Source organism: Vibrio sp. 811 (genome assembly GCF_033339195.1).
Genome location: NZ_JAWOUB010000022.1, coordinates 1 through 56436, shown reverse-complemented (window position 1 = coordinate 56436; position 56436 = coordinate 1). Strand labels below are relative to the sequence as shown.

Below are 56436 nucleotides of genomic sequence, written 5' to 3'. Positions count from 1 at the left end.
TTTAAAATACAAAACGCCCGATGAAGTACATCGAGCGTTTTAGTTAAAAAGTGTCAACCCATATCAGGACGGGTCATACTCGATGACTTTTAGATCATTCAATGTTTTGGATCTGCTCACGCATCTGTTCAATTAGAACTTTCAGTTCAACGCCCGATGCGGTGATGTCGGTGCTGATGGATTTCGACGCTAGCGTGTTCGATTCACGGTTGAACTCTTGCATCATGAAGTCCAGACGACGACCGACTGCGCCACCTTTTTTCAGAATGTTTGTGGTTTCTTTTACGTGAGAATCAAGACGGTCTAGCTCTTCTGCTACGTCTGATTTCTGTGCCAGAAGGATAAGCTCTTGCTCAACGCGAGATGGGTCTAGCTCTACTTTCGCATCTTCAAATTTAGAGAACAGACGCTCACGTTGCCACTCTAGTATTTCTGGCATGCGTGCGCGCACTTTCACAACTTCTGATGTGATCGCTTCTAGGCGTTGCTCAATCAGCGCCTTCATGTTCTCGCCTTCACGAGCGCGCGCTTCAATAAATTCATCCATTGCGCCATCAAACGCTTCTAGTAGCACTTTATTTACCGCATCCATGTCTTGCTCTGGCGTTTCCATTACCCCCGGCCATTGCATGACTTGAAATGGATTGATTCGGCTCAGTTCACCAGTCATGTGCATGACTTGTTCAGCGGCTTTAATTACCTGGCTAGCAAGCGCTTCATTGATGCTAAGCTCACCTTTTGCGGCAGGGTTTGCTTCAAAACGTAGATTACATTCTACTTTTCCTCGCGCTAAGCGCTTACGAAAACGCTCGCGTAAAACGGGCTCTAATCCGCGAAATTGTTCTGGCATGCGGAAGTATGTTTCTAAATAACGCTGGTTCACGCTGCGGATTTCCCATACCGCAGAACCCCAATCGCCTTTTACTTCTTTGCGTGCATACGCTGTCATACTGTAAATCATCGAATTTTCCTGTCTTCATTTTTTGAAAATTACTTCAAGAGTGTATCACGCTGCGTCGATAGGTGCGCGGGATGTATGGATTGTTTATGTTGTGCCAGAGGCGTAACCTATGAATCCGGAATCGATTCCGTTATAATCTTCGCCCAACCAAATCGTCTTCTCCTCATATTTAAGGTAGATGCCCATGCGTCCAAACGATCGCAAGGCGGATCAAGTTCGCCCTATCAAAATTACTCGTAACTACACAGCTTACGCTGAAGGGTCAGTGCTAGTTGAGTTCGGTAACACCAAAGTGTTGTGTAATGCGACCGTCGAAGAATCTGTGCCACGTTGGCTAAAAGGTCAAGGTAAAGGCTGGGTTACAGCTGAATACGGCATGCTACCTCGAGCAACACATTCTCGTACTCGTCGTGAAGCGGCAAGTGGAAAGCAAGGCGGCCGTACGATGGAAATTCAGCGTCTTATCGCGCGAAGCCTACGTGCAGTTGTCGATCTAAAAGCCATGGGTGAGTTCATGATCACCGTTGACTGTGACGTTATCCAAGCTGACGGTGGTACGCGTACTGCATCCATCAGCGGCGCAAGTGTTGCAATGGCCGATGCATTTCAACACCTAGTAGATAGCGGCAAGCTAAAAGCGAATCCAATGAAAGGCCACGTAGCGGCAGTTTCTGTCGGCTTACTAGGCGACGAAGTATTGTGTGATCTTGAATACGTTGAAGATTCAGCGGCAGACACAGACATGAACGTAGTAATGACCGAAGAAGGCAAGATGATTGAAATTCAGGGCACCGCAGAAGGTGAACCGTTCAGTCACGAACAGCTGATGGCATTGCTCGAGTCGGCGAAAGTCGGCATTACGGAAATTGTCGCAGCGCAGAAGGCGGCGTTAGCCAATTGATTTAGATAGCTCCCATTATGGGGGCTATTTTTTTATCTCGACAATAGAGAAATGAATGATTGTCGAGAAGAGACACAAGAAACCAAGGACATAGAGAGAAAATAATGAAAGCATACCAGCGTGAATTTATTGAGTTTGCACTTGAGAAAGAAGTTCTTAAGTTTGGTGAGTTTACTTTGAAATCTGGCCGTAAAAGCCCGTACTTCTTTAACGCTGGTCTTTTCAATACTGGTCGTGACCTAGCGCGTCTTGGTCGTTTTTACGCAGCAGCGCTCGCTGATTCTGGCATTGAGTTTGATGTGCTGTTTGGCCCGGCGTACAAAGGTATCCCAATCGCGACGACAACAGCAGTCGCGCTGGCGGATCATCATGACGTCGACACGCCTTACTGCTTCAACCGTAAAGAAGCGAAAGATCACGGCGAAGGCGGTAACCTTGTAGGCTCTGCGCTTGAAGGTCGTATCATGCTAGTAGATGACGTAATCACAGCAGGTACTGCGATTCGTGAATCGATGGAAATCATTCAAGCAAATGGCGCAGACCTTGCTGGTGTGTTGGTTGCGATTGACCGCCAAGAAAAAGGCAAAGGTGAGTTGTCTGCGATTCAAGAAGTGGAGCGTGACTTTGGTTGTGCAATCATCTCGATCGTTAGCTTGACTGACCTTGTGACTTTCCTTGAAGAGAAAGGCACAGACAAAGAGCATCTAGAAGCAGTCAAAGCGTACCGCGCAGAATACGGCATTTAATTGGTTACTTTTTCTGAAAAAGTAAAAAGGGCAGATGGATATTCATCTGCCCTTTTTTGTTTTTGGATTTATCGCCTTGACCACTTACTTATAGCGAATGCCTTTCTCGACATGCTCATCTTGCATGGTTTTGTAGCGTTTATGGAGCCACATCCATTGCTCTGGAGCGCGTAGAATGACTTCTTCCACATACTTGTTCATATAAGCGGCAGCGGCGACTTCGTCTTTTTGTGGATAATCGGCTTCAATGCACTTATCGGCGATGATGTCGTATTTCCCTTCGTTATTGCGAAACCCTGAGCCTGGGATGATCGCACATTTTGAGGTATACGCCAGAATGCTCGTGCCTGTTGTCGTACACGCATCGTCTACGGCAAAGAAGGGCACAAATACTGATTTTTTGCGACCGTAATCGTGATCCGGTAAATAGAACAGACGCTCACCGCTGCGTAAAACACGAATCATCTTTTTTACATCTTTACGATCAATCAGTTTATTGCCGTTATGTGTTCGTCCCCAATACTGGATAAAGTTATAAGCAGGATTATTATGCGGACGAAACGCGCCGTACCCGGCCACGTCTAACACGGCGAAAGCACGCGCAGTGATCTCTAGATTAAGAGCATGGACACAACAAAGTAGGACGCCTTTACCTTCTTTGGCTTTTTCACGCAGTGCGCCGAGATCTTTCTCGACGATCAGGTTTTTAAAGCGCCAAGTCGGCCAGAACCAAGTGATTCCGGTTTCTATCAGTGCCATACCGGTATTTTTGAAGTTCTCTTCAACAATGTGTTGAATCTCTTCAGGTGTTTTGTCTGGAAAGGCCAATTCTAAGTTACGCTGAGCAACGTGGACACGCTTTTTACCGTAGCGCATGCCAAGTTTGCCGAGTGAACGACCTAATGAAAGCAGCAGCCGATAAGGAAGAATATTGACGAGGATGGCCAACAGACCAAAACCAAGCCATACGCCCCAGTTACGAGGGTGAAGAAGTGAAAGAGAAAACTCGGGCTGCGTGTATTTGTCTTTACTCATAGTCTTTTACTTTATTTGTGCACTCAAAAGCGCCCAGTACTCGTCAAAGTTTGCAGTCGGCTGGTATTTAAAGTCGCTACGCACAAAGCGGTTTAGGCTCCCCTCAACTTGTCCCAGAATTTGCGCGGCTAGGATGCGCTCTTCGACAGGGAAAGACTTCCCTTCACGAATCTTACGTTCACGCAGGATTTGGCGCAATTGTGTTTCTATACGCTCAAAGAGTTGATTGATGCGTTCACGTAGGCGTTCATTTTCAAACATTAGAGCATGACCCGACAAAATGCGTGTCAGACCTGGGTTACGTTCAGAGAACGCCAAAATAAGGTGCATCACCATACGAATACGCTCTAGTGTATCTTTTTCGTCGTCTAGAATACGGTTGATACGTGTCATCAAGGCTTCTTCAATGAACTCAATCAACCCTTCGAACATGCGCGCTTTACTTGGGAAATGACGATACAGCGCGGCTTCTGAAACGCCGACTTGCTTGGCCAGTTTTGCCGTAGTAATGCGTGAAGCGCCATCTGTTGATTCAAGCATTTCTGCCAATGCTTGTAAGATCTCTTCACGACGGTTGGATTTTTTACTGCCGGCCATTAGTTACTTCCTTTCAAAATACAAAGTTGAGCGGAGGGGATTATAAGACGCTATTTCGCCTCAAACTAGACCACTAAGGGTGGAATGGGAGATTTAACACCCTTAGTTGTCATTTTTGTACCAAATTTATGCCAGCTTTTGTAAAAAATTGGCAGGGTTTTCAAACGTTAGTTACATCAATTGATGCATTTTTTCGAGAATTTTAAAGCTCAATGCTTCTTTTGATTCTAAAGCGAGCGCAAGTTCACCTTCAGGCCAGTAAAGGGTAATTGCGTTGTCGTTGCTGTTAAATCCTTGCCCTGCAACCGAAACGTCGTTTGCACAGATCATATCGAGGTTTTTCTTTGTTAACTTGCCTCGAGCATAGGTCTCTACATCATTGGTTTCAGCCGCAAAACCGACGGTAAACGGACGCTTCTCCGTCATTGCTGCCACAGATGCAACAATATCAGGATTTTTAACCATATTAATGACCATTTCGTCGTTGTCTTCTGTCTTTTTCAACTTTTGAGACGCGATCGTTTGTGGGCGGTAGTCGGCAACGGCAGCGCAGCTAATAAAGGCATCATGCTGGTTTGCATGTGTCATAACGGCTTCGTACATCTCTTGTGCACTGGAAACATTTATGCGCTCAACACCTACGGGCGTATTTAAACTGACAGGACCGCTCACGAGGGTGACTTTTGCTCCCATCTGCGCTGCGGCGCTCGCCAATGCATAGCCCATTTTCCCGGAGCTATGGTTCGTAATGTAACGCACTGGATCAATCGCTTCGCGAGTTGGTCCGGCGGTAATGAGTATCGACCTACCTTCTAGCAATTTTGGTTGAAAGAACTGTTCACATAGATGTACTAGCTGCATTGGTTCCAGCATTCGACCTGGTCCTACATCACCACAGGCTTGCTCTCCTGCCGCAGGGCCCCAGATGTGCATACCACGACGCGCTAACGTAGCGATGTTCTCTTGGGTTGCGATATTGCGATACATCTGTTGATTCATCGCAGGAGAAACAGCAACAGGGGAATCCGTCGCGAGCACGAGCGTAGTAAGTAAATCGTTCCCCATGCCTGCGGACATGCGCGCGATTAAGTCCGCGGTCGCGGGCGCTAATAGCACTAAATCTGCCCATTTGGCCAATTCAATATGGCCCATAGAGGCTTCCGCTGCTGGGTCTAGTAAACTGTCCGAGACAGGACGGCCCGAAACGGCTTGCATGGTTAAAGGGGTAATGAACTCTTTTGCGGCTTTCGTCATTACAACTTGAACTTGCGCTCCTCTCTCTATGAGGCGACGGGTTAGCTCCGCACATTTATACGCGGCAATACCGCCACTGATGCCGAGTAGAATTTTCTTTCCTGCTAGTGTTTGCATGTGAGATCTCCAATTTGATGACCGGATTTTAACACAATTCAAAGTCTGACCGCCCGAGCATATATAACGAGAAGATAATTCACATCAAACTCCAGAGTATTAATCTGACCGAGGAAGGGAAAATTCTCGCCTACCTCACAGACAAGTTGCGCGGAGTTTGCAAGTCTGAAAAGAAAAAGAGGTAGTGGAAACCATGGTGTTGAAAAGTCGAAACAAATTGCTGCTGATAACCCTAATTCCGCTGTTGTTGATCACTACGTTGATCTCAGTGGTGTATTACATCAACAGCAGTAAAAGTTTGGAAGCGGAGCTAGCAAGAGACAGGCAAGAGCTCATCGAAACGAAAAAGAAAGAGTTACAAGCCTACATGATGATGGGCGTGACGGCGATAAAACCGTTATACGACGCGGATGTAAATGGAAGTAATAAAGAGGCAGCAAAAGAAATTCTGAAAGCCATGCGCTTTGAAAGCGATGGTTACTTTTTTGCCTACGACTCTCAAGGTGTGAATACGTTGCACGCCATCAAACCTGCATTAGAGGGTAAAAACCTTTACGACTTAAAAGATGAAAATGGGGTCGCAGTTATTGCGGGCTTGATTGATGCTTCTCAAAAAGGGGATGGGTTCCTCTATTTCTCGTGGCATAAACCGACCATTGACGCACAAGCGCCTAAGTTGGGCTATGCAGAATATCTATCGAAATGGGACTGGGTTTTAGGTACTGGCGTTTATATTGATGACATCGACCAGCAAGTTGCGATGCACAGAGAGTTAAAGACTCAAGAGCTAAAAGAGCATACGTTATCTGCCGTGCTGATTTCCGTTATTGGATTGATCATTACCAGTGTTCTCACCAGTATAGTGGTGTCTAAAGGCATTCAGCCATTACAACATGTCGCGGCGTCATTAAAAGATGTTGCCGCAGGCGGCGGTGACTTAACGGCTCGTTTAAAAGTCGAAAGTCAGGATGAAGTCGGTGAAGTGGCGGCGGCGTTTAATGAGTTTATGGATAAGCTGCATCCACTGATGCAGGACATTCATCGCACTGCGACGACAGTACAGACCGTTTCCCAAAGCCTAAACACTCAGACCAGCCAAGCGAGCGGTCAAATGCAGGATCACTGTTTAGAGACGGACAAAGTCGTGACGGCAGTGACGCAAATGAGCATGACTGCCAAAGAAGTAGCCAGCAATACTAATGCGACCGCGCAGGCAATTGACGATGCCAACAGTCAAGTCACCGCCGCTCAGCATGAGGTCGAGCAAGCAATAGAAGGCATTACCGAACTCGTGACGGAGATAGACAGCACGTCAGATGCAATTTCTGAGTTGAGTTTACAGACCGAAAAAATAACCCAAGTGCTGGATGTGATTGGCGAGATAGCCGAGCAAACGAATTTGTTGGCCCTAAATGCGGCGATTGAAGCGGCTAGAGCCGGTGAGCAAGGTCGAGGGTTTGCCGTCGTTGCGGATGAAGTGCGCTCGTTAGCCAGTCGTACGCAAAATAGTACTCATGAAATTGGCGACATGCTCAAGCAGCTACAAAATGGTGTATCAAGAGCGGTCAGTACGATGTCGGTGAGCCAAAAACGAGGTGTCAAAACGGCGGAAGAATCTGCGCTCATTCAGCAATCTCTTTCTGGTGTTCATCATTCTATCGGAACAATTCGAGATATGGGTATTCAAACCGCGTCTGCCGCAGAAGAACAAAGTGCGGTTGCAGAAGACATCAACCAAAACTTAGTGGCTATTCAACAGATCGTGAACAACATTAATGAGACGTTGCAGCATGCCGAGTCAATCAGCACGCAGCTATCACAGTCTGGAACGGAAATTCACGGCTTGGTTGGCAACTTTAAACTCTGATGAACTGTTAAGTTGCATGGAAAGCACTGATGGTACGAAGAAAGCGAAAGTCATACTCGACTTTCGCTTTTTGTTTTGTGGAATAGGGACACTTTCCATATAAAGAGACATCAGATGATACTGAAAGCTTTGCCAAATGAGTCCATGCCCAGAGAGAAGCTACTGCAACGAGGGCCGCAAGCTTTGACCGATGCCGAACTGCTGGCCATCTTCTTGCGCACAGGCACCCGCGGAATGAACGTGATTGAGCTTGCAGACTTCCTTATTCAAGACTTTGGTTCGCTCAGACAACTATTTTCAGCATCAGAAGAAGAGTTTTGTCGTCACAAAGGATTAGGGCAAGCCAAGTATGTTCAGTTGCAAGCGGTACTAGAAATGACACAACGTTACTTGGCGGAGACGCTAAAGCGTGGTGATGCCTTAACCAGCCCCGACCAAACTAAGTTATATCTGTCTTCTATTTTAAGGGATCGGCAAAGAGAGGCTTTTTATATTCTTTTTCTCGATAACCAGCACCGAGTGATAAAAGATGAAATTTTATTTGAAGGAACGTTGGATGCAGCGTCGGTGTATCCGAGAGAAGTTGTTAAGCGTGCTCTGCATCATAACGCGGCGGCTTTGATTTTGGCGCACAATCATCCTTCAGGCGTTGCTGAGCCGAGCCAAGCTGACAGAAGGATTACAAGGCGTCTCACCGACGCATTAGCATTGGTGGATATTCGTATTTTGGACCATTTCGTCATCGGAGATGGGGAAAGTGTCTCTTTTGCTGAAAGAGGCTGGATGTAACTGTGCGTTTTTTAGGTTGTTAGTTGCTAAAAATCTGCTATCATCCACGCCACTAAATTTTTAACTGAATTCAGCTTGGACTGCTAAAAAAATCTGCTGTCTAAAAAAAGATCACGAAAACCTGTAAAAAGGATCTGTTCGGGTCTTGAGCAATGCATATCAAGTTAGTATAATGCGCGACCTTTGATAGCCTTGTATGGATTTTCCATAGCGGTTCTTAACCTCTAACTTCTTTTCGAGAGATAGAGAGGTTCGGCCACCAAGGTTGATATCGAGCTGAAACGATTTTGGAGAAGACATTCATGTCACGAGTATGCCAAGTAACTGGTAAGCGTCCAGTAACGGGTAACAACCGTTCACACGCACGAAATGCTACTAAGCGTCGTTTTCTGCCGAACCTACAAACTCATCGTTTCTGGGTAGAGAGCGAAAAACGTTTTGTTAAACTACGTCTATCTGCTAAAGGTATGCGCATCATCGACAAGAAAGGTATTGATACTGTTCTTGCAGACATGCGTGCACGTGGCGAAAACGTTTAAGAGGAAATAAGCAATGGCAAAGAAAGGCGTTCGTGAGAAAATCCGTCTAGTATCTTCTGCAGGTACAGGCCACTTCTACACAACTGATAAGAACAAGCGTAACATGCCAGGCAAATTTGAGATCAAAAAGTTTGATCCAGTAGTTCGCCAGCACGTTATGTACAAAGAAGCAAAAATCAAATAATTGGTTTCAGTCTCTTTGATGAATTGAAAAACCCAACTTTCGAGTTGGGTTTTTTATTACCTGAATAAAAGTGCTGAAGATAAAGTGTTCAGTACGTCATCGGATTATAAAGTACTGCTGAAGTTATTTTACTGGTCCGACTCTATACTCGAATTTTTGATTGATCGCTCTCTGCCGCTTAGTTACCACTTCCCTACACACTTGCACACCGTTGTTCTAGTCAAGCTCAATACTCTTTGGTAATTTACTCATAACGATAAGAGAGTAGAGATGGTTATGCGTGTGAGTCCGGCTCGTCGCCGCCGATGGAACAATATTCTTATTCTGGGCATTATCGCGTTTATAGTGATCTTAAATGCGCCGATGTGGATCAAAACTTACCTATTAACAGCCCAAGCAGACCCTTACCCAAATGTACTTCGCTCCGACTATACGGTGGAGTCTTTGTACTATAGTGGCTGGGAGTTCGAGCTGCATGATGGACGGTGGCAATCCAACATCAAAGTCGATGCACCGATCAGTGAACTTGTATCACGCTGGCAATCATTAGAAGGGACGGAGCTTACCTCAAAACAGTACGATCATTTAAAACCTAACCTGACGGTACCTGAAACGGTAGAAGTCTGGTATCAGGATATCGAAGAGCCGCAGCGGGTGACTTTCTTTCGTTTATCTGATTTTTGGCTATTTAAAACCTGGCAAGACAAATGGGTCGCTATCTCCGTCGATGAAAACTACCTTATGCCAGAGTAGAGTCTTTTTGCGCCTATACCCCTAATAAGCTTCCCTATTTATCGTTTTTCTTTTCGATTATGCTAGCAGCGAGAACTATTAGCCGGTGAATTGGAGAATCTAATGCCTGAGTTGCCAGAAGTTGAAGTGAGCCGTATGGGGATTAGCCCCCACATGGTTGGACAAACGATCCAGTCGTTTACTTTTCGAACGCCTAAATTGCGCTGGGATATTCCTACAGAGCTTAAAAAATTGGAAGGGCAGGTGATCCGTGCGATTAGCCGTCGTGCGAAATACTTACTGATCGAAACAAGCACAGGTACAGCCATTGTTCACTTGGGCATGTCTGGGTCTTTACGTGTCCTAGATGCCGACTTTCCGCCAGCAAAGCACGATCATGTGGATCTCAAACTAAGCAGTGGAAAAATACTGCGTTATAACGATCCGCGTCGTTTTGGGGCATGGCTGTGGTGTGCTCCTGGTGAGTCACATGCTGTACTAGCAAACATGGGGCCTGAGCCTTTAACTGAAGAGTTCAATGCGGAATATGTAGCGGAGAAAGCTAAAAATAAGCGTGTCGCCGTCAAGCAGTTCATCATGGACAACAAAGTCGTGGTTGGTGTTGGGAACATCTACGCGAATGAGTCGTTGTTTAAGTCTCGAATTCACCCTTCAAGGCCCGCAGGTAAGTTGACTTCTCAAGAGTGGAGGTTACTTGTTGAAAATATCAAAATGACACTTGAGATTGCCATTACGCAAGGTGGGACTACTCTGAAAGATTTTGCGCAAGCCGATGGAAAGCCGGGTTACTTTGCACAAGAGTTATTGGTTTACGGAAAAGCCGGAGAGCCATGCCCAGAGTGCGGCGAACGACTTCAAGAGCTAAAGATTGGCCAACGTAATACCTTCTTTTGTAGTGAGTGTCAGAAGTAAGTCGAGCTATTATCGAGCTTAAGTTGTTGTAATCTTGCGTTCGAGCCTCAATAATTCAATCAGTTTCGAATAACTTAGTAAATTATATGAAAGTCATTTATCCGGGCACTTTTGATCCAGTGACTAATGGTCACCTCAATCTAATAGAACGTACTCACGAAATGTTTGATGAGGTTGTGATTGGCGTAGCCGCAAGCCCATCGAAGAACACTATGTTTTCATTGGAAGAGCGCGTTGCACTGATGCAGGACGTTGTAGCGCATTTACCTGGTGTGACGGTAAAAGGGTTCTCCGGGTTATTAGTGGATTTCGCGAGAAATGAGAAAGCTAAGGTTCTTATTCGTGGTTTACGAACAACGGTAGACTTTGAATACGAGTTTGGACTGACCAACATGTACCGAAAGCTATTACCAGGAATCGAGAGCGTATTTTTAACTCCTGAAGAAGAGTTTGCGTTTTTATCGTCGACTATCGTGAGAGAAGTAGCGATTCATGGCGGAAGTATCGAACAATTCGTTCCCAAGCCAGTAGCCATCGCGATTGGGGAAAAACTCAATGAAAGACAGTAAGTTCCCTTATTATTTCTCAAACGCTCTCTCGATACTTATCCCTCGCTTTGTATATCGAGCACAAGCCAAGCGTTTACTTTCGAATCTGACCGAAGCAGAGCAGCAACGCTGTATTGAGCGGGTGAACTATTACAATAAGTGTGAAACGCCGTTTTCAGTTGATAGCCGAGAACAAAGTTACTCGACCATCGATACATTCAAAAAAACGAAAGGCTGGACGTATTTTTTCGATCTTCGCCAAGTTGTACGCTATTTCCCTTCCAGTTTTGCGTTTAACTACATCAACGGCGATGTTACACACATCCCCAATGTACCGAGCTTTATAAAAAGCCGCCCTATTTTTGGTAACAACCAAAATTCAGTGGTGTTGAAACTTAATCAAGTTCGTCATTTTAAATTTATTGACGATCCTGTTCGCTATCAAGATAAAAAGGACATGGTAGCGTGGCGTGGCGTGGGTTTTCAGCCGCATCGTAAAAAGGTGATTCATGCGTTTTACAACCATCCGCAATGCAATATTGGCCAGACCCGCCCGGTAGAAGGGAAACCATGGGAAAAGGGCTTTATGAGTATTGAAGAGCAACTGCAGTATAAGTTTTTGCTCTGTATAGAAGGCAATGATGTGGCCACCAACCTTAAGTGGGCTATGTCGTCTAACTCCTTGGTTATTATGTCAAAGCCAAAATATGAGACTTGGTTTATGGAAGGTAAGTTAGAGGCAGGCGTCCACTATGTTGAAGTGAAGGATGACTATTCGGATTTGCCCGAAAAGATGGATTATTACCTAGCGAATGAGCAAGAAGCATTAGCGATCATTGAAAATGCGCACCAGTGGGTTGAGCAGTTCAAAGATAAACGTAAAGAGCGTTTGATCTCATTGATGGTTGCCGATAAGTACTTCGCTTTATCTCAGCAACAATAAAAAAGGGGCGAAACGCCCCTTTTTATAATCTTAAGCTTCTAGAAATTGATCAACACCATTCTTACAGCGTTTAAGCTTGTTTTTAATGGTGTTTTCTAAAATCTCGTCATTTTGTCCGAGTGACGCACGAGAGTTTTCTACGTGGTACAAGTGGTAGCCTACACCTGCGAATTTTAGGTAAAGACGTGACTTACCCGCATTCAACATGCGATGAACAAACTCGCTGTCTTCGCGTCCCCATCCAACAAAATCTTGGTTGAAGCCATTCACCTCAAGTGCATCCTCTCTCCAGAATGCCATATTACAGCTGCGTGTTGAATTAGCATTATTACGTTTGCGCGAGAACCATTTTGATAGCAGTATATTGGTGATACAGTTCTTGCGATTGCGAATGCCTTTGCTAAAAATAGAAGGTACTAGGCTGCTTTCCATAATCGCTTTACTGCAGTTTTCATCTGTTAGCACACGTCCACCCTGCACAAACCAATTTGGCTTTGCGACGCGTTTATGTGATTCAATAAATGATGGTGATAACACCATGTCACCATCAATAATTATGATATAACGACCAGAGGATTTTGCGATGGCACGGTTGCGGCTCATCGCAGCACGAAAGCCATTATCTTCCTGCCAGCTATGAATAAGTGGTACGGGAAAGCCGTCACGCAGTTGATCGATCATTGCTTTGGTATCGTCTCGAGAACCGTCATCTGCAACGATGACTTCATCAGGCAAAACGGTTTGACGTTTCACGCTTTCTAACACCGCTTTTAATGCTTCTTTCCAGTTGTAAGTGGTGATAATTAAAGTCGTTTTCATGATTTTTTTGCCTGTTCACGTAAGTAGAGATCGATATATTTTACAAAAGTAGAGTGCATGCTTAGCCAAGCTAGAATGAAACCATGTTTGCCATCAAGGAAGCCTCGTTTGAGAACATACATCTTCAAAAAGCTCGCAAGAGCGTGAACGATAGCGGTCGTTAACCCCGCTTTCTTTTTACCTTCCCGTTCATCTGTCCAGGCCTTGAGGTAACCAGTGGTTTTATTGATGTAATGATGAAGGTGCTCGTAAGTGTAGTGATGCAGTCGACCATCCAGTTTTTCAGTTTGATAGTTTTTCTCATCAACTTTTTCATGAACGAGCGAATCATTATATTGTGTATATTCGGTGCGATATAAGCGCACAATCCAGTCTGGAGACCAACCAGAATGGTAGATGAACTTACCAAACGCTGAGCTTAGTCGATTAAGTTTGTATAAAACGTTCGGCTTATTGGCTGATACCGCGTGTAAGATACTTTCTTTTAGCTCTGGAGTGACTTGTTCGTCCGCATCAAGCCACAAAACGTAGTCTGCCGTAACGTATTGCTGCGCCAGTTGGCGCTGTTTACCGAATCCTGGCCAATCTAGGTTGGTGTAAAACTTATCTGTGTATTGTCGGGCGATTTCTTCAGTGCGATCAGTGCTGCCCGAGTCTAGAAGGACAATCTCATCGACCCAATCTTTTACTGTGTCTAGACAAGCTTGTAAGTGCTTCTCTTCATTTTTTACAATTAAGGCAACGGCTAAGGTTGGTTTGGACAAGGTCATTTCCTTCTTAACAAATCAAGACAGTAAGTTTACTGGTATTGAGGATACAAATCTTCTAAGACTTGATCGAACATGCTCATTACTTGAGTGTTAGTAATGCGGTTCATTGCCGTTTCATCTTTAGCGCGAGTTCGCCAGCTTAACTCGTGACTATTTTTGCCTGTTTCCGCAAAGATCGTTTCTTCATAAACCGAGACAACGTATTTTAGGTAGCGGTAAGGTCCCACTCGAAGCGGATTATGGTGTGCATAGAGCCCGATGATTGGCGTTTTCATGGCATTTGCCATGTGTGCTGGTCCGGTATCGGGGGCGATGACCATTTCAACCTTATCTATTAACGCAAGCATTTGCAGAATTGAGCTTTGTCCAACTAAATTTAGACACGGTTCTTCCAAGCGAGATTGAATGGCCTCTGCCAGGTCCAATTCTACCTGAGCAGGGCTGCCTGCCAGAATCACGTTCCAGCCTTTTGCTCTGGCGTGATGAATCACATCCACATAACCTTCCGCGTTCCAGTTTTTATAAGCTTTGCTCGCACCAGGCACAATCAGCAGGTTAGGTTTACTACGAGAAATATGAGACTCTGCCCAAGCTTGGTCGTGGTCTGAATAAGAAAGTACCCAGTCTAGTTCTGCCTTTGGTACCCCAATTTGATGTGCAAAGGCCATTAAGCCATCTGCGACATGCAGAGATTGCGGGGAAGGCACTTTGACATTGGTAAATAGTGTTTGAAAGTCCTGGCTTCTATCAGAAGAGAAACCAAGTTTGTATTTTGCTTTAATGCCCAACGTTGCGACACTCGCTCGAATCGCGTACTGCATATGCAATAGCGCATCAAACTCTCTGCCTTTCAGCTGTCGCCAAAGTGATTTGTAGCCATCTATTCCCGCTTTTTTATCAAAAACAATTACTTCTACACCATCGATGGCGGCTAATAACTGGGCTTCAAGTTTACCCGTTATCCAAGTAATCTGGGTCGAAGGCCAGTGTTTCTGAATAGCTTGAATGGTGGCGATAGTATTGCAAACGTCTCCGATAGCGGACAAACGCAAGACGCATAGTGACGATGGGGCAGAAGTGAACATAATTATTGTCTGATTCGATGAATAGAGGCAGGTAAATTATGCAGACATCCCCAATAAATGTAAAATACACGGCTCGAATATAGCTAAGTACTGATAAGTGTTCTGCAATGTCAAAGACAACACCACATCAATCGCAAGAATCTGGCAAGCCGGGTAACACCGGGCTAAAGCGCATCGTTAAAGCGACGGGTTATTCGATCCAAGGATTAAAAGCGGCTTTTAAGCATGAAGCTGCCATTCGACAAGAGTTGGCTCTGTTGAGTATTGCTGTGATTTTGGCTTGGCTAGTGGATGTCGGCATGGTTGAGCGTATCTTAATGATCGGGGTCGTGGTATTAGTCTTGATTGTAGAGCTTGTAAACTCAGCGATTGAGGCAGTGGTTGATCGTATCGGTATTGAACGGCATGAACTCAGTGGTCGAGCTAAAGATATAGGCTCTGCTGCCGTTATGGTTGCTTTGGCGTTTGCTGCATTTACTTGGTTGTATATATTAGCCAGCCGGTATTTAGGCTAGAGGGTGAGCGTATGACTCAACAGTATAAAAACAACAACCAAGTGATCTGGTTTGATGACGAGATCATTACAGACCCTAGCCAACCGATATTTGATGCGGAATACTGGCAGTCCTCCGACAAGGTGGTTGGCAGTGCGACGGGGCGAGGCACGACATGGTTTATCCAACTAGAGAACATGCAAGCGGCACTACGTCATTACCGTCGTGGCGGTTTGTTTGGGAAGTTAGTTAACGATCATTATTGGTTCTCTGGCTGGGATAACACCCGTTGTGCGCAAGAGTTTCAGCTTTTGTTGGCGCTAATTGAGGCTGGGGTGCACGTTCCTCGTCCTATTGCAGCAAGAGCCGTAAAGTCAGGACTCTTCTATCAAGCTGATTTATTAAGTGAGCGAATCCCAAACGCCAGAGATCTGGTTAGTATCTTGCAAGAACAGTCTTTATCGGTAGAAATGTATCAGAAAATAGGGCAAGAAATTGCCAAGATGCATCAGGTTGGCGTTAACCATACTGATTTGAATATCCACAATATCTTGATCGACGACAAAGATAAGGTATGGATTATCGATTTTGATAAGTGTCGTTTTGAAACTTCTGGTGACTGGAAGCATCAAAATCTAAATAGACTTCTGCGTTCATTTAATAAAGAGCGTTTAAAGCGACAGATTATTTGGCAAGAATCCGATTTTGAACATTTTCAGGACGGTTATGCTTCTCAATCTTAATTGAGTTTTTTATCATTTTATGTTGATTGCTCTAAGTAAGCCTTCTTGAGTCTAACGATGCTCGAGTGAGTCTATAAACTACAATAATCATAAAGTATTCATGTGTATCTGATGGCACAAAAATTAACGTAGGTAACATTTGTAATGAAAATATTAGTAACCGGTGGAGCAGGCTTTATTGGGTCAGCTGTTGTCCGACATATCATTCGTGACACCCAAGATACCGTCATCAATTTAGATAAACTGACCTACGCAGGGAATCTAGAATCACTGGTTGATGTCTCAGAGAGTGAACGTTACTACTTTGAGCAAGTAGATATCTGTGACCGAGCTGAACTAGATCGCGTGTTTTCAGAGCATCAACCCGATAGGGTGATGCATTTGGCCGCCGAGTCTCATGTCGATCGCTCTATTGATGGTCCTGCTGCTTTTATTGAGACCAACGTGATGGGCACTTACCATTTGCTTGAAGCGGCTCGTCAATATTGGTCGGGCTTAAATGAAGCGCGCCAATCGGCATTCCGTTTTCATCATATTTCTACGGATGAAGTGTATGGTGATTTAGAGGGAACGGATGATTTGTTCACCGAAACCACTTCATACGCGCCGAGCAGCCCATATTCTGCATCTAAAGCTTCGAGCGATCACCTGGTTCGCGCTTGGCAACGTACTTATGGCTTACCAACACTTATCACTAATTGCTCGAACAACTATGGCCCGTACCACTTCCCAGAGAAGTTGATCCCTCTGATGATTTTAAATGCCCTCGATGGCAAGCCGTTGCCTGTGTATGGTGATGGTATGCAGATCCGAGATTGGCTGTTTGTGGAAGACCATGCTCGCGCGCTGTACAAAGTGGTCAACGAAGGTGAAGTCGGTGAAACCTACAACATTGGTGGCCATAACGAAAAAGCCAACATCGAAGTGGTGAAAACCATTTGTGCTTTGCTTGAAGAGCTGCAACCAAACAAACCTGCAGGTGTTGAGTCTTATGAATCTTTGATCACGTATGTGAAAGATCGCCCAGGTCATGATGTGCGTTACGCAATTGATGCCACCAAGATTGCTCAAGAGCTTGGCTGGACGCCAGAAGAAACGTTTGAAAGCGGTATTCGCAAAACCGTGGAATGGTACCTCAATAATCCGCAATGGTGGCAACGCGTACTTGATGGTTCATACTGTTTAGAGCGATTAGGAGCGGGCGAATAATGAAAGGCATTATTTTAGCAGGTGGCTCGGGCACTCGCCTTTACCCTATTACACGCGGTGTCTCTAAGCAGTTACTGCCGGTTTATGACAAACCAATGATTTACTACCCGTTGTCGGTACTCATGCTAGCTGGTATTCGTGAAATCTTGATCATCACCACGCCAGAAGACCAGGAAGGATTTCAGCGCCTATTGGGTGATGGCTCAGAGTTTGGCATTGAGTTGCAATACGCGATTCAACCAAGCCCAGACGGCTTAGCTCAAGCGTTCATCATTGGCGAAGAATTCATTGGCGATGATTCAGTATGTTTAGTGCTGGGTGACAACATCTTTTATGGACAAGGGTTTACTCCTATTCTTCAGCAAGCTGCGATGAAGAGCCGTGGTGCGACGGTATTCGGTTATCAGGTTAAAGATCCAGAGCGATTTGGCGTTGTAGAATTTGATGCCAATATGCAGGCGATTTCGATTGAAGAAAAACCAGTAAAGCCTAAATCCAATTATGCTGTCACTGGGCTGTATTTTTATGATAACCGAGTCGTCGAATTGGCAAAAAAAGTCAAACCTTCATCTCGTGGTGAGTTAGAGATTTCGACGCTAAACCAAATGTACCTTGAGCAAGGTGACCTGAATGTTCAATTACTAGGGCGCGGCTTTGCTTGGTTAGATACTGGAACACATGAAAGCCTGCATGAAGCCTCTTCGTTTGTTCAAACCATTGAAAATGTTCAAGGTCTTAAAGTTGCCTGTTTAGAAGAGATTGCATGGCGCAATGGGTGGTTAACAAGAGACCAGATACTATCCATTGCAAAACCGATGCAAAAAAATGATTACGGACGTTACCTTTCCGAGTTAGTCACCGAACAAAAATAGCACTACTCGTTAGTTGCAATGAGATATTAAATGATGAGCAATGAAATTGTTCCTGTAACAAAACCATATCTACCGTCAAAAGATAAGTATAAACAATATGTTGATCGTGTGTACGAGAGCGGTTGGTTGACCAATAGTGGTCCTCTCGTTAAGGATTTAGAATCTCGACTAGCTGAGTATCTTGGTGTTAAGCATGTTATATTGGTTGCAAATGGCTCATTGGCACTTCAAGTTGCTTACAAAGCACTTAATCTAGCTGGAGAGGTGGTCACAACACCTTTCTCTTTCGCTGCGACCACAAGCACGCTTAATTGGGAAAATTTAACCCCTGTTTTTTGTGATATTGAAAGTGATACCTTTAATATCAATCCTGATTTAATTGAAGATCTTATTACAGAAAAAACGTCTGCAATAGTACCGGTGCACGTGTTTGGTAACCCATGTAAAGTCAATGAGATTCAAGCTATAGCAAACAAGCACGGTCTAAAAGTTATCTATGATGCCGCTCATGCTTTTGGTGTGGACCTAAATAAAAAAAGTGTATTAACGTACGGTGATATAAGTACATTAAGTTTCCATGCCACAAAGTTATTCCACACGATAGAGGGTGGAGCTGTGATTACACAATCTGATGAGCTAGCAGCTAAAGTACGCTCTATGATTAACTTTGGAATAACAGGACCGGATTCAATAGAAGGTGTTGGAACCAATGCCAAGATGAATGAGTTTGAAGCCGCTATGGGTCACTGCGTTCTAGATGATATAGAAAGTATCATGACCAAGCGAAGAGGTTTATGGAAAAGCTATCAAACTCACCTTTCTGATGTTTTCCAAATGCAATATTGGTCGGATAGCTCAAAACCTAATGGTGCGTACGTACCAATCGTGTTTGACTCGGAGCAGTCATTACTTAGAGCTAAGGCTAACTTGGAAGCGAATAACATTTTTCCAAGAAGGTACTTTTATCCAAGTTTAGATCTTGTTGATAGTTATGGTCATGAAGGAACTCCATGTGAAGTTAGTCGCTCGATTAGTAAAAGGATCTTATGCTTGCCTATATATTTTGATTTGTGTGAATCAATGATAAACAAGATAAAACAAATACTTAAAAAATAATGAATGGTTGCAAAAAGAGAGTCTAAGATGAGAAACAGCATTCTGAAATATCTACAAGCATCGTCAATGAAACACCCAGAAAATATTTGTGTTTCGGATTCGAGCCACTCTTTGACTTATGCAGAAAGCACGGCAAAGTCATATGCTATCTCATTGCAACTAAGACAGCTAGGCAGTTTAAACAAGCCGATAGTTGTGTTTGCGAAAAAATCTGTCAATGCACTCTCCATGATCTTTTCTGCGACAATGGCTGGAGGTGTTTACTGTCCGGTAGACATTAACTCACCTAAAGAACGACTATTAAAGATCTTATCTAACCTTCAAGATTGTCTTGTTCTTTATGATGAAACTTCACGAAATTTATTAAGTTCATTAGAATTAGATAGTCCAATTTCAACTATTAATATCGATGAAATACTAGCATCTAAGCTACCTATGCAAGATATTTGGGCTGATATCGAAAAGTTTAATCAAACCGTTATTGATAAAGATCCATGCTATATAATTTTTACTTCAGGCTCTACAGGCACACCAAAAGGTGTCACTATTTGCCATTCTAGTGTTATTGATTATATTGATTGGGCTAATTCAGCCTATGAAGTGAGCAAGGCTGATATTATTGGTAGTCAAGCACCACTATTCTTTGATAACTCGACTTTAGACATCTATTTGGCGTTGTCTAATGCGGCAGAATTGCATGTTATTCCTGAAAGCGTGTTTATTTTTCCTCAGAAAACACTTGAATACCTGAAAGAAAAAGCAATAACAACGATCTTCTGGGTTCCTTCATTGCTTGTAAATATTGCTAACCTTAAGTTACTTGATCAGTTTCAATTGCCATGCTTGAAGAATGTATTGTTTGCTGGGGAAGTAATGCCAGCGAAGACGATTAAGTACTGGTTAGATAAGCATCCTAATGCTCATTACTCTAACTTGTACGGACCAACAGAAATTACCGTTGATTGCACCTACTATGATGTGCCGTCAGACTGGGATGGGGATAGCTTACCTATAGGGATCCCTTGCCATAACTCAGGAATTCTAATCCTAGATGAAAACGACCAACGTAATGATGAAGGTGAATTGTGCGTTCGAGGCTCTAGCTTAGCGCTTGGGTATTGGGCTAACTCAGAAAAAACAGAAGAGGTATTTTGTCAAAACCCACTTCAAGATAAATACATTGATATGATCTATCGTACCGGAGACTTGGTTAGACTTGTTGATGGTTTAATTTATTATATTGGTAGAAAAGACTTCCAGATTAAGCACAATGGCTATCGTATAGAACTTGGTGAAATTGAATCTCAGATCATGGAGCTAGATGCTGTCGAACAGTGTGTTGTTGGTTATTTATCAGAAGATAAAGTGCTTTATTCTTTTGTTCAATGCAGTAGTTCGATGAGTGAAGTTGAGCTTAAAGTTGCACTGACGAAACGTTTACCAAAGTACATGATTCCAAGCAAGATTGGCTTTGTACAAGAAATGCTTTTTACGCCAAATGGTAAGTTAAATAGAAAAGCTTTTTCAGAGAAAGCACTACAAGAATTTGTAAAGGTTAAATAGTAGTATGTGTGAAAAAATTATAGCAATCTTAACCACAATGAAACCAGAACATGAGTTTGCTAAAGATACTGAACTTTTTGAATCAGGTCTGTTGGACTCTTTTGATTTGTTAGTCCTAGTAAGTGAGATCGAAGCTCAGCTAGCTATTTCAATTCCTGGTGAAGGTTTGGTTCCTGAGAATTTTGTTTCGCCGCATGTTATTGGTGAGTATCTTAAAACGATTCAAGGTTAATTTATGAAAAGTGATATTGGCAATATCTCGCTGAAAGGGATAGTCGCAGCCGTTCCAAAGCATATTTCTTACTTTGATGATGAGATAAAAAACTACTCACACACAGAGCAGAGTTCTAAAAAGCTGAAGAAGCTAATGGGATACAATCAACATCATGTTGTTTCAAAAGAAACGGCGCTCACTGATATGATTTTTCCTTTGCTTGAGGACCTGTCAACCACTCTTGGGTGCGACTATCAGGATGTGGATGGAATTTTGGTGGTAACTCAAACTCCTGATTACCCAATTCCGTCAACGGCTTCGATAGTACATGGCGCTTTTGACTTTAAAACCGATTGTTATTGCATGGACATCAACGATGGTTGCAATGGCTATATTCGAGGTTTGTTTGAAGCTTCGAGCCTAGTTCGTAATAGTGATGCGCAAAAAGTGTTGCTAATTGCTGGTGATGTTTTAAGCCGTAAGGTTTCTTTAAAAGATCGTAACTCATACCCTCTTATTGGGGATGCAGTTACTATCACTTTAATAGAAAGAAGAGCGGAAAATGTGAAGGCCCCTCTTGAGATCAAACATGATGGTAAAGGAGCAAAAGCTTTAATGATCCCATCAGGTGGTATGGTAAACCCTTGTACCTCTGATACAGCCGCTCTTGCTGAGGACGAAGAAGGAAATTGGCGTTGTTCTGAGCATTTGGTCATGCAAGGTAGAGATGTTTTTACGTTTACTCAAACAACGGTAATCAATTTTATTAAAGAGTTTATTGAAACGAACACAAAACCAGAAGAGATTGACTACTTTTTCTTTCATCAAGCAAATAAGTTTATCTTGGATCGTTTCCGTTCAGCACTGAAGGTAACGGAAGAGCAGTTACCTTCAGAGGTAGTGACTATTTATGGTAACTCTTCGTCCGCAACTGTCCCAATGTCGATTTTATCATCTTGGATGAAGAATTCGGGCTTTGAGGGTAAAAAAGCACTATTATCAGGCTTTGGTGTAGGTCTGAGTTGGGGGGCGACCTTGATTGATGTCAATGAACTTACACTATGTAAACTAATTAAGTTGGATGTATAAATGACTGTTTTTTTGGAAGAACTAGCTGAGATCCTAGAGTTGGAAGTAGAAGAGCTAACTCCTGATTTTGAATATCAAGAAACGGAAGAGTGGGACTCTTTAGCCCAATTATCTCTTATCACTTTATTCGCAGATGAATATCAAGTAGAAATTGGACACGGTGATTTAATCGAACGAAAAACTGTGGGTCAATTGCTCGAGCTACTTCCTCAGTAATTTCGATGAAAAGAAAAGTTCTTATCACAGGAGCGACTTCAGACATTGGCTTGAGTATTGCTCACAAACATGTTCAAAAGGGAAACTTTGTGATCCTTCTTGGACGTAATGAAGAGAGCCTTAAAACCGCTGAGGAATCTTTAGGAAAAGATTCCTCAGCCGCTTATGTTTGGGATTTGAAGTCTCCTTCATCATTAAAACCGCTGCTGAAAAAGATCGTTACTGAGCAAGGTAAAGTTACAGATCTTATCTGTGCTGCGGGCTACCATAAAATCTTGCCGTTGAAGTTAGTATCGGATGAAGAGCTTCTTTTGACTATGCAAACGAACGTGAATAGTCACTTGATCCTTTGCCAGCTTTTTTCGAACGCTTTATATTCAGATAAGTCTCAGGATAGAAGTATTACACTGATTTCTAGCATTGCCCATTTCGTTGGTGAGCCAGGATTAGTTGCTTATTCTGCAGCAAAAGGGGCTTTGATTTCTGCAAGTAAATCAATGGCTAGAGAATTAGCTCCGCGTAAAATCAGAGTAAATACCGTTTCGCCTGGATGGGTTGAGACCAAGCACACAAAAGATGTAGCGGTTGATTTGGGCGAAGCAGCACTTGAAAAGTTACATAACCTATATCCTTTAGGTTTAGGCAAACCTGAAGATGTTGCAGAGGCCTGTTATTTTTTGAGTAGCAGAGCGTCTCGCTGGGTGACTGGTTTAGATCTTGTGATTGATGGAGGGCGCAGTGTCTAAATTAAAGTTTGAAACCGTAATCGTGATCGGTTTTGGTAAGATAGCTCAAGACGTTGCTTCCAAGCTTCTTCAATATGATGTGACGCTGAAATTGTTACAGACAGAGATGCAACCTTTTTCTACTCTTGAGTCATTTGCTCAAAAACACGACGTCGCATATCAATTTAAGCATACGAAAGAAGATATCGAGTCTTCGTTACTCGGGTGGCTGTCTGGTAATACGTTAATCATCAGTGCGAATAATAACTACCTTTTTAAAGGGAAGTTACTGACTTTAAAGAATGTAACTATTATCAATTTTCATAATGCACTTTTACCAAATTTACGAGGAAGAAACGCACCTAGTTGGGCTATTTTTCATCAATTAGAAAAAACCGGTGTCACTTGGCATTATGTTGATGAAGGTGTAGACACTGGTGAGGCTATTGCTTTTTCCGACGTATTAGTTGATAAGCATGACAAAGCATATCAGGTCGCTCATAAATGTATGCATGCCGGATTAGAAGCCTTTTCAAACGTAATTGATGAATTGTTGCAAACAGGCAGTACTCCTTGCTTGACTAAACAGCCATTGAGATACGACTATCTGTACCTGTCCAAAGATATTCCCGGAAATGGCTGGCTAGATATAAAACAATCAACGCTTGAGAACTATCGCATATTGAGAGCATTAGATTATGGACCATTTAAAGTTTTTCCTAAGGCTCTAATTGATAATGATGGTGATAGATACTCTGTACGTGCTTATCAGTTTATTGATGAACCAAGCGATAAATCTGTAAATAGTAGCGAAAATAGTATCGTGATAAATGATGAGTTTGGCTTGTTAAAAATACACGTTGAAAAAATCGAGATTGAGCAGGGGTAAATAATGTCTAATCCAATTATTATATTTGGAGCTAGTGGTCTAGCTGCGGAAGTGTACAGCTGGATACAAGATGTAAATGATATTCGTGAACGTTTCTTGTGTTTTTGTGTGACTGACGAATATTTTGTATCAGGAACAACATTTTATGGCCACGAAGTAAAATCAATCTCCATGCTAGATGATCTTGAACAGTTTGATTTTATTTTGGCATTTGGAGGGGAAGGTTATGCTCGCGCTAGTATTGCCGAAATGCTAAAAGATAAAGGCGGTAATGCTATCTCATTTATTCACCCTAGTGTTGTGTTGAGCCCATTCTCTTTAATAGGTGAAGGTGTAATTATTAACCCAAACTGCAGCATCTCTCCTGGTGCAGCTATTGGTGACTTTTCGCTCATCAACTGTAATTGTGCTATTGGACATGATGTCAAAATTGGTCGCTATACCTCTTTACTAGGAAGCAATACCATCAATGGTCATGTAGAAATTGGTGAGAGAGTATTGATTGGCTCCGGAGCAACTATCCACCCTAAAGTTAAAGTAGCAGATGATGCGACAGTTGGCATGGGAGCTGTCGTATTTACCAAAGTGAGGTCAAATACCACCGTTCTAGGTAATCCTGCTAAAAAGATATAACTCTTCTTAATTAAATAAAATAGAAGACAGAGGAATAAAATGTCCACCAAAGTCTCGGTTATTTGTACTTGCTATAATCACGAAAAATATATTGAGCAGACACTTTTATCTATACTTAATCAGACAGTAGACTTTGAATACGAGTTGCTTATACATGATGATTGTTCTCCTGACAATAGTCGAAAAGTTATCGATAGAGTTTTTAATGAGTATTCTGGGAAATGCCAAATAAAGAGAATTTATCCAGAGGAGAATATATACTCTAAAGGGTCATCAGCTGTACTTTTTAACATGTTGCCTCATGTTGATGGGGAGTTCATAGCTTTTTGTGAAGGTGATGACTATTGGGTTGATGACAACAAGCTTCAAAAACAGCTTGAAGCTTTGGCAAACCATAAGGATATTAATGCTTGTTTTCATCCTTCTTTGACTTTGCTAAAAGACCAGTTGGTTGACAAGAAATACGGATACCAAGGCGATTTAGAAAAGAAAATACCTTATCAGTATGTCATTAAGAAGGGCGGAGACACTATGCCTATGGCATCGATGTTTATTAGAAAAGAGCCGTTTTTTGACCTAATTTATCAACATGAAGACTTTTTCAAGCTTTATGGCGAGCACTCTGTGTTGCAGATTATCAATAGTATCGAGCAAGGCGCCTGGTACCTCCCTGAAAAAATGTCGGTTTATCGTAGCATGCATGAGGGCTCTTGGAGTCTCCAGCAAGCAAAAGACCCAACGGCAGAAGACCGAGAGTTTGAGCAATATAAAATCCGTATTCTTGGTTTGAACAAGATCTATCGCTATAAGTATTGGATATGCTTTTTAGGTATATATCTGAAAAAATCGAAAAAACATTACCTAAAGAAAATGAAGCGTTGGTTTAAAACTAAAGCTTAAAATAAAGCCGAGTTAATACTCGGCTTTTTTTAGATAGAAGAGGTGGCTGTGGTGGTACGTTGTAAGGAGCCTGAGTTTGCTAACATAAAATGAGCAAGCTCTGACGTGATGCGCTCATGAGCTGCGACGTCTTTAATTAGAGCAACGATAGCTCTTGCCAGTTCATCCTCATTTTTCACAATTTTGATGAGGTTGTTCTGCTTCATTTCATGTACGATTTCTTTGAAGTTAAAGAAGCTTGGACCATTGATAATAGGGACGCCCAAAGCAGCAGGCTCCAATACATTGTGCCCACCAACCTTATCTCCAATTAGGCTTCCACCCATAAAGCAGATGTCCGCTGCGCCAATCAACGTTAGCATCTCACCCATAGTATCGCCGAGATATACTTGAGTATTCGTCTCTACTGCATGAGTTGAAGTGCGACGCACAGTGTTAAAGCCTTGCTGTTGGCAAAGCGTGAATACATCATCAAATCGTTCTGGATGGCGAGGAACCAAAACGAGTAAAGCATTTGGATGAGATTTTAAAACTTGTCTATGTGCATCTAATACCTGTTCGTCCTCGCCTTTGTGGGTGCTAGCTGCAATCCAAATCGGACGATCGTTTCCAAGTTGGGCTCGAAGCTGCTGTCCTTGCTGTTTCACTTGCTCTGATATTTGAATATCGAACTTAATCGAGCCAGTAACGGATAGTTTCTTTTTCTCAACGCCTAAGCGTTCGAAGCGCTCTGCATCTGAATCCGTTTGGCAGAGTACTTGAGTTAGGCATGGATGAAGCTGGTTAAAAAGCCGCTGTATTTTGGCGTAGTTCTGACACGATTTGTCAGAGAGGCGTGCATTCACGACTGTTATAGGGATACCCGCTTTGTAAACATGGTGAAGCGTGTTTGGCCACAGCTCAGTCTCAATGATCAACATTTGTTTTGGTTGTACTGATTTAAGAAAACCTTTGATAGCAAAACCAAAGTCAATTGGCATATAGCGGTGTTCAATTAAATCACCCAACTTAGCAATCTGTTCAGCTCCGGTACTTGTTGTTGTAGTAACTAGAATAGATTGTTCGGGGTTTTGTTCCTTAAGGGCTTTAATTAAAGGTGTTGCTGCTATGCTTTCACCAACAGATACGGCATGTATCCAAATAGGTTTGTCGTTGCTTTTTAGCTTGGGAGTTATGCCAAAGTGCTCTTTCCAGCGAGAGCCAAACTGAGGCTTATTTGGTTTGCTCTTGTACAAACCAAATAAAAGCAGCGGTGACGCTAGGGCGAGTAGTAAGGTATAAACAATGCGAACTAACATGAGCTTATCGTAATGGCGTCAAGTTTTTGGATACTATCTAGCACTTGCTTAGGCGAAAGTTCTGTCAAACACTTAAGGTGTTTGTATTGACATTCACGCTGGAAACAAGGGCGACAATCAATATCGGTATGAACAATCTCCACTTTTTCTGCGAGTGGGGGGGTGTACTTCGGTGAAGTTGAGCCATACACGGCAACAACATTACAACCAACCGCAGCTGCCACATGCATTAAGCCTGAGTCATTCGCGACAACAGTCTTACATGCAGCAAGTAAGTCGACCGCTTCAATTAAGCTGGTTTGGCCTGCTAGAACGTGAATGTCCTCATGGAATTGCGTCGGAACAAGTGCGCGAATATTGTTACAAGTCTCTAAGTCCTTTTGAGAACCAAACAACCAGATTTGATGCCCAGAACGAGCCATTTGCGTCGCAACTTCAGCGTAGTGTGTTTCGGGCCATTTTTTGGCAGGACCAAACTCTGCTCCTGGGCACAGTCCAATAATTGGTTGGTCTTGCGTTAAGTTGAACTTTTTGAGCGTGGCTTGTTGCTCTGCTTCGTTGATTGCAAGGCGTGGGCGAGGTAAAGTTTCAAGCCTGCCAAGAGAGTTAGAATCCACCATTTCTGCTTTTGGATAAGCTAACGCTACATAGCGCTCTACCATGTACTGAAAAGACTTCATGTTAGGGCGTAAGTCATTCAATAAACCATAGCGCATTTCTCCTTTCCAGCCAGTACGAAGAGGAATGTTGGCAAACCATGGGATCAGTGCTGATTTCGCTGATTTAGGCAAGATATAGGCGTGGTCATATTGCTTTTCACGTAATGATTTACCAATTTCCCTGCGGCCTAATAAGTTAAACTCACCATGACCGATAGGCATTTCAATCGCTTGGTGGATTTCTGGCATACGCTCAAGAATCGGTTTACACCATCCTGGAGCGATAACGTCAATTTGGCTATCTGGATGGCGTTGCTTTAATACGATATATAACGATTGCGACATTACCATATCGCCGACCCATGCAGGGCCAATGACTAAAATCTTCATGCTTTGTTTTTCCAGTATAGGAATTTCAAAATTGACTCATAAGTTCTAAAAAGTTCAGCGTATATTTTATTCGCAAGAGTCATTTTGGATTTATCTTTTCTTTTACCACCAATCGTCGAAGCAATCTCTGCTCTAGTAAAGAGATCTGGAGACACGCTGTAAACTTGAACACCATGTCTCCATGGTTTTTCCATGTAGTCATCGACTGGTTCAATAAACTCTTGAGCATGCATAACAAACTTTGAGGCTGCTTTAGGTGTGACGATATAAGCGGTGGTACCACAAGTGCCTGCTGAGTATCCCCCTAGCATATGATTATCATCAATAGGTACGATTGGGGTGAATACACGCTTCTGAGTGGCAGACAACTTGATGTAGTCATAATTAGAAGTCAATGGAAGGGTATGTTCGAGTACTTGCTTCAGCCCTTCTACGGGGTCGACGTTGTCTTCTAAGATGACGATCGGTTCATCAAGCTCAACACAGCGAACCCACAACTCGTAATGGCTTGCAAAACAGGCGACTTCACTGGTTTTTAATTGATACCCTTTGCGGCGTAGAGTAATGGTAGGACGACTTTTTTCTGAATGAAGAAAACGGTCAACAGAGCCATCTACTGCATCAAAAAATTCAAACGTAATGCCTTGTTGTTTTAACTTTTCTTCAATACGTTCTCGGCGATCTAGCGATCGAGCCAAGCTTACGACAAATACTTTCACTGCACTTTCCAGTCGCTGTTATATCTTGGTTTAAACAAATTGTAATAGTTATTGCCGTCTTCTTGAGAGTGCAGCAACTGTAGTACCCACATATATTGTTCGGGTTTATCACCGACAAAATATTCAATGGCTTCATTACAGGTACGAGCGTCTTGCTCTTCGCCTTTATCCAGCTCAAACGCTGGTAAAATCTCAATATCAAACGTACCATCTTCAGTGTTCATCGACGCAAATAGAGGTAGTACTTTTGAGCGTGATAGTTTCGCAATTTTGCCTAAACCAGGTAGCGTTGCTTTACGTGTTGCAAAAAAATCCACAAACACACTATGCTCTGGGCCGTGATCTTGATCGGGTAGGTAATACCCTACATAGCCATCTCGAATGGATTTCAGGAAAGATTTAATGCCACCTGAGCGTTCATAAACACGGCCACCGTATTGAACTCTTTGCTTGTGCATTAGCCAGTCAGCAACATCATTCTTTTGTTTCTTCGCCATTGCAGAAACTGGCATTCCCATTGACGCCAGCAAGATAGCAGGCACATCAATTGCCCAAGAGTGGGGAACCATTAAAATCACATTTTCGTTGTTATCAATGTGCTGTCGTAAAATGTCTAGGCCGCGAATTTGGCAACGGTTCTGAAGCCACTTTGGTGAGCGTAAACTTAGTAACCCGAAGCGAAAAAAGAACATGGCTGCTGTGTAGAGTGTTTTTTCTATCAAAGCTTCACGTTCTTGGAACGACTTTTCCGGAAAACACAGCTCAAAGTTAACCCTCGCTCGGTGAGCTGGACCTTTGTGGGATTTACACAGTTTTTTGGCTATGGTTTTCGCTAACCACTTTTGTAAACCCAGAGGCATTAATGATAACGGTAAAAATAAGATAACACCTAACCACGTGCCCCAGTACTTAGGCGACAGAAAGTGGCGCTTAAACTCAGGGTTATATGCTTTAGGGTCGAAGTCATCACGTTTAATGGTCATGGCGTGTCTAGTTACCTATTCGTGTACGGGCGAAGTGGTTTAAATGAGAAAAAAGATAGTTAGGAATGATACAGGCTATTGCACTTGAGTAAAGGTGGCAGGTTATGGTTCTACCACCTTGTGGTGCTTAACGGTTTTGGATAGTCAAGTATTCGGCAACGCCTTCTGCAACTGTCTTGAATTCAACATCACAGCCTGCGGTGCGCAGTTTGGTCAGATCCGCTTGTGTGAATTCTTGGTAAGCGCCTTTTAGGTGCTCAGGGAATGGGATGGTTTCAATTTGGCCTTTGCCATGATGCTTGATAACTGCTTTTGCTACCTCTTCAAAAGATTCAGCACGGCCAGTACCACAGTTAAAAATGCCTGATACGCCGTTTTCTAAGAACCACAGGTTTACTTTACAGACATCACCAACGTAAACGAAGTCGCGTTTGAATGATTCGCTGCCCGCGAACAATTTAGGATTTTCACCTGCGTTAAGTTGGTTGTTTAGGTGGAACGCAACTGAAGCCATGCTACCTTTGTGGTCTTCACGTGGGCCATATACATTGAAGTAGCGGAAGCCAGTGATTTGAGAAAGGGTCTCACCATGTTCTTCAGCATCTTGCCATAGGCGACGAACGTAGTTATCAAACTGCTGTTTCGAGTAACCGTATACATTCAGTGCGCCTTCGTATTCGCGTTCTTCAACGAAAGTCTCTGTATCGCCGTAAGTGGCTGCGGAAGAAGCGTATAGGAATGGAATCTCGCGATCTAAACAGTAATGAAGCAGCTCTTTAGAGTACTCGTAATTGTTTAACATCATGTACTTACCATCCCACTCGGTCGTTGCAGAACAAGCACCTTCGTGGAAAATTGCCTCAATCGGACCAAAATCATCGCCCGCCATAATTTGGGTCAGAAAGTCGTCACGATCCATGTAATCTGTGATGTCCAGATCAACTAAGTTCTTAAACTTTTTGCCATTTTTTAGGTTGTCGACAACCAGGATATCGTTAATACCAGCTTCGTTTAGTGCTTTAACAATGTTGCTGCCGATCATGCCAGCGCCACCAGTTACGATGATCATAAGACTTCCACCATAGATTAAAATTTTCTCAGGAATTCTAGCAAGAAACAGAAATTAGCGCTATTGGAAGGAAAAGGAAAGGTATAGAGCACTTGGGGGGAGGAATAAACAAAAGGGAGCCGAAGCTCCCTCAAGTAGGCTGTTATTTAGCGTTTGACGTATTTGGGCGTTGGTACCAAGGATTTCGCTCATCCGTCAGCTCAATCAAGCTGTACTTACGACCTAGCTTCTGACCGCCATCGCGAGTCAATGGTTGCCAGCTAAAGAACGCACGGTTGTTGCTTGGCTTAACTGTCATGATGTCGAATGGAATCGAAATGTAGAAGCCTTTAGTAAAGCTACCTTCACCGAATTCGTCAGCCGACAAATCACTGATTGATGCGAATGCACCTGCAATGACACCACTCTTGAACTGTTTAGATACATTCACTTGTGTACCGATATCACCCGCTAGGAACTGACCAACATCAACTTGAATCATCAAATCTTGTAGGAAATCCCATTGAGGGTAGTAATAACCCGACACAAAACCAGTAAAGCCTTTATCTACAACTTGGAACGGACGTCCATATTCTGGCACATTTTGCCATTTCTCATCGTAAACACCGAAGTAACTTTGTGGATCACGTTGAGAAATTAAGTTGACGTCAGCACCAATTGCCCAGTTAGCTCCTTGTGGCCGGTAAAGAAACTCGGTACCGACTCCGGCAAACATGCTCTCCAGATAGCCCGCGTAGAATTGCTGGTCCATGGTATCTGAATACTCTTGGAACCAAGTCAATTGTAAGTTTGACATGGTTACAGCATGTTCATTTTGATAAGCACGGAACATGGTACGTACACGAGGAATCGAAGTGCCGTCTGGTGGGGTAACGTAGTTAAACTTGTCGTAGTTGTTGTACCAATCCCAGTATAGCGAGCCACCAATTTCTAGGTTATCTGTCAGCCAGTAAGAGGCGCTGCCACTTAAACCGACACTGAACAGATAGAACTCTTCTGGGTTGCCTAAGGTCTGAGCCAGTTTTGGTGAGAAGCCCCAATCAAAGCGCTCAAAACCATCGTAAGCAGGTTTACCTTGCGGTTTATCACTTGAGGTTGATGTTGCATCTTCGATATTTGGATTGATGTAGTTAACTTCTGCAAAGTCATGGTATTTCTCTTTTGAGATAACCGTTTGATCGCCGATCAGACCACGACTGCGTTCATTGATCGTAAAGGTATCAATGTTGTCTGGCATTTCGTTATAAAGGACTGCCGCCGCTTTTTCATGAGCTTCATTGCGATCACGATACTTTTTCTGCTCGCCGACAACCGAAATGGTATTGTCTTTAACATAGAGTTGGGTATTTTGGTAGCCAGCAATTTTATCCAGCTCCTCGGTAATACGTTCCCAATCTACATCAGACAGTTGCTCTGGTTGCTTGTCTTCAACTTCTGGTGTTGGTGTATCACGCCAAAAAGATGGCATATCATTGAAGTTAGTGTAAAGACTCACGCCAGCAACTAACGTATCTCCGCGCTCGTAGCTCAAGCGCAAATCTGCGATATGTCCTAAACGATATAGAACACCAACGTTCCAAGGCGTATGAGGTGTCATGTCTACACCACCACGTACCACAGGGAAATCTTCGCTGTAATCGTTGCTGTCGTATTCAAGCTTAAATCGCAGTGGCGCGTGCAAAGTTTGATACTCGACACCACCAAAGAGTGCAGCAGGACCTTTAAACCAACGTTCAAAATCCACACTACCGCCATTACCTTTAAAGTCTGAAGGGCGTTCACAGAAACTATCGGACAGCTTACAAGCTGGGTTGCTGATGTTGTCGCGCGTACCTAAGTAGCCCCAGCCTATGCCTAAAGTGAAATCAAAGGTACCAAGGTTTGGGTTAGAGTAACGTTTTGTTGCAGCAACAAACTCACCATCAAAAAGACCGGTACCTGCAAAATCACGCACACCAACAGAAAGCTCTGGCAGGTACTCGGATTCTTCTAACAAGCGAACTTTAAAGTCGATTCCCTTGTCGGTGTACTTGGTATCACCCGAAAAGCTCGGATCGTTACTGTAAAAAAGATCGTTCACCATGGTGTAACGAATGGTCGTTTCTAGCCATGGCATCACTTGCAAAGTCACATTGTAAAATAGGTACTCGTCGCTACCGGTAACAGCAAAGTTAAACTCGCCTTCAGGTGCCATACGACCTGTAGGCATCTGCATTAAGCCGACACCACCAAAGTCCATTTGTGATGGTTGCAATGGCGGTGCTTCGAAAGGCATGTCTTGAGCCCACACCAACGCTGGACCCATTAAAGAAAGGGATAAACTGGTTCTGATCAGGTTCATGTCTAGTTCTTCGATGAGGTTGGTTTACGTTGTGCAAGCAGAGCGACAATGTCTTTATCCATTTGTGATTTTTCGAACTCATCAAATGGGATATACACAATGGTAAGTGGCGGCAAGTAATATTGAGTGGTTAACCAACTGCCATGGTGAGGATGAATAACCTTGCCATCCGGGTAAATTAGAATTGGCGGATAGGCGAGCTCACCAATATCACCTGAACGTAGATTATCGACCTGTTCATGCAGAGCGATACCCGCTTGGTTTTCTACTGCGTAGACTTTTTCTAAGTTACCCACATACAACACTTTCTCTTTGCGTTTTGGTGCACTTAACGCCAGTTGACCTTGTAAAAGAGGGTTATCAAATTTATCCAGACGGATGCGATCAACATCAATGGCCGACAGCACGCGAGGTGCAAACTGGCTTCGTTGGATAAACTTGTAAAATGGGTGCGCAACTAAATTATGTTGAATCATTTGGTTTAACACCGAATTCTTTAAGGCAGTACTTCTTTGCACTGCTGATTCGGAATTATCAAATAGAGTCACAGCTAAAGGGTATTGCAGGGCGATTTGTTGTTCTTGTGCATGCTTAAGTACGCTCTCTAAACGTGCCGCTTGTTGGAACTGCAATGTTTTGTCCGTTCCGACAAGTTCTATATTGAGCGGTGGTAAGGTGTGATTTTGAGCTTGAACGGTAGTCGGTGTCGCCAGAATCGTTGCCGTTAAACTTAGGCTTAATAAAGATAGCAGTCGCTTATTCATGATTTGCTGTACCCTTTCAGAATCGTCAATTCAACAGGCACCATGTTTGGACCTAAGTGTTGACGTGTTTTCACTACTTCACCTTTACCGTTTACCCAGTATTGGTTCTCTACACTTTTTTCTAAGCTGGTAAACGTTACAACCTCGGTATAAACATCAGTAGAGGTAGATGAAATAGGGGTTATGACGGTTTCTTTACCTTGACGAGAACGTTGGACTTTAGCCGGGAACCCATAACGGTATTTGTCAGCCCAATCGTAAGAAAGAGAATATTGCACAGAGGGCGCTGAGTAGGCAGGAACGTTGCCATAAATACCTGCTAAATTGGTGGTTTGCAAACCAATAGTTTTAACGATATGACCGTTCTCTGTTACCACCATTGCCTTGTCTGCACTTACCCACTTTAATTGGGTATTGCCAGTTAATGGGTTTTGCTCAGCAAAGGCTAACACTACAAAAACCTGTTTTTGGGTGCCTATTTTCAGGTAAGCACTGGCATAAGGAACTGCTTCAATTTCTTCTGGCGTTAGTTCAACATCGATGTAGTTACCATAGGCTTCTTGGACTGTCGCGGATACGTCATTAAATTTTTGTGTACAGCCAAAGATTGAACTCATTAAAGGTAGGGCAATAAATAAGCGCATCCATTTTAGCGATAGAAAGGTGTTCATCATTCCCTCATAACAAATAAAATCGCCCTGAGTACTCAGGGCGATGATTTTACTTAGAACTCAACTAGGTTATTGTGGGTTAGAGCCTGAACCTGAGCCTGAAGTAGAAGTAGAAGTAGAATCGCTGTCTGACGCTGCAACTGCTACTACGGTTACTGCTGCTGCTGCACCTACCGCTACTGCAGTTGTACCAGTTGCAGACGCAGATGCTGCACCAGCAGAACCTGCTTCTTCAGCTGCAAATGCAGTTGATGCGCTTAGAGCCATAAGAATAGCTAGAGCTGTGTTCTTCATTATTAATCCTTGTATTTCAGATTTTAAAACATCGATGTTTGGTCTGTTTAGAACATACCATTATTCATTTTAGTTAAAAAACAATCAGCATGTAAACAGTTTCCTATGTGAATTTACCTAACGTTAAAGAAAAATTGTTGCAAGACTGAGAATTGAGAATAGAGAATTGCTTAGGTTTGATCGTTGTATTTAATCAAAATGCTTATTTTTACTGTGTTACTTCAAGCCACCTCTGAGTTTACGCAGACGTTCACATTTTTTATTCAATGCATCCGTAATGGCGTTCTGTTTTAAGCGGCTGACAGCCAGTGTTTTTCTCATTCGTGAGAATTTACGAACCAGAAACGGAAATCTGAGATGTTTTTGCCCCCTTGCCGTTTTGCGCTAATACATGCATAATTTGCCAGCTTTTGTGTTGCGTTTATAAAAGATTGTTTTTTTGAACGGTTAGTCGCAAAAGTGAGGCTTAAAAAGAATATTTATATCAATGAACCGAATGGATCGGGAATCAGCGAACAGTGGCTAACGCGCAATGCCGCCGGGCGGTAGCGTGTAAACACACAAGCGAAATTGACAAAAGTTAACAGACATTCACTGCGCGCGTCGTTCATAATGTGCAGCGGTCAGTCGACACCCAAGGAACACTTACGTGATTAATAAACGACCATGGCTAGGGGCGTTGAGTGCAATCAGCTTAGGCTTGTGCTCATTTTCTGCCTCAGCAGATTTTTATGCTGGTGCGTTAGTAAGTTACTCTAACGCTGAATTTCATCATTCCTCTTCTCCAGTAGCCGAGGGAAACCCTTTCCTTCTTCAAGCGCAAGCTGGTTACTTCTTCAATGATTACCTCGCTTTTGAAGCACGTTACGGAACTTCTGTACAACGAGATAGCGGACTTGCAGTAGATAGTCTTGCGAGTGGTTTTATTAAGTTGAATATGCCTGTCTCTGAGCGTGTAGCACTTTACGGACTTGCCGGTTATTCGAGTGTCCAGATTGACCAACAAAATGTAGGCCCTAATAAAGATCAAGGCTTTAGCTTTGGCTTGGGTATGCATTATGCTTTGGACAAGCAGAATGCAGTTGTCTTTGAGTTTGTTGATAGCACATCTGAAGACCAGGCACGCTTGAACGCACTTACTCTTGGCTTTCAACACCGATTTTAATTAAAGACCTAGCGCCTAGTTTTGTGGCTAGGATTTTTAACTCCTGACTTTAAATAGCGAATTATCATGCTCAAAGGATATTTCTCGATAGGTGCTTGCATTCTAGCAAGCCTATTTGCGCCACTTACTCATGCGCAGACTCCAACCCCAGAACAAATTCAGATGTTTCAGAACTTGCCAGCAGACCAGCAACAAGCATTGGCGAGTAAGTATGGTATCTCTATTCCGTCCGGCCTTTCTTCTCAGCCAAGTAGTTATCAAAACCCTCAAGTGATTGAGCAACGCTCGGCTGCTAGTAGTACTGTTGAGACAAAAGCTAACGACTCAGAAGACTCAGAAAAAGATGAGCAAGGTCTAAAGCGCTTTGGTCTAGATTTATTTGCGGGTTCACCGACGACATTTGCCCCAATTAATGACGTGCCTGTTCCGGCTGACTACACGGTAGGAGCTGGTGATGAAATCGTTATCCAACTGTTTGGTAAAGAGAACACAACGCATCGCCTTCGCGTAAATCGCGCTGGTATCATTAATTTTCCTTCTCTTGGTCCTGTTCAAGTAGCCGGCATGACATTCTCTGACGTGCGCGATTCTCTAAATCTGCGTGTAAAAGAGCAAATGATTGGTGTGCGCAGTGACATTTCGCTAGGTGAAATGCGCACCATGCAAGTTTTTGTTATGGGTGATGCCTTCAAGCCAGGAGCTTACACTGTTAGTGCACTAACAACGATCTCTCAAGCCATTTATTACAGTGGTGGTTTTAGTGAGAGTGGTGCCCTGCGTAACGTGCAACTTAAGCGCAATGGTCAGGTGATTCGTAAGCTTGATATGTATGACCTATTGTTGAAAGGCGACGCGCGTAACGATGTTCGACTGTTACCTGGCGATGTGGTCTTTATTGGTGCTGTTGGTGATACCATCGCTATTGATGGCGAGGTAAACCGCCCTGCAATCTATGAAGTGAAATCAGGTGAAAGCTATAAGCAAGCCATAAAAATGGCAGGTGGTTTTACCGCTAACGCTCATAGCGATCAAATTGAAGTCAAACGTTATGCAGCGAAAGGTGCTCGCGATGTATTAACACTGAACTTTAGCCAGTCACATGACCAGCAAACTAAAGTCAAAGATGGTGACGCCGTTAATGTACTGAAGAAGAGTGAAGAACTGACTCGTTACATACAAATTGAAGGCGACGTGCGCCATCCGGGCTTTATCGAATGGAAGAGCGGGCTGCGTGTTGCTGATTTGTTCCAGTCGGTAGATACGTCATTTAACTCCACTGCTGACGTTAACTATGCTGTCGTTGTCCGTGAGATTAATCCACAGCGTGACATTGAGGTTTATCAAGTTAACCTCGCTAACGCGATTCTTTCTCCAAGCAGTAAAGATAACCTAAAGCTAAACTCGCGTGACCGAGTACTGGTATTTAACCGTTTCAATAATGAAGATTTAGATACCCTTGCAAACCAAGATACGATTACGAAAGCGAAAACGCTTGAGCAAGCACAATTTAAAGCCGAGCTGGATCAACAAAAAGAGCAAAAAGTTATGAGCTCTTCTGTTGCAATATCTTCAGCGATAGGCAATGTGTCGAAGGGGCAATCTTCAACTGAAGAATCAGAACAGCCGAAAATCATATTCCGTGGCAAAGAAATTACCAAAGAAGCTTTTGAAGCATTAAAACAAAATACGCGCCGCACATTACTTGCTTCTGTTTTGCTACAGCTTCAACAGCAATCGCGTTTGGGTTTGGCTCCGCAGATTGCAGAAGTCTTCGGTGAGGTAAAACACCCTGGGCGTTACCCAATCACCCCACGTATGACGATTTCTACCTTAATTGAAGCTGCTGGTGGTTTAACTTATAACGCATTCACCATCAACGCCGAGTTAGCTCGTACAGTAATAAACAGTAGAGATGAGCGCGCTTCTATTGATGTTGAGCGTATTGATTTACGCCAAGCTATCAAGGGTAGTTCCGCTGACGATGTCGTTATTGTTGGTCGTGATCGCCTAAACATTCTTGAGAAGCCCAACGTCAAACTACAAAGCACAGTAACACTGCAAGGTGAGGTTCGCTTCCCAGGTACTTATACTGTTCGTCAAGGAGAGACCTTAGGCGAGTTACTTGAACGTGCTGGTGGTCTAACCGAATTTGCGCATCCGCAAGGGGCCATCTTTACTCGTGAGGCTTTGCGCCTTCAAGAGCAAAAGCTATTAAACGAATATGCTGCAGATATGCGAGCAGAAACAGCGAAGAAAACCTTCCGTGCAGACAGTAATATGGGTTCAGTAATCTCAGACCCGGACAAAACACTGAAGTTTGTTGAAGAGGCAAGTCGTAGCAAAGCTCTTGGTCGTATGGTCGTACAGCTTAATCGTATCCTAAAAGATGAGCGCTCTGCGGACTTTATGTTAGAAGATGGTGACTTCCTATTTGTACCGACCTTCCGCAACACGGTTTCCATTATGGGTGAAGTTCAAGTTCCAATTACATATCTACTAGATAACAAGCTAGATGTGGATGATTACTTGAACAAAGCCGGTGGCGCGAAAAAACAAGCAGACGAAGACCGTATCTTCGTTGTGCGCGCAGATGGCTCGGTTTACAAACCTACATCAGGATATTGGTTCGGTAATAACCATGAAGAGCTAAAAGCGGGTGACACAATTGTTGTACCAATCGATACGGACTACCGTGATGCATTAAGCACCTGGACAGCGGCAACGCAGATCCTTTACCAAACTGGTGTAGCGATCAACGCGTTGAAGTAAGGAACGATAAGGTCATCCCAATCAGCTTAAAAACAATAATAGTAAGAGCTTATGTAACGATTGAAGTTACATAAGCTCAATTTTATGAACATTATTAATCAAAACGGTAAATATTACTCTGAACACCAATAGTGGCATTATTCAGCCGTAGCCCGTCATTCCAGCGAGCCGAAGCGAGATTAGGAATCTTGTCGCTGCGCGGTTGTGTTTTGAAAGTCGGAGAACAATCTATCAAATTTCACCAATCTCTGAGTCCAGTATAACGAACCTCAGAGCTTAGGATTAAAGACCAATGGAACCACAAAAAAAATCCAACCCAAACTACCTACCGTATCCACCAAACCCTCAATATAAAGACGATGAAATTGACCTACGTGAACTTTTCAGAGCACTATGGAAAGGCAAGTGGATCATTCTCGCGACCACATTTTTATTTGTAGTTGGATCTGTGTTATATGCACTTAGCTTACCTAATATTTATAAAGCTGACGCGCTTCTAGCACCTGCTGAAAGCTCAAACGGCGGCGGATTATCAAAAATGGCAGGTCAACTTGGCGGTTTAGCTGCTTTAGCGGGAGTGAATCTTGGGGGAAATGAGTCTTCTCAAACAGACCTTGCTGTACAAGTAATGAAGTCACGCCAGTTTGTTGAAGCATTCATTAACAAGCATGATTTGCTTGTGCCTTTAATGGCAGCCAAAGATTGGGATTTAGCAAATAACAAACTCATTCTCGATGAAGAAATTTATAACCCAAATACGGGGGAGTGGCTACGTGAGGCAAAAGGTCTACGAGGCGCTACACCAACAGCGCAAGAAGCCTTTGAAGTCTTCAATAAAGAGGTCTTGAGCGCTAGTCAGGATAAAGAGAGCGGCTTATACACAGTATCAGTAAAAAACTATTCTCCTTATTTGGCTCAGCGATGGGTGACCTGGTTGATTGAAGACATCAACAAAGTGATGCGTGAACGCACAATAGCGGAAGCCTCACAAAATCTAGCATATCTAAACACTCAGCTACAAAAAACGGCTGTAGCTGAAATGCAAAGCACATTCTATAAGCTCATTGAAGAGCAGACCAAAAGCTTGATGCTTGCAGAGGTGCAAGAAGAGTTCATCTTCAAAGTAGTCGACCCAGCAGTGGTACCAGAGCTAAAAGATGGACCAAAACGAGCACTGATTTGTGTGTTAGGCTCATTGCTTGGTGGCATGCTGGGTGTGGCAATTGTATTAGTACGTTTTGCGTTTCGAAAAGAAGATACAGAGGAATTAGAAATTAGGAATTAGGCTTTTTGGTTACCTAGTGCGGCCGGTTTGGCAAGATAGGTGAAATCAAGGTATATAAAATGAGATGGCTAAGTTTGGTTGTCTCATTTTGCGCTAAAAGTGTCTCAGATCGTGAAAATGTCTGAGATGGTGAAGTGAGAAAGCTCACATATAAGACATATTTTATAATTGAAATTAGGCTAGAAAATGACCCCAAAAAAAGTGCTGACGGTATTTGGTACGCGTCCTGAAGCCATCAAAATGGCACCGCTTGTTCATGCATTAGCAACAGATGAAAGGTTTGAAGCGAAGTGTTGCGTGACCGCTCAACACCGAGAAATGCTTGACCAAGTGTTAGAGCTTTTTGAAATTACACCGGACTATGATCTTAACCTCATGCAACAAGGGCAAACCCTTAATGATGTCACCGCTCGTATTTTGCTAGAACTCAAGCCAGTGCTACAAGAATTTAAGCCAGATGTAGTTCTTGTACATGGTGATACCGCTACCACATTTGCTACAAGTTTGGCAGCTTATTATGAGCAAATCCCAGTTGGGCACGTCGAAGCTGGACTGCGTACTGGCAATATTTATTCACCTTGGCCAGAAGAAGCCAATCGCCGTTTGACAGGCTCACTGACTAAATATCATTTCGCTCCAACAGAAACTTCAAAACAGAATTTGTTAAAAGAGAATTTCGCCGAAGAAGATATTTCAGTGACGGGTAATACCGTGATTGATGCTTTGTTGATGGTGCAAAATAAAATCGAGAATGATTCCGAACTCAATGAAGAGCTGCGTGCGAAATTCCCGTTTTTAGATGATTCAAAGAAACTTATTCTTGTAACAGGTCATCGCCGTGAAAGTTTTGGCGGTGGATTTGAGCGAATTTGTGAAGCTCTAGCTCAAACTGCCAAAGCTCATTCAGATGTGCAAATTCTTTATCCCATGCACCTGAATCCTAATGTGCGCGAACCTGTTAACCGCATGCTAGGTGATACAGATAACGTTTTACTTATAGAGCCTCAGCAGTACCTACCGTTTATCTATTTGATGAGCCGCGCACATATCATCCTCACCGATTCGGGCGGCATTCAGGAGGAAGCTCCATCACTAGGAAAGCCAGTACTTGTAATGCGAGATTCTACTGAGCGACCTGAAGCAGTCGAAGCGGGCACTGTAAAGCTTGTCGGGACAGATATAACGAAAATTACAGAGAGTCTTGATTTGTTACTAGACGATCAAGATGAATATAAAAAAATGAGTTTTTCCCATAACCCATATGGTGATGGGAAAGCAAGTCAACGTATTATTAACGCTATTTTAAATAATGACTAATATAAAAAAAAAGGTATTGACGGACATTCTAAGAGCTATGGCTAGTAATGCTCTTAGTATATTCGCTTCTGCATTTATAATATTAGTCTTACCAAAGTTTATTGGCTTAGAAGAATATAGCTACTGGCAGTTATACATCTTTTATTCATCTTATGTCGGTTTCTTGCATTTAGGCTGGAGTGATGGTTTTTATTTGAATAATGGAGGAAAGAATTTTGACTCGATAAATAAGGAGAGAACTTCCTCTAATTATTATTCGTTCATACTATTCCAGATTTTTTTAGCTGTAAGCATAATTATCATATCTACAACGTTAAGTGATAATTATGCTCAAGTTACTTTTTACATTGCAGTTTGTTTACTGTTAACTAATATTAGAAGTTATAGTCAATTTCTATTACAAGCGACAAGCAGGATAAAAGAATACTCAAGTATCATTATTATTGAAAAAGTAACTTTAGTAATTGGTGTAACGATAGTATTGTTGTTTTATGATGTTAAGTTTGAAATGATTATCTTAGTTGACCTTCTTTCTCGACTTGTCGCTTTGACTATTTCTTCTTATAGATGTAAAAGTATACTTTTTTATGAAAATGTAAACTGCGCAACTTTAATACTTGGGCTTGAAGACACAAAAAAGTTTATATACTCAGGATTTAAGTTAATGTTTTCATTCATTTGTAGTTTACTTATATTTGGTGTAGTCAGGTATATGATTGAAGCCAAATGGGGAATTTTGGCTTTCGGGGAAGTCTCACTAACATTAAGCTTAGCTACATTATTTGTAGTATTCATAAACTCTATCAGTATAGTATTATTCCCGGTTTTAAGAAACATCAACGAAAAACTAAGGAAAGAAGTATATATAAAAATAAGGTCTTACCTTTTTATGTTTTTGTTGATTCTTTGTAATTTATATTTTCCATTATATAGCATAATGTCACTTTGGTTACCTAATTTTAATAACGCGCTGCAATATCTTCCTTTAGTTTTTCCAATAATGCTATTTGAAACTAAAACATCAATATTGACAAACTCTTACATGAAAGCTTTAAGAAAGGAGTCAGATTTACTTAAAGTAAACATATTCACTTTGATTTTATCAATTGTATTTAGTTCGATGATATATATATATAGTGATAGTTTAGAAAACTGTTTGATACTATTAGTTATTGTGTCATTTACTAAATATGTGGTCTCAGATTATCTTTTGTCAAAGAATATGAAAGCTATAGAGTATAAATATTGGATTTTTGATTTTTTATTTGTAGTTACATTTATGACATTAGCTAATAGTAATTATGAATATGTATATACACTATTAACATTGCCACTTCTCCCATTATTAATATATAAGATTATCAAGTAAATATGAAAAAAGTATTATTTGTAGCTACGATTGATCAGCATATTAGACATTTTCATATACCATATCTCCGGTGGTTCAAAAATAAAAACTTTCAAGTGTCTGTGGCCTCAAATGGAAATGAAAATGTTCCATATGTTGATGTTAAACATGAAGTTTCTTTTGAAAGAAGTCCATGGTCATATAATAATTTTATAGCTTTCTTGAAACTGAAAAAATTATTGAAAGAAAATAAATACGAAATTATTCACACGCATACACCAGTTGCGAGTATATTAGTCAGATTAGCTAACTTTATGACCGGGAAAAGGTCCAAAATAATATACACAGCTCATGGATTTCATTTTTATAAAGGAGCAAAAATTTTCAACTGGTTAATCTATTATCCAGTTGAAAAATTGTTATCATTTCAAACAGATACCCTTATTACAATTAATGACGAAGATTACAATGCCACTATTCGTAATAAATTTGGTTGTAAAAACGTCTATTTAGTTGATGGTGTTGGTATAAACTTAGATAAATATAGATGTCCAACTGATAAAGAAAAATTAAGACTGCGTGAAATGAATAATTTAAGTGAAAATGAATTCGTTTTGATATATGTGGGAGAGCTTAGTAAAAGAAAGAATCAAAAGTTATTATTGGAATCGATAGCAAAATTAACGACTCGAATTGATAACTTAAAACTATTATTAGTAGGTAAAGGTAATGAAGAAACTAATTTGCGTAAACAATGTACATTATTGAATTTAGATAATATTGTAGAATTTTTAGGTTATCGAAATGATGTTAATGATCTCATGAAATTATCTGACCTTTCAGTTTCTACTGCTTTACAAGAAGGGTTGCCAGTCAATATTATGGAGTCGCTATCCAGTGGTTTACCTTGTGTCGTTACAAATTGCCGTGGGAATCGTGATATCATAAATGATGGTGTTAATGGCTTTGTCGTTGAAGATTATGATTCGGAATTATTTTCAGATAGAGTTTTTAAAATTTACAATGACAAATCTACTTATAAGAAAATGAAGTTTAACGCAATAAAATCAGTTGAAAAATACTCAGATAAAGAAGTGTTAAAAGTGATGGGTAATATTTATTCTGAGTGTTTAGGTAACAAAAGTGAATAGATCAAAAATATTAGCAATATTAATTCTAGTATGCTTGATCTGTAATGTTAACTACCTAGACTCTTTAGCAGGATGGCTTATATTTATATCACAAATTATGATAATAGGTGGTGTTTTCATATGTTACAATAAGATAAGTGATATATTTAGCCCTATAGTCATAACTTATGTTGGTATGTTAATACCTTTTTCTATAAAAGGTATGTATATACTAGAGGTTGATAAGTTTCCAAAAGACGATCTTGTTCTACCATTATTTTACTATTTGATTTTTATATTTTTTTTCACACTAGCATTGATAATTAAAAATAAAAAAATAATACTGATTACTTATAAAAATCTATCTAATAGAGTTGTTGTTAGTTCTACTTTAATTATCAGATCATTTGTTTTGGTAACTATTGGTATTGCGGTTTATGCTATTAAAATGGGAACGCTTAATCCAGTAGAGTTAATATCTAATGTACTAGCTAATCGTATTGATATGCAAAACTCCGGTGGCTTATATGTTCAAACATTCGTATTATTAATTTTGCAAACCTCCTTGTTTATAAATGCGGTTATGTATTTTAAAACAAAAAATAGGCTCTTACTACTTTCTACTTTTATTATATTGGTTATTAACTTTCTTGTGACATTTACGTTGGGAGGAAGAGGAATGATTATAGTGCCAATATTAATGTTATTTTTTTATAAATACAAAATTACCGGTCGTTCAGATTGGATAAGAATAATATCATTTGTATTTGTATTTATAATATTTTCTGGTTGGTATGGAATGTACCGAGATGGAGTGACATCCGTTAATAATACTATCGTTATTTCTGATGTACTGGGTAATATATTAGATAGGTATGTACAGTTTGATAATTTTATTCGTGTCGTAAAAAATCCAGTAGATTACTATATCGGTCAGTCATTTGTAGACTTTCTTTCATCTCCAATTCCGAGAAGCATTTTCCCAGATAAGCCATACAATTTTAATTCACAGATGACACAGATATATCACCCAGAACAAGCTGAAAGATTTCTCGTGACTGATTTTACTATGTTAAGTGAGTTACTTTTGAATTTTGGTATTGTAGGTATAGTTGTAGGGGCATTTTTATTTGGAAGACTGATATCCTACTTAAACTTTGCTTATAACTACTTTAATACAAACGATTTTTTCTTATTTTGGTATCCTTTCTTTATGTTGAAACCTATGAGTTATTTATATGGCGGCTTGATTAATTCTACAGTTAATATGATGGTTATATTAGAAGTACCCATACTTGTAATGTTATGGTTAGTTTATTCAACAAAAAAAAGTGGTTATGAAAAAATATAAAGTATTATATCTTATATTAAATGGTTCACCATATGGCGGTTCTGAAAAGCACGTGGTTGATATTGTTAATAATATATATGATAAAGGTATAGATGCAAAATTAATTTATTCTGACGGAAACTCTCTTATCGAGGGTATAAAGGATAAAGGTATTGCTACTCCCATGGGGCGTGGTTTTATTGACTTTTTCAAAATACTAAAAATAGTTAGAGACGAGAAGCCAGATATAATACATGCTCATGCAGCTAGAGCGCTAATCTTCGCTCGCATACTTAAGCTTCTTTTAAAAAAATTTACCGGTCAAAAAATTAAATTGGTTTCTACCTCGCATGGACTTTGGGTGCCTTCCGGTAAAAAAAAATTACAGTTACACCGATTACTCCACGTGTTTAAGGGGCAAGATGATTTGACTTTGGCTGTTTCTAATTATTCTAGGTCTGAGTTAATTGATCAAGGCTATAATAAAGATAGAGTTAAATGTATTTATAATGGGATTGACTTTAGTAACTTCAATTCGTCCAGAAATATTAAACGTAAAGTTAAAAACGTCATATTCGTAGGGCGCTTGACTGAACAGAAAGGCGTATCTCATCTAATGGACCTGATTGATAGAGAGTCATTAAACGAGGATGAAGTTAAGTTTGAGATATACGGTTCAGGGCATTTAGATACATATATAGATGATTACATAAGAGCCAAAAAATTAACTAATGTTAATGTTAAAGGTCATACTGATAGTATTAACGATGTGTTCTTAAAGGCGGATATATTAATCGCACCATCTATGGATGAAGGACTTCCTTATACATTAGTTGAAGCTATTAACTGTGGACTTCCTGTTGTTAGTACTGTGGTTGGAGGCATTCCTGAAATTGTGGAAAATGGGAAAAATGGATTTTTAGTCAAGCCTGGTGATAGAGATGATTTTTACCGAGCATTTTCTAAAATTAAGAAAGAAAATATAGAGAGTATGTCTAGAGAGTCAATTCGAATTTCACAAAAATTTTCACTTAGCACGATGGTTGATAGTATTGTATACGAATATGAAGAGTGCTTGAAATGAAGAAAAATATAGTTGTGTTTATGTATAACTTTCCACCTATTGGTGCTGGAAGAGGTATAGCATGGAATAAATTTTGTTCTCATTTATCTAATGAATATAATGTTAATTTAATAACTATCGAACCAAGCGAAAATGATCCAATATATAACGAATCAAAGCTTGATGATATAAAGGATGACTTTGCGATTCATAGAACATCGCCTGGTTTTTTGTACAGAAAAATGTATCCATCAAAAGTAAAACTTGATGAAAGTTCAGATACTATTGACTATGAAAAAAAAGTTTTGAACAAAAGTTTTGTCAAAAAAATATACAAATCGGTTGTTCGCTCTTGTATATTCCCAGATAGAATGATTTTTTGGAATAAAAGTGCGGAAAATAAATTTCTAGAAATAAATCGTGTTGATAGAGTTGATCTTATAGTAACAGTAGGCTTTCCGTTTTCAACGCATCTACTTGGATATAAATTAAAAAGAAAGTTCGGCATGAAATGGATCATGGATTATGGAGATCCATGGTCATTCAATCCGTCGTCTGAAACGGTTCCGCACTTTCGCCGTTGGTTAGATCGTATTGTTGAATCAAAGATTATTAGATCTAGTGATCATATAACGGTTACTACAGATACAACCAAACAAGCTTTTGAATCTAAATTTAAAAAATTACCGGATGTTAGTGTGGTAAAGCAGGGTGTTGATTACGAGATGTTTCGCGCCAATCGAGATGCTGAAAATAAAAAATCAGAGACTTTGAATTTATTCTATTCTGGCATCTTTTACAAAGATATTCGTAATCCCGAGAATTTTTTTCATGCAATATCAAAAGTACAAAATATTCCTGTCAAAGTTAATATAATAATTGCGGGGCACATGGAAGATTATGTTCTTAATATGGTTAAATCGATATCATTCCCTGATTGTATAAATGTTCAATTTATTGGAAATATAAGGTTCGATCAAGTGGTTAATTATCAAAGTAATTCTGATGGTTTGCTTTTTTTTGGTAATAAAGGTGCTCTCCAGGTTCCTGGTAAGATTTATGAATATTTAGCGTCTAGAACCCCCATATTTTCAGTGTCATATCAATATGACGCAGTTTCAGACATGATTGAATTTTATGAGCGTGGAGAAACTTCGCTCAATAGTGAAAACTGTATAAAAGACAGCTTCGAACGTTTTGTTATTAACCTGAATGACAAAATTGATTATTATAGCAATGAAGAAATTGAAGAATTTGATTGGGCTTATATTTCCAATGAAATGAATAATATAGTAAATGCTGTTGTTGGAGATAAATAATGTGTAAGTTAGTAATTACTAATGGTTGGTCAGATCTTAATTCTGGTGATAGTGCGATAGTAATGAGTGTAATTCAACGCTTTTATATGGAATATGGAGATAAGCTTTCCGTAACTGTTCTATCAGAACTTAACGAGGTCAATGAGTTTTATAGTGATAGTATTGATAAAATTATAGAGGTTTTTCCTAGTATATCTATAAAACTTATACCCTCTCCATTCAAAAAAACTTATAGTGATAGTTTTTTTGATAAAATGTCAGAAATTGCTAGTTTTTTTAAAAATTTGTCACTAATACCTTTTAGCCGTTCCTCAAAGAATGATTATATTAGGGAAATACGTTTGGCTGATGTGGTTGTTTCTAAAGGTGGACACTTTATACATGATCGAAGAGGGCTTCATAGTGTTGTTCATCTTATAAAGTGTTTATATCCAATAATTATCTCCAAACATCTTGGTGTGAAGTATTCACTATTAGCTCAGTCCTATGGGCCTTTTTATCAAGATACACTTCTTTCGAAGTTTAATACCGCATTAGTCAGAACTGTATTGAATAATTCCGAAGGTTTATCTGTGCGTGAGTCTGTATCTATAGGCGCATTAGAGTTAATTGGTGTTGATAAAAGTAAGACTTATTCTACAAGTGATTATGCATTTTTGATGAATGATATCACTTTGAAAAATTGTAGAGAATTTGATTATGACAATTTCTTTGTCGTTACTTTAAGGCAACATGATTTTAAAAATGAAAATGGCGAACAAGCATACCTAGAATCAATGCGGAATTTATGTATAAGTATTTATGAAAAATATTCTCTTTCCCCATTGATTGTACCTCACGTAAAAGGGCCAAATAGTTTTGAAAATGATATAATAATAACTAAGAAATTTGAGTCACTACTTGAAGGAAAGTATAAAAATATTTTTAAGTTTGAATACGAACATATGCATGCAATTGAGTTTATGCAGTTGTATTCTAAGGCAAAAATATTGATTGGTACTCGTTTCCATTCTGTCATATTTGCACTTTGTTCTTCTGTTCCTTCTTTCGCTATCTCGTATTCTGGTTATAAAGCTAACATCATGAAGCAATTTTCTATGGATGATTTCATGATGAACATTGATGATGTTAATCACGAAAACTTAGATGCTCTAGAAAAAAGGATATTTACCTTAATCGATAATAACGATTTTTTCCGTGAAAAAATTAAAAATAGAATGGAACATGTTCGTAGGGAGATAATTGAAGACCCTGCTTTTAGCAATTTGAAAAAATAGGTGTTTTTGTGCTAGGTATTACAGGTGGAAGTGGCTTTGTTGGAACGTCTCTTATCAAGTTAATTCAAGAAAGGAATATTTCATATAGATCTTTTGTCAGAAAACCGTGTCCGAACCAGTCTAGTTATACAGTTGGTGATATCTCTGCTGATACAAACTGGCATGAGGGCTTATCGAAAATCTCAGTTTTGATACATTTGGCTTCGGTGGCTCATGGTAACGCTCAATCGGTATTAGATTACGAAAAAGTTAACTTTTTGGGGACATTAAATTTAGCTATACAAGCTGCTGAGGCCGGAGTTAAACGATTTATATTTATTAGTTCTATTGGAGTTTTGGGTAATTCATCTTTCAATGAAAAATTTACCGAAGAAAGTATACCAAATCCCAATAATCATTATACGAAGTCAAAGTTCGAGGCGGAAAAGGCATTGCTTGAATTGTCGCTATCAACTAATATGGAGGTCGTTATTATTCGTCCCCCATTAGTATATGGAAAAAAAGCTCCCGGTAATTTTGGTTTGCTACAAAAACTTGTCGGCTACTTTCCTATATTACCTTTTGGTTCAATTAATAATAAGAGAAACGTTATATCTGTTGATAATTTAGTTGATTTCATACTTGTTTGTGCATATCACCCTAAAGCTTCAAATAAGACTTTTTTAATCGCTGAATCTGAACCTTTGTCTATTAAAGATATTACGAATAATATAGCAGAGGCAAAAAATAAAAAAATAATTCAGTTACCCGTTCCAAAATGGCTTATGATTTATATTGGCAAGTTATTAGGGCAATCTTCTCTGGTTGAACAAATTATTGGAAACTTAGAAATTGATTCCACATTAGCAAATACGACTTTAAATTGGAAACAAAAATATACAATGAGGGAGTCTTTGTTGGTGGACGAAAAGGTGAATAAATGACTCGTGTAATAGACTTTATAGCATCACTCTTTGGGTTGCTTTTCTTATGGCCAATATTACTCATTGTTACTATCATTGGTCTATTTGATACTGGCTCTCCTATTTTTGTGCAAGAGCGAGTAGGGCGCAACAAAAAGCCGTTTAAACTGATCAAGTTTCGCACTATGTCAGTAGAAACCAAGTCAGTGGCGAGTCACTTAGCGAACAACGCGTCTATTACCAAACTTGGTGCCTTTTTACGTAAAACTAAGATTGATGAACTCCCACAATTAATCAATGTGGTAAAAGGTGAAATGAGTTTGGTCGGACCACGTCCGAATTTATTCAATCAAGAAGAGCTTATTGCGGAGCGTGATGCGAAGGGCGTCTACGACGTGTTGCCGGGCATTACGGGCTTAGCGCAAGTGCAAAATATTGATATGTCGACACCAGCACTGCTTGCAAAGACAGACAAGCAAATGATCGATACGCTCACAGTCAAAGGCTACTTCAAATACATCATGATGACGGTAACAGGAAGTGGGGCTGGAGACGCGGTAAAATAACCTCTAAAGTTATTCAACATAGAGTGGTATATCTGCCACTCTTTTTCTATATCTTTCCAATAATTCACGACATTAATTTGCAATCTACCGTGCTCGTGCATTACGCTTCACTGAAAACTTTCCTGGTTACGAAGCTCTAAAATTCAAAACAATATGAATTGTAGAGCTAAACTTACTAGGTTTATCGCTGATACTTACTAAAACTAACAATACTATGCAACGTCTACAATTTTTATGGCAGCTTTCTCGAACAAATAAACGAATAGTCAGTGTCTTGATTGATACGGTGCTGATTTTTATTGCTTTTCACCTTGCAATTTTGGTGCGTTCAGGTGGAACTGATTACTTTACCTACCCCGCAGTATGGGGAATTCAAGTGGTTGTCACGTTGATCACCGTAGTGGTATTTGCGCGATTAGGGCTCTATCGAGCTGTACTGCGGTACCTAACCTTTCAAGCGCTGTTTGTTGTCACCGCTGGTGCAGTAGTCTCTGCTACCGTCGTTGCAGCATTGAGCTTTTATATGAGTGATCCATTCCCAAGAACGGTACCGATTATTTATGGTGCATTCTTAGCGCTGTTCTGTGGCGGTCCTCGTGTTATCGTCCGATCTTTAGTTGCTCAGAGTTATTCAACCCAGAGTAAAGAAGTTCTTATTTATGGGGCTGGGTCGGGTGGTCGACAGTTAGCAATGGCATTAAGAAGTAGTGGAGACTATCGTGTAAGAGCATTTATTGATGGTGACTCAACTCTTTGTAATACCATGATCTTAGGTTTACCTGTGTTTGCAATAGAAGACATAATGCCGGTCATCAATAAATACGACATTTCGCAGATATTACTCGCAGTACCTAGTGCGAAGCGCTCTCGTAGAAAGTTGATTTTGGATGATCTGGCTAAATTACCAGTAGAGGTCCTAACAGTGCCAGATATGACTGACATTGTCTCTGGTAAAGCCAAAATTGATGAGCTTAAGGATGTCGCGATTGAGGATTTACTTGGGCGAGATCCAGTCGCTCCCCAACAAGTATTGCTAGAAGCGAATATCAAAGACAAAGTGGTCATGGTAACAGGTGCCGGTGGTTCTATTGGCTCTGAATTGTGTCGTCAAATCGTGGAGCAGTCTCCTAAGTCTATTATTTTATTTGAATTGTCTGAGTTTGGTCTATATCAGATCGATCGCGAACTAAATCAACTTAAGATTGAAAAAGGGCTTACTTGCGACATTATTCCTTTGTTGGGTTCTGTTCAACGTCAACATCGTCTAGAAACGACAATGTCTTCTTTTAAAGTTCAAACGGTATATCACGCAGCAGCATATAAACACGTTCCATTGGTCGAGTTTAACGTAATTGAGGGTGTGCGTAATAATATCTATGGGACTTATTATACTGCGTGCGCGGCGATTAAAGCCGGTGTTGAATCATTTGTATTAATCTCTACAGATAAAGCCGTTCGCCCTACTAACGTAATGGGTACAACCAAACGAATGGCGGAGCTTGGTCTGCAGGCTCTTGCTGATCAAGAAAATGCAAAACCAAATGGCACTCGATTTTGTATGGTACGATTTGGTAATGTTCTCGGCTCTTCAGGCTCCGTGATTCCTGTGTTTAAAAAGCAAATCGCATCAGGCGGACCAGTAACCGTGACTCACCCAGAGATCACTCGTTTCTTCATGACCATTCCTGAAGCTGCACAGCTAGTTATTCAAGCTGGAGCAATGGGCAAAGGAGGCGATGTATTTGTTTTAGACATGGGTGAGTCAGTAAAAATTACAGACTTAGCATGTAATCTCATTCAACTATCCGGTCTTGAAGTTAAATCCGAAGCTAATCCTCATGGTGATATTGAGATTCAGTTTTCTGGACTTCGACCTGGTGAGAAACTGTATGAAGAGTTGCTTATTGGCGACAATGTCAAACAAACAGCGCATGAGCGAATAATGACTGCACATGAGGTTCATTTACCTTTAAAAGAGTACGAACTACTGTTGAACGATCTCGATTTCGCCTGCCATAGTATGGATCACGAAAACATCCGCTCATTGCTATTAAATGCTCCTACAGGATTTAATCCTACGGACGGTATTGGTGACTTAGTCTGGAGTCACAACCAATTGGAGTTAAATCTGATTGATACTGAGCTAGCTGTAAACGAAGAGATTTAAATGGATACTTAGTGTCCATTTCTTTTTATTATGCTGAATGGTTTGATTTCGCTCAACTCCAAACAACAAACACCTATAGATTGTTTAAGAACTATGTTGTTTAATTCTAATCTTTTTCAGAAGTGTAACTCTTAGAGTTTGGGTAAAATTATGAAAATTGCTGTTGCTGGAACCGGTTATGTTGGGCTTTCTAACGCTATGCTGTTAGCTCAAAACCATGAAGTGGTTGCACTAGATATTGTTGCTGAAAAGGTTGAATTACTGAACAAAAAACAATCTCCAATTGTTGATGCTGAGATTGAACATTTCCTTGAAAACAGGGAACTAAACTTCATCGCAACAACAGATAAGCAGAAAGCTTATAAAGGCGCAGAATATGTTGTGATTGCAACGCCAACGGATTATGACTCAATCACGCATTACTTCGATACTTCTTCTGTTGAAGCGGTGATTAAAGATGTTATGTCCATCAATCCTGATGCAGTGATGGTGATTAAGTCAACTGTTCCTGTTGGCTATACCGCTCGAATCAAGGAAGAGTTGGGATGTAAAAATGTCATCTTCTCACCTGAGTTCTTGCGAGAGGGCAAAGCGCTTTATGATAACCTTCACCCATCACGTATCATCGTTGGTGAACGCAGCGAACGTGCGGAAGTATTTGCTAGCTTGCTATTGGAAGGAGCAGTAAAAGACGATATTCAAGTTCTTTTTACTGACTCTACAGAAGCTGAAGCAGTTAAATTGTTTTCCAACACTTATCTTGCGATGCGTGTCGCGTACTTCAATGAGCTAGATTCGTATGCGGAGGCACATGGTTTAGATGCACGCCAGATAATTGAAGGTGTTGGTTTAGACCCGCGTATTGGCAATCACTACAACAACCCATCATTTGGTTACGGTGGCTACTGCCTTCCTAAAGATACGAAGCAATTACTTGCGAACTACCAAGAAGTGCCGAATAACATCATTGGCGCGATTGTGGATGCAAACCGCACCCGTAAAGACTTTGTAGCTGAATCAATCCTCAAGCGTGAACCAAAAGTTGTGGGTATCTACCGGCTAATTATGAAAGCGGGATCGGATAACTTCCGCGCATCTTCTATCCAAGGCATCATGAAGCGTATCAAGGCGAAAGGTGTTGAGGTCGTGGTTTATGAACCTGTACTCAAAGAAGAAGATTTCTTCAACTCTCGAGTGATTAAAGACCTGAGTGAATTCAAACAAAGTGCGGATGTGATTGTTTCCAACCGCATGGTGGAAGAGTTAGCTGACGTTGCGGATAAAGTTTACACGCGCGACTTGTTTGGTAGTGATTAAATTTTTAGTATAACGATAATATATGGCTCTCATGTATGGGGGCCATTTTTACAGTTGGTGAATTTAAAATGATTAAAAAATGTCTTTTCCCTGCTGCAGGCTACGGTACTCGTTTTCTACCTGCAACAAAATCCATGCCGAAAGAAATGATGCCAGTGGTGAACAAGCCATTGATTGAATACGGTGTTGAAGAAGCGATTGAAGCGGGCATGGATGGAATGTGTATTGTCACAGGTCGTGGCAAACATTCTTTGATGGACCACTTCGACAAGAACTACGAATTGGAACATCAAATCTCAGGCACAAGTAAAGAAGCACTGTTAGATGATATCCGCTCTTTGATTGATTCAGCGAGTTACACTTACATCCGTCAGCGTGAAATGAAAGGCTTAGGTCACGCTATTCTTACGGGACGTGAACTGGTCGGTGATGAACCGTTTGCTGTTGTGCTCGCGGATGACCTTTGTGTGAATGAGGACCAAGGCGTTCTAGCTCAAATGGTTGAGCTGTATAAACAGTTCCGCTGTTCAATCGTTGCGGTACAAGAAGTTCCGGAATCAGAAACGCATAAGTACGGTGTGATTGCTGGTGAGATGATCAAAGATGACATCTTCCGAATTGATAACATGGTAGAAAAGCCAGAACCAGGCACAGCACCAAGTAATTTAGCAATTATTGGTCGCTATATCTTAACGCCAGATATTTTTGAGCTTATCGAAAACACAGAACCAGGCAAAGGTGGAGAAATCCAAATCACTGATGCATTGATGCAACAAGCGCAATCTGGCTGTGTTATCGCATACAAATTTAAAGGTCAGCGTTTTGACTGCGGTAGTGTAGAAGGTTACATCGAGGCGACAAACTACTGCTACGAGAACCTATACAAAAAAGCGTCTAGTGCTGAGCTTGCTAAAACACCAACCGTAAAGGTTGCTGAACCTGCATAGTTGTTCAGTCTCGTTACCAATGTGCTTTAACATGGCTTTCTGACGTATAAAGGTTAGTTAAAGCACGTTGATATTCAAATTATTATGCTGTTTTCACTCATTAACAATAAGTAAGAACTAGATTGTATCGTTCTAATGTCTGCTGATATTAGTTTAATACACCACCTCAATTCCCTCTGCTTCCAACTTTTCTCCTAACTCTTTTTTTTGCTTCTTTCTCTCCATGTATCAAATGCACGGCTTTTGGTTGTGCTGGAATACCAGTAACAAACTTCAATAAATCGCTTTGGTCTGCGTGTGCAGAATATCAGAGATGGTATGGACCAGCGCGTTGGCTTCGATTGGTTGGTTACCGATATCCACCGTGTGGCTGCCTGATTGGATTTCTCGACCTAAGGTTCCTTGCGCCTGATAACCCGCAAACAACACATCATTTCTTTTGTCTGGTAAGAGTGCTTTTAAGTAATTGACGATTCTTCCACCTTCGCACATACCGGATGCCGCAACGACAATCGCAGGTTCATCGGTGGAGGCTAGTCGATTTATTAATGCTTGATGTTCTCGATGGCTTTCCACAGTAATGCATTGTTCAAAGGCGAGGGGATGACGATGATTGTTGAGCTTTTGCTTTGCTTCTTTTCCCCACAGTTTTTTGAAACGGCGGTAGGTCTTCGTGACTCCTTTCGCAAGCGGTGAGTCTAGGATGATTGGCAAAGAAGACGACAAGTTGCGTTGGTGAATCAGTTGCTCAATATCGAATAACAGCTCCTGCGTACGTCCTACGCTGAAAGCTGGGATCAGAATTACACCACCGTCTCGCAGTGCATGATCGATAATGGCGTTCAAGCGCTCAGTTCGAGTGGCTGTGTCTTCATGCTCTTTGTTGCCGTATGTGGACTCGATGAACAAATAGTCGGCACGCTTTGGCGGCATAGGATCGGGTAAGAGCGGGGTATTGGACGGACCTAGATCGCCGGAAAATACGATGTTTTCATGATTGGGAAGTTTGAATTCCACGTAAGCGGAACCAAGAATGTGCCCCGCAGGCTGAAAGCGTAGGTAACATTGTTTACCAAGTTGCAGCCATTGTTGGTAGTCATGGGGTCTCAGCTGTTTTTTAATGACATTGAGGACTTGTTGACGCTGATGGAAGTTCAAACCCAGTTGCAGCTTTAATCCATCTTCTAGCATTAGCGGTACCAGTTCGGCTGTTGCTTTGGTGCAGTAAATGGGGCCTTTAAATCCAGCAGCCAGTAACCAAGGTAGGCGTCCGATATGGTCGATATGAGCATGAGTCAGGACTAATGCTTTGATGTGTTTAACTGGAAACTCGATATCCAGTGATGCCCTGCGGTTGCCCAAATGGATGTCTTTGCCTTGAAAGAGTCCGCAATCGATCAAGATGCTGCAGTGTGGCAATTTCAATTCATGACAAGAGCCAGTGACGGTATGTTTCCCACCATGGTGAATCACATTGGCGATGTCTGATATGGGTGTTGTCATGTCGATTGCTCCTCCTTGAACAAGTATCAGTAACTATAAATCCTGTGGGCAGAGTAAGTGAATAGAGTTCGTTGGTTGGATGGAATGGAATTGAGTGGGAATAATCGGAAGTGCGATTAGGTTCTTTGTTTTGATGTAAGGCATTTTTCGTTACTTAACTTTGGGTTTGACACATGCGGTTAGTAGATTCCTGATGTCACTTAGGCTCCTCGGAATGACAAAACTCATTAGATCGTAAGCAAACAAAAAGGGATGCATGATGCATCCCTTTGTTATTTTTACTCTGTGCCGTCCTAAATAAGGTTGACACTTTCTACCCCCAAAATTGGAGAGTGTTATGAAATCAACAACTAAAAGAAC

At 41.2% G+C, this 56436-nt stretch carries 54 protein-coding genes and 1 pseudogene; 38 read left to right on the top strand and 17 right to left on the bottom strand.

Going from position 1 to position 56436, the window contains the following annotated elements; translation table 11 throughout:
• Nucleotides 1-94: 94 nt before the first annotated feature.
• Nucleotides 95-961: a YicC/YloC family endoribonuclease gene (locus R7Q46_RS21645; RefSeq protein WP_005384776.1), complete on the bottom strand. Its 867-nt coding sequence runs from the start codon at nt 959-961 to the stop codon at nt 95-97.
• A 184-nt stretch (nt 962-1145) separates the two neighbouring features.
• On the opposite strand from R7Q46_RS21645, the gene rph reads away from it, so the two are divergent.
• Both rph and pyrE read left to right on the top strand, forming a co-directional pair.
• Nucleotides 1146-1862, top strand: a complete 717-nt coding sequence (gene rph, locus R7Q46_RS21640) for a ribonuclease PH (RefSeq protein ID WP_031780917.1) — start codon at nt 1146-1148, stop codon at nt 1860-1862.
• Between the two features lie 104 nt (nt 1863-1966).
• Entirely contained in the window at nt 1967-2608 is a 642-nt protein-coding gene (gene pyrE, locus R7Q46_RS21635) for an orotate phosphoribosyltransferase (protein ID WP_026000307.1), read from the top strand.
• An 84-nt stretch (nt 2609-2692) separates the two neighbouring features.
• On the opposite strand, the gene R7Q46_RS21630 is transcribed toward pyrE, so the two are convergent.
• From R7Q46_RS21630 to coaBC, 3 genes are all read right to left on the bottom strand, one after another.
• Entirely contained in the window at nt 2693-3643 is a 951-nt protein-coding gene (locus R7Q46_RS21630) for a Kdo(2)-lipid IV(A) acyltransferase (protein ID WP_213872030.1), read from the bottom strand.
• Nucleotides 3644-3649: 6 nt separating this feature from the next.
• Complete coding sequence (slmA, locus tag R7Q46_RS21625) at nt 3650-4240, bottom strand: nucleoid occlusion factor SlmA (protein ID WP_005379386.1); 591 nt, start codon at nt 4238-4240, stop codon at nt 3650-3652.
• Between the two features lie 171 nt (nt 4241-4411).
• The gene (gene coaBC / locus R7Q46_RS21620; RefSeq protein ID WP_213872029.1) at nt 4412-5611 is read right to left on the bottom strand and encodes a bifunctional phosphopantothenoylcysteine decarboxylase/phosphopantothenate--cysteine ligase CoaBC; all 1200 of its coding nucleotides are present in this window, start codon (nt 5609-5611) and stop codon (nt 4412-4414) included.
• Between the two features lie 193 nt (nt 5612-5804).
• Between coaBC and R7Q46_RS21615 the strand changes: the two genes are divergently transcribed.
• The 8 genes from R7Q46_RS21615 to R7Q46_RS21580 all read left to right on the top strand — a co-directional run bounded on the left by R7Q46_RS21615 (nt 5805) and on the right by R7Q46_RS21580 (nt 12146).
• Nucleotides 5805-7478: a methyl-accepting chemotaxis protein gene (locus R7Q46_RS21615; protein ID WP_213872028.1), complete on the top strand. Its 1674-nt coding sequence runs from the start codon at nt 5805-5807 to the stop codon at nt 7476-7478.
• A gap of 114 nt (nt 7479-7592) precedes the next feature.
• Nucleotides 7593-8267, top strand: coding sequence for a RadC family protein (radC, locus tag R7Q46_RS21610; RefSeq protein WP_031780918.1), 675 nt, complete (start codon nt 7593-7595; stop codon nt 8265-8267).
• A 302-nt stretch (nt 8268-8569) separates the two neighbouring features.
• Nucleotides 8570-8806 carry a 50S ribosomal protein L28 gene (rpmB, locus tag R7Q46_RS21605; RefSeq protein WP_005384783.1) on the top strand — a complete coding sequence of 79 codons (237 nt, stop codon included), beginning with the start codon at nt 8570-8572 and terminating at the stop codon, nt 8804-8806.
• A 13-nt stretch (nt 8807-8819) separates the two neighbouring features.
• Entirely contained in the window at nt 8820-8990 is a 171-nt protein-coding gene (gene rpmG, locus R7Q46_RS21600; RefSeq protein ID WP_004410866.1) for a 50S ribosomal protein L33, read from the top strand.
• Between the two features lie 276 nt (nt 8991-9266).
• Nucleotides 9267-9743, top strand: a complete 477-nt coding sequence (locus R7Q46_RS21595) for a hypothetical protein (protein ID WP_054574293.1) — start codon at nt 9267-9269, stop codon at nt 9741-9743.
• 102 nt (nt 9744-9845) lie between these two features.
• The gene (mutM, locus tag R7Q46_RS21590) at nt 9846-10655 is read left to right on the top strand and encodes a bifunctional DNA-formamidopyrimidine glycosylase/DNA-(apurinic or apyrimidinic site) lyase (protein WP_213872027.1); all 810 of its coding nucleotides are present in this window, start codon (nt 9846-9848) and stop codon (nt 10653-10655) included.
• Nucleotides 10656-10741: 86 nt separating this feature from the next.
• The gene (gene coaD / locus R7Q46_RS21585) at nt 10742-11224 is read left to right on the top strand and encodes a pantetheine-phosphate adenylyltransferase (protein WP_017820709.1); all 483 of its coding nucleotides are present in this window, start codon (nt 10742-10744) and stop codon (nt 11222-11224) included.
• Nucleotides 11211-12146, top strand: a complete 936-nt coding sequence (locus tag R7Q46_RS21580; protein ID WP_053303391.1) for a glycosyl transferase family 90 — start codon at nt 11211-11213, stop codon at nt 12144-12146. Before coaD ends, R7Q46_RS21580 begins: the two co-directional genes overlap by 14 nt.
• Nucleotides 12147-12176: 30 nt before the next feature.
• Here R7Q46_RS21580 and R7Q46_RS21575 read toward each other — a convergent pair whose 3' ends face one another.
• From R7Q46_RS21575 to R7Q46_RS21565, 3 genes are read right to left on the bottom strand one after another with little or no spacing between them, the layout of a single operon-like run.
• A complete protein-coding gene (locus tag R7Q46_RS21575; protein ID WP_318077789.1) occupies nt 12177-12965 on the bottom strand; it encodes a glycosyltransferase family 2 protein in 789 nt (262 codons plus the stop codon).
• Nucleotides 12962-13729 carry a glycosyltransferase family 2 protein gene (locus R7Q46_RS21570; RefSeq protein ID WP_005395793.1) on the bottom strand — a complete coding sequence of 256 codons (768 nt, stop codon included), beginning with the start codon at nt 13727-13729 and terminating at the stop codon, nt 12962-12964. Before R7Q46_RS21570 ends, R7Q46_RS21575 begins: the two co-directional genes overlap by 4 nt.
• A 35-nt stretch (nt 13730-13764) precedes the next feature.
• Nucleotides 13765-14820 (bottom strand): glycosyltransferase family 9 protein, encoded by a 1056-nt coding sequence (locus tag R7Q46_RS21565; RefSeq protein ID WP_318077788.1) that lies wholly within the window; start codon nt 14818-14820, stop codon nt 13765-13767.
• Nucleotides 14821-14927: 107 nt separating this feature from the next.
• Between R7Q46_RS21565 and R7Q46_RS21560 the strand changes: the two genes are divergently transcribed.
• From R7Q46_RS21560 to R7Q46_RS21500, 13 genes are all read left to right on the top strand, one after another.
• Nucleotides 14928-15335, top strand: a complete 408-nt coding sequence (locus R7Q46_RS21560; protein WP_005395798.1) for a diacylglycerol kinase — start codon at nt 14928-14930, stop codon at nt 15333-15335.
• An 11-nt stretch (nt 15336-15346) separates the two neighbouring features.
• The gene (locus tag R7Q46_RS21555) at nt 15347-16057 is read left to right on the top strand and encodes a 3-deoxy-D-manno-octulosonic acid kinase (protein ID WP_005379425.1); all 711 of its coding nucleotides are present in this window, start codon (nt 15347-15349) and stop codon (nt 16055-16057) included.
• 144 nt (nt 16058-16201) lie between these two features.
• Complete coding sequence (rfbB, locus tag R7Q46_RS21550) at nt 16202-17266, top strand: dTDP-glucose 4,6-dehydratase (RefSeq protein WP_318077787.1); 1065 nt, start codon at nt 16202-16204, stop codon at nt 17264-17266.
• The gene (gene rfbA / locus R7Q46_RS21545) at nt 17266-18138 is read left to right on the top strand and encodes a glucose-1-phosphate thymidylyltransferase RfbA (protein ID WP_104979953.1); all 873 of its coding nucleotides are present in this window, start codon (nt 17266-17268) and stop codon (nt 18136-18138) included. The genes rfbB and rfbA overlap by 1 nt, the downstream gene beginning before the upstream one ends.
• 30 nt (nt 18139-18168) lie before the next feature.
• Nucleotides 18169-19254 (top strand): DegT/DnrJ/EryC1/StrS family aminotransferase, encoded by a 1086-nt coding sequence (locus R7Q46_RS21540; protein WP_213872025.1) that lies wholly within the window; start codon nt 18169-18171, stop codon nt 19252-19254.
• Between the two features lie 27 nt (nt 19255-19281).
• Nucleotides 19282-20817: an amino acid adenylation domain-containing protein gene (locus R7Q46_RS21535; protein WP_318077786.1), complete on the top strand. Its 1536-nt coding sequence runs from the start codon at nt 19282-19284 to the stop codon at nt 20815-20817.
• Between the two features lie 37 nt (nt 20818-20854).
• Complete coding sequence (locus R7Q46_RS21530; protein ID WP_161782023.1) at nt 20855-21049, top strand: phosphopantetheine-binding protein; 195 nt, start codon at nt 20855-20857, stop codon at nt 21047-21049.
• 3 nt (nt 21050-21052) lie between these two features.
• On the top strand, nt 21053-22120 hold the full coding sequence (locus R7Q46_RS21525) for a ketoacyl-ACP synthase III (protein WP_136976548.1): 1068 nt from the start codon (nt 21053-21055) through the stop codon (nt 22118-22120).
• Nucleotides 22121-22336, top strand: a complete 216-nt coding sequence (locus R7Q46_RS21520) for a phosphopantetheine-binding protein (RefSeq protein ID WP_021453150.1) — start codon at nt 22121-22123, stop codon at nt 22334-22336.
• A gap of 5 nt (nt 22337-22341) precedes the next feature.
• A complete protein-coding gene (locus tag R7Q46_RS21515) occupies nt 22342-23082 on the top strand; it encodes an SDR family NAD(P)-dependent oxidoreductase (protein WP_033905964.1) in 741 nt (246 codons plus the stop codon).
• Nucleotides 23075-23950 (top strand): formyltransferase family protein, encoded by an 876-nt coding sequence (locus R7Q46_RS21510; protein WP_213872023.1) that lies wholly within the window; start codon nt 23075-23077, stop codon nt 23948-23950. Before R7Q46_RS21515 ends, R7Q46_RS21510 begins: the two co-directional genes overlap by 8 nt.
• A 3-nt stretch (nt 23951-23953) precedes the next feature.
• On the top strand, nt 23954-24583 hold the full coding sequence (locus R7Q46_RS21505; protein WP_033905966.1) for a NeuD/PglB/VioB family sugar acetyltransferase: 630 nt from the start codon (nt 23954-23956) through the stop codon (nt 24581-24583).
• A 39-nt stretch (nt 24584-24622) separates the two neighbouring features.
• Nucleotides 24623-25483 carry a glycosyltransferase family 2 protein gene (locus R7Q46_RS21500; protein ID WP_033905967.1) on the top strand — a complete coding sequence of 287 codons (861 nt, stop codon included), beginning with the start codon at nt 24623-24625 and terminating at the stop codon, nt 25481-25483.
• Nucleotides 25484-25512: 29 nt separating this feature from the next.
• On the opposite strand, the gene waaA is transcribed toward R7Q46_RS21500, so the two are convergent.
• From waaA to R7Q46_RS21455, 9 genes are all read right to left on the bottom strand, one after another.
• Nucleotides 25513-26781 carry a lipid IV(A) 3-deoxy-D-manno-octulosonic acid transferase gene (waaA, locus tag R7Q46_RS21495; RefSeq protein ID WP_318077784.1) on the bottom strand — a complete coding sequence of 423 codons (1269 nt, stop codon included), beginning with the start codon at nt 26779-26781 and terminating at the stop codon, nt 25513-25515.
• Nucleotides 26775-27830, bottom strand: coding sequence for a lipopolysaccharide heptosyltransferase II (waaF, locus tag R7Q46_RS21490; protein ID WP_318077783.1), 1056 nt, complete (start codon nt 27828-27830; stop codon nt 26775-26777). Before waaF ends, waaA begins: the two co-directional genes overlap by 7 nt.
• Nucleotides 27827-28549, bottom strand: coding sequence for a glycosyltransferase family 25 protein (locus tag R7Q46_RS21485; protein WP_053807624.1), 723 nt, complete (start codon nt 28547-28549; stop codon nt 27827-27829). The genes waaF and R7Q46_RS21485 overlap by 4 nt, the downstream gene beginning before the upstream one ends.
• Entirely contained in the window at nt 28546-29532 is a 987-nt protein-coding gene (gene lpxM, locus R7Q46_RS21480) for a lauroyl-Kdo(2)-lipid IV(A) myristoyltransferase (RefSeq protein WP_213872020.1), read from the bottom strand. The genes R7Q46_RS21485 and lpxM overlap by 4 nt, the downstream gene beginning before the upstream one ends.
• Nucleotides 29533-29659: 127 nt before the next feature.
• On the bottom strand, nt 29660-30601 hold the full coding sequence (gene rfaD / locus R7Q46_RS21475) for an ADP-glyceromanno-heptose 6-epimerase (RefSeq protein WP_213872019.1): 942 nt from the start codon (nt 30599-30601) through the stop codon (nt 29660-29662).
• Between the two features lie 142 nt (nt 30602-30743).
• On the bottom strand, nt 30744-32942 hold the full coding sequence (locus R7Q46_RS21470; RefSeq protein ID WP_213872018.1) for a YjbH domain-containing protein: 2199 nt from the start codon (nt 32940-32942) through the stop codon (nt 30744-30746).
• Nucleotides 32943-32944: 2 nt separating this feature from the next.
• Nucleotides 32945-33706, bottom strand: coding sequence for a capsule biosynthesis GfcC family protein (locus R7Q46_RS21465; RefSeq protein ID WP_151514485.1), 762 nt, complete (start codon nt 33704-33706; stop codon nt 32945-32947).
• On the bottom strand, nt 33703-34377 hold the full coding sequence (locus tag R7Q46_RS21460; protein WP_213872032.1) for a YjbF family lipoprotein: 675 nt from the start codon (nt 34375-34377) through the stop codon (nt 33703-33705). The genes R7Q46_RS21465 and R7Q46_RS21460 overlap by 4 nt, the downstream gene beginning before the upstream one ends.
• A gap of 69 nt (nt 34378-34446) precedes the next feature.
• Nucleotides 34447-34671 (bottom strand): hypothetical protein, encoded by a 225-nt coding sequence (locus R7Q46_RS21455; protein WP_104979967.1) that lies wholly within the window; start codon nt 34669-34671, stop codon nt 34447-34449.
• A gap of 649 nt (nt 34672-35320) precedes the next feature.
• Between R7Q46_RS21455 and R7Q46_RS21450 the strand changes: the two genes are divergently transcribed.
• From R7Q46_RS21450 to galU, 15 genes are all read left to right on the top strand, one after another.
• Nucleotides 35321-35836, top strand: a complete 516-nt coding sequence (locus tag R7Q46_RS21450) for a porin family protein (RefSeq protein ID WP_213872017.1) — start codon at nt 35321-35323, stop codon at nt 35834-35836.
• A gap of 66 nt (nt 35837-35902) precedes the next feature.
• A complete protein-coding gene (locus R7Q46_RS21445) occupies nt 35903-38605 on the top strand; it encodes an SLBB domain-containing protein (RefSeq protein WP_213872016.1) in 2703 nt (900 codons plus the stop codon).
• 292 nt (nt 38606-38897) lie between these two features.
• A complete protein-coding gene (locus R7Q46_RS21440; protein WP_213872015.1) occupies nt 38898-39890 on the top strand; it encodes a Wzz/FepE/Etk N-terminal domain-containing protein in 993 nt (330 codons plus the stop codon).
• A gap of 186 nt (nt 39891-40076) precedes the next feature.
• Nucleotides 40077-41207 (top strand): non-hydrolyzing UDP-N-acetylglucosamine 2-epimerase, encoded by a 1131-nt coding sequence (gene wecB / locus R7Q46_RS21435; protein WP_213872014.1) that lies wholly within the window; start codon nt 40077-40079, stop codon nt 41205-41207.
• Nucleotides 41200-42576 (top strand): lipopolysaccharide biosynthesis protein, encoded by a 1377-nt coding sequence (locus R7Q46_RS21430; protein WP_213872013.1) that lies wholly within the window; start codon nt 41200-41202, stop codon nt 42574-42576. Before wecB ends, R7Q46_RS21430 begins: the two co-directional genes overlap by 8 nt.
• Nucleotides 42577-42578: 2 nt before the next feature.
• The gene (locus R7Q46_RS21425; protein WP_213872012.1) at nt 42579-43706 is read left to right on the top strand and encodes a glycosyltransferase family 4 protein; all 1128 of its coding nucleotides are present in this window, start codon (nt 42579-42581) and stop codon (nt 43704-43706) included.
• Nucleotides 43699-45036, top strand: a complete 1338-nt coding sequence (locus R7Q46_RS21420) for an O-antigen polymerase (RefSeq protein ID WP_213872011.1) — start codon at nt 43699-43701, stop codon at nt 45034-45036. The genes R7Q46_RS21425 and R7Q46_RS21420 overlap by 8 nt, the downstream gene beginning before the upstream one ends.
• Nucleotides 45023-46099: a glycosyltransferase family 4 protein gene (locus R7Q46_RS21415; RefSeq protein ID WP_124007377.1), complete on the top strand. Its 1077-nt coding sequence runs from the start codon at nt 45023-45025 to the stop codon at nt 46097-46099. The genes R7Q46_RS21420 and R7Q46_RS21415 overlap by 14 nt, the downstream gene beginning before the upstream one ends.
• Nucleotides 46096-47397 carry a hypothetical protein gene (locus tag R7Q46_RS21410; RefSeq protein WP_124007378.1) on the top strand — a complete coding sequence of 434 codons (1302 nt, stop codon included), beginning with the start codon at nt 46096-46098 and terminating at the stop codon, nt 47395-47397. Before R7Q46_RS21415 ends, R7Q46_RS21410 begins: the two co-directional genes overlap by 4 nt.
• Complete coding sequence (locus tag R7Q46_RS21405) at nt 47397-48674, top strand: polysaccharide pyruvyl transferase family protein (RefSeq protein WP_151514476.1); 1278 nt, start codon at nt 47397-47399, stop codon at nt 48672-48674. Before R7Q46_RS21410 ends, R7Q46_RS21405 begins: the two co-directional genes overlap by 1 nt.
• A gap of 8 nt (nt 48675-48682) precedes the next feature.
• Entirely contained in the window at nt 48683-49597 is a 915-nt protein-coding gene (locus tag R7Q46_RS21400) for an NAD-dependent epimerase/dehydratase family protein (RefSeq protein WP_198556781.1), read from the top strand.
• A complete protein-coding gene (locus tag R7Q46_RS21395) occupies nt 49594-50142 on the top strand; it encodes a sugar transferase (protein WP_124007380.1) in 549 nt (182 codons plus the stop codon). Before R7Q46_RS21400 ends, R7Q46_RS21395 begins: the two co-directional genes overlap by 4 nt.
• A 214-nt stretch (nt 50143-50356) precedes the next feature.
• Nucleotides 50357-52309, top strand: a complete 1953-nt coding sequence (locus R7Q46_RS21390; protein ID WP_151514473.1) for a polysaccharide biosynthesis protein — start codon at nt 50357-50359, stop codon at nt 52307-52309.
• Nucleotides 52310-52459: 150 nt separating this feature from the next.
• A complete protein-coding gene (locus R7Q46_RS21385) occupies nt 52460-53626 on the top strand; it encodes a nucleotide sugar dehydrogenase (RefSeq protein ID WP_318077778.1) in 1167 nt (388 codons plus the stop codon).
• Between the two features lie 68 nt (nt 53627-53694).
• Complete coding sequence (galU, locus tag R7Q46_RS21380; RefSeq protein ID WP_104979992.1) at nt 53695-54573, top strand: UTP--glucose-1-phosphate uridylyltransferase GalU; 879 nt, start codon at nt 53695-53697, stop codon at nt 54571-54573.
• 153 nt (nt 54574-54726) lie between these two features.
• Here galU and R7Q46_RS21375 read toward each other — a convergent pair.
• Nucleotides 54727-56076: pseudogene (locus tag R7Q46_RS21375) on the bottom strand (MBL fold metallo-hydrolase RNA specificity domain-containing protein).
• Between the last annotated feature and the right edge of the window lie 360 nt (nt 56077-56436).

Excerpts from the sequence above, each read along its gene's own strand:
- R7Q46_RS21615 (WP_213872028.1), top strand. The coding sequence starts at position 5,805 with ATGGTGTTGAAAAGTCGAAACAAATTGCTGCTGATAACCCTAATTCCG.
- slmA (WP_005379386.1), bottom strand. The coding sequence starts at position 4,240 with ATGGCCGGCAGTAAAAAATCCAACCGTCGTGAAGAGATCTTACAAGCA.
- R7Q46_RS21565 (WP_318077788.1), bottom strand. The coding sequence starts at position 14,820 with ATGTTCACTTCTGCCCCATCGTCACTATGCGTCTTGCGTTTGTCCGCT.
- waaA (WP_318077784.1), bottom strand. The coding sequence starts at position 26,781 with ATGTTAGTTCGCATTGTTTATACCTTACTACTCGCCCTAGCGTCACCG.
- R7Q46_RS21395 (WP_124007380.1), top strand. The coding sequence starts at position 49,594 with ATGACTCGTGTAATAGACTTTATAGCATCACTCTTTGGGTTGCTTTTC.
- rph (WP_031780917.1), top strand. The coding sequence starts at position 1,146 with ATGCGTCCAAACGATCGCAAGGCGGATCAAGTTCGCCCTATCAAAATT.
- rfaD (WP_213872019.1), bottom strand. The coding sequence starts at position 30,601 with ATGATCATCGTAACTGGTGGCGCTGGCATGATCGGCAGCAACATTGTT.
- R7Q46_RS21555 (WP_005379425.1), top strand. The coding sequence starts at position 15,347 with ATGACTCAACAGTATAAAAACAACAACCAAGTGATCTGGTTTGATGAC.
- R7Q46_RS21430 (WP_213872013.1), top strand. The coding sequence starts at position 41,200 with ATGACTAATATAAAAAAAAAGGTATTGACGGACATTCTAAGAGCTATG.
- R7Q46_RS21470 (WP_213872018.1), bottom strand. The coding sequence starts at position 32,942 with ATGAACCTGATCAGAACCAGTTTATCCCTTTCTTTAATGGGTCCAGCG.
- R7Q46_RS21630 (WP_213872030.1), bottom strand. The coding sequence starts at position 3,643 with ATGAGTAAAGACAAATACACGCAGCCCGAGTTTTCTCTTTCACTTCTT.
- rfbA (WP_104979953.1), top strand. The coding sequence starts at position 17,266 with ATGAAAGGCATTATTTTAGCAGGTGGCTCGGGCACTCGCCTTTACCCT.
- R7Q46_RS21440 (WP_213872015.1), top strand. The coding sequence starts at position 38,898 with ATGGAACCACAAAAAAAATCCAACCCAAACTACCTACCGTATCCACCA.
- R7Q46_RS21580 (WP_053303391.1), top strand. The coding sequence starts at position 11,211 with ATGAAAGACAGTAAGTTCCCTTATTATTTCTCAAACGCTCTCTCGATA.
- rpmB (WP_005384783.1), top strand. The coding sequence starts at position 8,570 with ATGTCACGAGTATGCCAAGTAACTGGTAAGCGTCCAGTAACGGGTAAC.
- waaF (WP_318077783.1), bottom strand. The coding sequence starts at position 27,830 with ATGAAGATTTTAGTCATTGGCCCTGCATGGGTCGGCGATATGGTAATG.
- R7Q46_RS21525 (WP_136976548.1), top strand. The coding sequence starts at position 21,053 with ATGAAAAGTGATATTGGCAATATCTCGCTGAAAGGGATAGTCGCAGCC.
- pyrE (WP_026000307.1), top strand. The coding sequence starts at position 1,967 with ATGAAAGCATACCAGCGTGAATTTATTGAGTTTGCACTTGAGAAAGAA.
- R7Q46_RS21575 (WP_318077789.1), bottom strand. The coding sequence starts at position 12,965 with ATGAAAACGACTTTAATTATCACCACTTACAACTGGAAAGAAGCATTA.
- R7Q46_RS21540 (WP_213872025.1), top strand. The coding sequence starts at position 18,169 with ATGATGAGCAATGAAATTGTTCCTGTAACAAAACCATATCTACCGTCA.
- lpxM (WP_213872020.1), bottom strand. The coding sequence starts at position 29,532 with ATGACCATTAAACGTGATGACTTCGACCCTAAAGCATATAACCCTGAG.
- coaBC (WP_213872029.1), bottom strand. The coding sequence starts at position 5,611 with ATGCAAACACTAGCAGGAAAGAAAATTCTACTCGGCATCAGTGGCGGT.
- R7Q46_RS21645 (WP_005384776.1), bottom strand. The coding sequence starts at position 961 with ATGATTTACAGTATGACAGCGTATGCACGCAAAGAAGTAAAAGGCGAT.
- R7Q46_RS21595 (WP_054574293.1), top strand. The coding sequence starts at position 9,267 with ATGCGTGTGAGTCCGGCTCGTCGCCGCCGATGGAACAATATTCTTATT.
- R7Q46_RS21465 (WP_151514485.1), bottom strand. The coding sequence starts at position 33,706 with ATGAATAAGCGACTGCTATCTTTATTAAGCCTAAGTTTAACGGCAACG.
- R7Q46_RS21385 (WP_318077778.1), top strand. The coding sequence starts at position 52,460 with ATGAAAATTGCTGTTGCTGGAACCGGTTATGTTGGGCTTTCTAACGCT.
- coaD (WP_017820709.1), top strand. The coding sequence starts at position 10,742 with ATGAAAGTCATTTATCCGGGCACTTTTGATCCAGTGACTAATGGTCAC.
- radC (WP_031780918.1), top strand. The coding sequence starts at position 7,593 with ATGATACTGAAAGCTTTGCCAAATGAGTCCATGCCCAGAGAGAAGCTA.
- R7Q46_RS21520 (WP_021453150.1), top strand. The coding sequence starts at position 22,121 with ATGACTGTTTTTTTGGAAGAACTAGCTGAGATCCTAGAGTTGGAAGTA.
- R7Q46_RS21390 (WP_151514473.1), top strand. The coding sequence starts at position 50,357 with ATGCAACGTCTACAATTTTTATGGCAGCTTTCTCGAACAAATAAACGA.
- R7Q46_RS21515 (WP_033905964.1), top strand. The coding sequence starts at position 22,342 with ATGAAAAGAAAAGTTCTTATCACAGGAGCGACTTCAGACATTGGCTTG.
- wecB (WP_213872014.1), top strand. The coding sequence starts at position 40,077 with ATGACCCCAAAAAAAGTGCTGACGGTATTTGGTACGCGTCCTGAAGCC.
- R7Q46_RS21560 (WP_005395798.1), top strand. The coding sequence starts at position 14,928 with ATGTCAAAGACAACACCACATCAATCGCAAGAATCTGGCAAGCCGGGT.
- rfbB (WP_318077787.1), top strand. The coding sequence starts at position 16,202 with ATGAAAATATTAGTAACCGGTGGAGCAGGCTTTATTGGGTCAGCTGTT.
- R7Q46_RS21505 (WP_033905966.1), top strand. The coding sequence starts at position 23,954 with ATGTCTAATCCAATTATTATATTTGGAGCTAGTGGTCTAGCTGCGGAA.
- R7Q46_RS21460 (WP_213872032.1), bottom strand. The coding sequence starts at position 34,377 with ATGAACACCTTTCTATCGCTAAAATGGATGCGCTTATTTATTGCCCTA.
- R7Q46_RS21445 (WP_213872016.1), top strand. The coding sequence starts at position 35,903 with ATGCTCAAAGGATATTTCTCGATAGGTGCTTGCATTCTAGCAAGCCTA.
- R7Q46_RS21500 (WP_033905967.1), top strand. The coding sequence starts at position 24,623 with ATGTCCACCAAAGTCTCGGTTATTTGTACTTGCTATAATCACGAAAAA.
- galU (WP_104979992.1), top strand. The coding sequence starts at position 53,695 with ATGATTAAAAAATGTCTTTTCCCTGCTGCAGGCTACGGTACTCGTTTT.
- rpmG (WP_004410866.1), top strand. The coding sequence starts at position 8,820 with ATGGCAAAGAAAGGCGTTCGTGAGAAAATCCGTCTAGTATCTTCTGCA.
- R7Q46_RS21530 (WP_161782023.1), top strand. The coding sequence starts at position 20,855 with ATGAAACCAGAACATGAGTTTGCTAAAGATACTGAACTTTTTGAATCA.
- R7Q46_RS21410 (WP_124007378.1), top strand. The coding sequence starts at position 46,096 with ATGAAGAAAAATATAGTTGTGTTTATGTATAACTTTCCACCTATTGGT.
- R7Q46_RS21415 (WP_124007377.1), top strand. The coding sequence starts at position 45,023 with ATGAAAAAATATAAAGTATTATATCTTATATTAAATGGTTCACCATAT.
- R7Q46_RS21405 (WP_151514476.1), top strand. The coding sequence starts at position 47,397 with ATGTGTAAGTTAGTAATTACTAATGGTTGGTCAGATCTTAATTCTGGT.
- mutM (WP_213872027.1), top strand. The coding sequence starts at position 9,846 with ATGCCTGAGTTGCCAGAAGTTGAAGTGAGCCGTATGGGGATTAGCCCC.
- R7Q46_RS21535 (WP_318077786.1), top strand. The coding sequence starts at position 19,282 with ATGAGAAACAGCATTCTGAAATATCTACAAGCATCGTCAATGAAACAC.
- R7Q46_RS21455 (WP_104979967.1), bottom strand. The coding sequence starts at position 34,671 with ATGAAGAACACAGCTCTAGCTATTCTTATGGCTCTAAGCGCATCAACT.
- R7Q46_RS21425 (WP_213872012.1), top strand. The coding sequence starts at position 42,579 with ATGAAAAAAGTATTATTTGTAGCTACGATTGATCAGCATATTAGACAT.